This is a genomic window from Psychrobacter sp. YGAH215 (assembly GCF_007280595.1).
GTDB lineage: Bacteria > Pseudomonadota > Gammaproteobacteria > Pseudomonadales > Moraxellaceae > Psychrobacter > Psychrobacter faecalis.
Genome location: NZ_VKLR01000013.1, coordinates 1 through 48,817 on the forward strand (window position 1 = coordinate 1; position 48,817 = coordinate 48,817).

The window sequence follows — 48,817 nt, forward strand, 5'->3', positions numbered from 1 at the left end:
CTATAGTGCATTAAGTATAAAAATGTTATAAGATAAAACATCTCAACAGATATACTCAATTATCATGACTTACTCACTAGATTATCGCAAACAAGTTCTTAAAAGCTTAGCAGATGGCATGACCTTTGCCGAGGCAGCCTCTTTTTATGACATTAGTCCAACCACTATTCAAAAGTGGAAGAAACGGCTGCATAGTAAGAGCACACGCAATGTTACGCCATCAAAAATACCGGATAATGCACTACGCAAAGACGTTGAGCGTTACCCTGATGACTATCACTATGAGAGAGCAAGACGGTTCAACTGTACTGCCCCAGCCATTTGTGAGGCTTTAAAACGCCTAGGCATCAGTCAAAAAAAAGACCTTAGAGCATCCAAAAGCATGTCCAATAAAAAGAGCGGCGTATCAGAGTAAGCTTGATAACTTTAAACAGCAAGGTTATCCCATTGTGTATATGGACGAAAGCGGTTTTGAAAGCCAGACCATTCGTCCTCATGGTTATGCACCGATAGGCAAACCCTGTATCGACAGCTACAACTGGCAAGGTAAAAAGCGAACCAACGTCATTGGGGCTCTATATGAAAAGATGCTATTTGCACTGGATTACTTTGAACACAACATTAACAGCGGCATATTCTACGATTGGTGCAAACACACCCTAATCCCAAGCCTTAAAACCAAATGCGTGATTGTCATGGATAACGCTCGGTTTCATAAAAGTAGACGTATCCAAAAATTACTGAACAGGCATGGTCATCGTATCCTATGGCTGCCGCCGTACAGCCCAGACTTGAACCCTATTGAGAAAAAATGGGCTCAAGTGAAGTTTCTACGCCAAGGGTGGATGGAAAATGACTTATCCAAATTATTTTATGATGTTTGTCCTAGCCATAACACTTTTGTTTTGAACTGACTATATTATGTAGAAAAGATAGCTAATTCAATTATTATACAAACACCTGCTACTGTTAGATTAAATAAGAGATGGGCTGAGTTCAGTAGACCTAGTCATGAGTTTGAAGATCGAATTTGGGATGAAAAAAGAAACCTATATATTTCAATTAATTCTTACTCTGAAGAAACTGCATTGACTGATTTACAGACGTATTCCTATGGGTTTTTCCGTGGACAGAAAGTTGACCACATGAATGTTAATTTTATTCCTAGTAGAATAGATTATTATGGTTTCAATGCTAAAGAAGCGCTTCAAATTGATAGAAATAAATGGCAGCAATATTTTCTACAAAAACTTATAGATGAAGAATATTTTAACGAGTTATTTAAAAGTCTAATAGATGAACAAACTACTTTAGTAGAGAAACAGTTTAAAAATAAAAAAGTCATTAGTGCATATAATAGAATGTTTGGCTTCGACAGTAAGAAATACTATAATAATAACTCATGGAGAAGTCTAAAATTCTTTAATGAAAAAGATACTATATTTGGTAAGAAAGTATTTAAAAAAAATAATTTTAAAAAATTACTATCAGTTGATAAATTACATTTAAAATTTGATATCAGGCATAGCTTCAATATTGCGAGTAAGCCTAGTATTATAGTTGAGGAAAAAGAAATAATAACTAGCATAAGCGAACATAGTTTTTTTGTGCGGTTGTTTATTGAAGAGTGGTATGCGATTGGTGGAAATCATGAAGTGCTAGAGAAGGATGGATGCGTAGAGATGAAGTTCTCCAGAGATAAGGAGCATGAGTTTGACAATACTTTATTACTTTATCTAAAAGGTCTATTAAGCAATGCTAGAAGAATTGCTCTTATTCCTCATAAAGCTGAAACTATAAGTGAATTACAACCTTATAAAGGATTAATTTGTTCTAGTGAAGTTCACCGAAACTACTTTAGAACTGACGATAAAAATAAAACTGAATCTTTGCTAATACCTTTCTTCTCTTTCAAGAATAGTGACGAACTAACAGTAATTACGGTGGAATCACTTGATGTGATTATTGATGCTGTATGGAATGAGAAGAAAGAAACAAGTAAAGAGGTTAAGCGAGAAGAAATAGAGCAGCTTTATAATGACTTAATAAAAATGGTAGATAATAAAATGCAGAACAACGATGATTGGAGAGAAGCAAGAGAAAGAAGTAAAGAGTTTAGAAGTTTTGACAGCTCTATGCTATCTAAATATGATAAATAAACTCGTATTTGGTTATCTTTATTTTGAATTACACCTCACTATCTATGCGTAAGATGCAGCCATTAAAATTTTAGTGAAAAACATATTCAACCTGAATCAAACTAGGTTCTTTAGCCGTGACTGTCGCGGTATCCTGTGCATCTGAGCGGGTTGCGGGCACTTGGCTGAAGGTAGTATCGCTGAGCAGGAATGCCATCAGCCAATAGTGACCGCCCCGCTTGGAGGTACAGATATAAGCAAAAGGCGCAATTCGCTCAACTCAAAAATCCTGCAATCCCTACTGCAAACTCCCTCTTTTCTCGTTACAATAGCCTCAATAAAGTGCATCATGATATGCACACTGTCCGATTGAGCAGTGCCCCCCTTTTACTTATCCAATATCTGAGAATCCCATGAGCCATAAGCCTCCTGCTGACCTATTAAAAAGCGCCGAACACTGGCGTGAAGACATTCATTTTCGCCAAGATGTGCTGGGCAAGCCGTTTGATTTTGCGACCACGTGGGGTATTTTTTCACCGCAAAAGCTCGATGATGGCAGTTTGATGCTGCTTGATTACGTGGATTTTCAAGCGGATGACGATTCGATAGATTTGGGCTGTGGCTATGGCGTGCTTGGTATGACGGCGGCGCGTGAATGCCCGAATGGTCTGCATACCTTGATTGATAAAGACTTTATGGCGGTAGAATATGCGCGCCGTAATTGCGAGAAAAACGGTCTAAAAAATGTCGATGTGCATTTATCAAATGGCTTTAACCATGTGGCAAAAGACAAAGACTTTAGCCTTGTAATGTCGAACTTGCCGGCCAAAGTAGGTAAAGAGCAGCATTATCTGTATTTCCTTGATGCTTATGCGCGCATGCGTCAAGGTGGGCGTTTTTATGTAGTGACAATCAATGGTTTACGTCAGTTTATGAAGCGCTCGTTTACCGAAGTATTTGGCAATAGCGAAAAGGTTAAACAAGGTAAAACCTATACCATTACCATGGCGACCAAAGACTAAGCTTAAGCAACTTAAAAGCTGCACAAAAAATCCCGCTAACACGATGATGTGTTAGCGGGTTTTTTTACCTAAATTTTTAGAACTATATTTTTACAATTATATTTTTAAAACTACATTTGCCGCTTCAACAAATACCCGCCCAATATTGCACTGGCGATAATCGGTAATAGCACCATTAATAATGGCGAAAAACCAGTCGCCAATGAGACAAAGCCAACCAAGTCTTGCACATAACTAAACAGCAAGCCAAATAGTAATGCCACGACGATACGCAAGCCCAAGCTATGCGTACGTAGTGAACCAAAGACGAATGAGCAAGCAACAATCACTAGCGATAAAATCGATAGTGGTGACAGTAGCTTTTGCCAAAATGCCAACTCATGACTTAACGAGCGCGTGCCTTGCTGGCGCATAAATTGGCGATGCTCATATAATTGAGTCAATGACAAATCTTCGGCCTTACGAGTGAGTAAATACACCGACTCAGGCGCGAAGGGCAAACTCAAGGTATCTGACGGTGCGATAGCTTGGCTACTCTCAAAGCCCTGACCAATCATCAGCTTGGTCATATTATTCAGCTGCCACTCGTAACGGTATTGCTCGCTCGGTTTGCTGCTATTAGTATCTATTGCTTCGCGGCCGATATATTTGCCGCCCTCGGCATGAATAGCCGTTTGCAGATTGCCATTATTGTCTAAATGCCAACGTTTAACTTCGCCGATATTGCCTTTCACATCGGCATAATCGATATACAAAATATCGCTGCCATCTGGCTTGGCACTGCCGTCTTTTGTACTCTCAAAGCGTGGCTGTACTGTCCAATAACCGCGTACCGAGGTGACAAGCGAGCTATTGTCTTGATCGTTAATTTCTTGCGCTAATTGATTAGAATGCGGTAGGACAAACTGATTAATCACCAATGCCAATAGCACAAAAATCAAGGCCGGCTGCAACACCCAACCGACGATACGATAAACACTGACGCCAGCGGCGCGCATGACGACCAGCTCACTTTTATTGGCAAGTAAACCCAAACCAACCACCGCACCAAGTAACGCACCCGTTGGGATAAATTGCTCTAAGAAGTACGGCGAGCGATAAAAAATATATTTAATCGCCTCGCCCATCGTATAGTTATCATCTAACGAATCCAGCTCAGACAAATAAGAAAATACCAGCTGCAATGCCCACAAGCCTATAACCGCGCCGATGATGGCGAGCAAAGCATTAAGCTTGACGTAATGGCTCAGCACCTTTAGATTGGTTGGTTTTGGCGCAAGTTTTAGCTTAGGGCTGGGCGAATTTGGCTTTGATGAATTAGAATTTGATGATTTAGAGAATAAAGCGCTCATTAGGATTGTCCTCCTTGTGAGCCATTGCTTTTATGGTCAATATTGCCTTGATGCTCGCTAACGGTTAACAGCTCATCTGGTTTGCGAAAGCGCAAACGGTGCTGGACGCGGCTGCCCCAATTCATATAAAGCGCCAAAGCCATGAACCCTAAAACCAGCCATGCATACGCCCAAACGCTAACACTGCCTTTACTCACCGCGTTTTTGAGTGAAATAATGCCAAGCGCACAGCTGACAAACAATAAAATCGATGGGAATAGACGCAACCAGCGACCTTGACGCGGACGTACTTGCGCCAGTGGCACGGCGAGCATCGGTGCGATAATCATGAGCCAAGGCAAAGCCAGACGATAGCCAAGCTCCCCTTGCGCCGCTCGAAGTGCGTTTTCACTATTTACTGCTGTACTGCCCGTTGCGGCTTGCCATAATGGACCTATCGCTTGGGTTTCGATATTGGCTTCGGTGATGACCTCTTTGGAGGATTCGGTCAAGGTGATACGGTAGCGATCAAAGCCCACTTGGTTGTATTTTAGACTGCCTGCGCCGACTTCATAACGGCGACCTTGGAACAAATCTAGTTGAGTAACGCCGCTACTGCCGGTATCTACTTGCTGAGCGCGTTTGGCAAGGGTAATGGTATCTTTACTGATAGCATTGTTGCTTGTAAGCGCGTTTGGCAGCTCTGGGATATTTAATTGCTCAGCGGTTTCTGGGTCGATATTATTATTTACATCAGCGGCCGCGTTTTTCGCCGTACTGCCTTTGGCTTTAGGCTCAGATTGAATCAATATCACATCTTGCAATTGTTTTTTATCATCGCTCAAGCTGCCGACATACAAATGATAATTGCCACTACTGATAAACTGATTGGGACGTATCAAATCAAAGGCACTGGTCAACGCTTGCTGTTGCCACACGCTCTCCGATGAGCGTACGCCCCACGGTTTTCCAACAATAGATAAGGCCGCCTCTCCAACAAATAATGCCAATATCAGCGGCGTCATCAACCGCCCAAGCTTACCACGCGACACGCCGCTGGCATTAATCACCGCCATCTCTTGGTCGACGTATAAGCGCCCGAATACTAGCATGAGTGCGATAAAAAATGCCAATGGCAGGATAAGCTCTAAAAAGTAGGGCAAATTATAACCAATGATGGTAAATAATAAGCTGATGTCTAAATTGCCTTCTGCGGCAATACCAAAATAACGGATTAAACGGCCGCCGAGCATCATCACCACTAAAAACCCCAACACCAAAGCGGTCGTTGAGGCAACTTGTTGAGTCATATAGCGGCGTAATATCACAATAGGCACTCTTTAAAAAAGGTTGGTATGCGCACAATTTAGCGCAGTTTGACTGGCGCTACGTTATAAATAGTAGCGATAAAGATAACCGCTAATCCTAGCATATTTTGCTCAAAAATGGCTGTGAAATGTGTTGGAAAACATTGTATGCATCTTGCTATAAGCCTTGATTGTTTGGTTCATAATAGCTAAAACTAACAAAGCCTACAGCGTATATTATTTATAAGAATACCTTAATCTATGGATGAATCTGTTAACTATTTACGCCGTATGTTTGCTTTATACTATTTAGCAAAGTTTGTTTGTCCTTGGTATCCTTTGCCGCGCTTTTTTAGGTTTTGTTGCTAAACTACTGTTTCTGCCAAATTTAAATGGTACAAATACTTTAAACAGCACAAATAAATAGGTAGTCGATTCAAAAAAATATAGAATTGCTATATGGATAGCGACGCCGCGCTCGCTGCGCACTCGCCTCGCAATATGCTACACTATTGTGCTAGCTGCATAAGTAACGGCATTTAAAAAGTATTATTTTAAAAAGCACGAATACATTAATAAAACACGCATTTCATAACTCTAATAAGGATAACTATATGAATATTAAATTAACGCAAACCCTGCCAAAAACCCATACACAAAAAATACTTAAAAAAGAAGCCAAAAGTAAAGACGCTGCCTGTCTTGTGGTGCTCATCGATGATAAGAAAAACATCTTAGCTGAAGCGCAATTGAGCGATTATCAAAGCCGTATTGCGCAATTGATGGAAGTATCACATTTTAACGGTAAAGCCTGCGAAACCGTCGCTGATTATGCGCTCGCTGGCGACAAGAAAACCACGAAAGAAAACCCAGTACAGCTATTACTCGTTGGTGTGGGTAATCTTGATAAGCTTGGTCACAGCGTATTGCAAAAAATCGCCAATACCATCTATCAAAGCACGCAAAAACGTGTTGACTCTATCACCGTTGCTTTAGATGATGCGCTAGAAGAAAATCATTTCAGCCAGTTTGCCCTTAATTTACTGGCAGCAAGCTACCGTTTTGATAAATACAAATCTGAGCAAAGCACGCCTGTTTTAACCGACATCTATTTATTGGCTGACGAGTCATTAGAAGCTGCGTTAACATTTGCCGAAGCGGTATTCGCTGGTCAAAGCTTGACCCGTGATGTCGCCAATGAGCCGGGCAATATCTGTTTCCCTGCTTACATGGCCGAACAAGCCGAAGCGCTTGCTAAAGCTTATCCTGACTTATTAAAAGTCACCGTCTTGGGTGAAGATGAGATGTCAGCGCTGGGTATGAACTGCTTCTTAGCGGTTGCCCAAGGTTCAGCCAAAGAAGGCAAATTGGTATTGTTAGAGTACCGCGGTAAATCTAACTTTAGCGCTAAAGTCGGCGCTAGCAAAATCGCCAATAGTGGTGCAAAAGTAACAGGCGGTCTAAAAGCCTTAGCGGATAAATTACCGACCAAAGCTACTAGTAAAAAATCTGACAAAAACAGCGATGTAAAAACTGTCAATGATGATGCGCCTATCGTCTTAGTCGGTAAGGGCGTGACCTTTGATTCAGGCGGTATCTCAATCAAACCTGGTGCGGCGATGGATGAGATGAAATTTGATATGGGCGGTTCAGCATCGGTACTTGGTACGATTAAAGCTTTATGTGAAGCGCGTCTCCCGATTAACGTCGTTGGTGCCTTAGCTTGTGCGGAAAACATGCCATCAGGTGATGCCACGCGCCCAGGCGATATCGTCAAAGCCATGAACGGCAAATCGGTTGAAATCTTAAATACCGATGCCGAAGGTCGTTTGGTGTTAGCCGATACATTATGCTACGTCCAGCGCTATCAGCCAAAAGCCATTATCGATGTGGCAACGTTGACCGGCGCTTGTGTGGTTGCCTTAGGTCACGTGCGCTCAGCGGTATTTAGTAATGACGAAGACGTGTTATTTGAATTAGAAAACGCCAGTCATTTATCGGGCGATTTAATCTGGCATATGCCGTTAGATGATGAGTATCAAACACAGCTTGACTCGCCTATCGCCGATATGCAAAACATCGGTGGTAAAGGTGGCGGGGCTATCACAGCTGCTTGCTTCTTATCGCGCTTCGTTGAAGAAGGTCAAGCATGGGCGCATTTGGATATCGCTGGTACGGCATGGAACTCAGGTAAAGACAAAGCAGCAACTGGTCGCCCTGTTCCGCTATTTATGCAATACCTCAAAAACAGCGCAAACAATGCCTAAGCCGTTATCAATAATCTATCGGTGAAAAACCAATTTATGAACATAAATTTATGAACATCAGTTTTTATATTTTAAGTGAGAGTAAAGCCCAAGATATCTTGGGCTTTATTTGTCAATTGACCCAAACCGCGCTGAATAAAAGCGCTCAGTCGCTGTTGATTCTCATTGATAAAGATGATGAATTGCTATCGACACTTGATGAAGCGCTATGGTCATATGATGCCGCAAGCTTTATACCACATCAGCGACTTTTGGTATCTACCATTTCTAACCTTAACGATGCTAGTAAATCTGTGCAAGAGAATAACGAGGCATTAGCCCCTGTTTTACTTAGCAGTTATATGCCAGCGGATTTTAAAGGTATTGTCCTAAATACCACCATCCATCCTGTCAATCGTTTTATGGCAGCGACCAATAATGCCCAGCCTACTCGGGTGCTTGAGCTGATAAAACCTGACCCTGAGAGTACGCAAGAAGGTCGGCATAAATACAAAGCCTATCAACGATTGGGCTACGAGCTGACCCATTTTAAGGTTTAAGCTATAAAATCCCTTTATTTCTCGTCCTAAAAAACACTTCTATTTTTTCACATTGCGCACTTTTACTTCACCTTATGTGTTTAGGTAGGCATGGGTTAAAGGTAGGCGTTTATCTTAAAAAAATGCTACCATCCTTCGATTACTTTTCCGTTCTATTATAAATTTTATATTTATTGACAAAGTCGAGGGTGTATAGATGCGTTCATTGATTGCGATGTACCAGCGTATAGGGCTGGTGCCGCTTATTATTATCGGTTTAATATTAGGCGTTTTGATTGGCTGGCTGGCACCAAATATCGGTGTTGCGCTGGGCCTATTAGGGACGCTATTTGTCGGCGCGCTAAAAGCAGTCGCGCCGATATTGGTCTTTATTTTGGTCATGGCAGCGATTAGCCAACATCGCAGTGGCAATGAGGTGTATGTCAAACCGGTGCTGATTATGTATATGTTTGGCACTTTTTTGGCAGCACTGACCGCCGTTGGCGCAAGCTTCTTATTCCCAACCGAGCTGATATTGGTCAATGCCAACATTGAGCAAGTACCCCCTGCTAACCTGCAAGAAGTACTCACCAACTTGCTGATGAATTTGGTTGCCAACCCTGTGCAGGCTATCGCTGATGCCAATTATATTGGTATTTTAGCGTGGGCAATCATCATTGGTTTTGCCCTACGTCAAGCCAGCGATACCGCGCGGGCGGTGGTCAGTGATTTTTCTGATGCCATCTCGCAAGTGGTCAAATGGGTCATTGCGCTAGCGCCATTTGGTATTTTAGGCTTGGTTGCCAATACCGTCGCTGAGACAGGCTTTGCCGCGCTAGCAGGTTATGCGCGCATCTTGATGGTACTGGTCGGTTGTATGTTGTTTATTGCGCTGGTGGTCAACCCTATTATCGTCTTAGTTAAGACGGGTAAAAACCCTTTCCCACTGGTGTTTACTTGCCTGCGTGAATCGGGGATTACCGCGTTTTTTACCCGTTCATCAGCCGCTAACATTCCGGTTAATATGAACCTTGCGCGTAAATTGGGTCTACACGAAGACACTTATTCAGTCACCATTCCATTAGGTGCAACCATCAATATGGCCGGCGCGGCGATTACTATTAACGTCTTAACGCTAGCAGCAGCGCATACCCTTGGTATCGAAGTAAGCTTTGCCTCAGCGCTACTACTAAGTTTGGTCGCAACAATTAGTGCTTGCGGCGCTTCTGGTGTGGCTGGTGGTTCTCTACTTTTAATTCCATTAGCTGCGAGCTTATTTAGTATTCCAAACGACATCGCCATGCAAGTGGTGGCAATTGGCTTTATCATCGGGGTGGTACAAGATTCCGCTGAAACTGCCTTAAACTCATCAACAGACGTCTTATTTACCGCTGCCGCTGATCCAAAATATGCGCGTTAGTTGTTAGTTGTTAGTTGTTAGCTGTTAGTTATTGACGTTGGTTTTAATGAAAAACCGTCATTTTTAAAGCGGTATTTGTAATAGTATAAAGGGTCTCATTTAGAGACCCTTTTTTATGGATAATAATAAGACGTTGGCTATTTTAAATGCTCGACGTCTACTTCAATCACCGGCATCTGCATATCAAGCTGGCGCTTTAATTGGCGCAGCTGCTCAACCTCATCTAGTAACTCCAGTATCAAACCAATCGCCGGCACGCTGGCTTCAAAGTCGCGGCTGAGTCGCGAGGCACGGCGTACGGTTGTCAGCTGATAACCGGTAAATTGCTGACGCTCTGGTACATCATATTCGATAATATTTTCTTCAAGCAATTCGATGACCCATTGGCGCTCTTGCCCACAGGCAGATACAAGCTCATCTAGGCTCAAGATAATGTCGGTAAATTCAGGCGAATGTTTCATAATGATTATCCTCGTTTGCGCTTTATTTTATCGTATGGTCTTTATCTCTATTACAGGGCGATTATTCATAATTCATCACAGTTAAAAACTGATAGCACCAATCGTTAATAATAGCTGTTAATATCAGACGTTAATACCCGTCGTTAACGGCTGATACTGGTATCAGCAAACGCTTCTTTAAGCTGTTCATAAGCTTTTATGGCCGCTTCGCTGCTGACATCAGGATTGACGATATTTAGGGTCAGATATAGATTGCCCGCTTGCTTCGCAGGAATACCTTTACCTTTTAGGCGTAAATTGCTACCTGATTTGCTGTTTTTAGGAATCGTTACTCCAAGCGAGCCGGCGGGAGTATTAACGGTAATTTTTTCACCGAGCGCTGCTTCCCAAGGCGCAATATTAACGGTTTGATAAACATCGGCGCCTTCAATACGGATATTATCAGCGTGACTGATTTTAACCTTTAAAAATAAATCGCCGTTTTTACCACCGCCGATACCAGCTGCCCCTTGTCCTGCTAAGCGGATTTGCTTGCCATCGGTGATGCCTTTAGGAATTTTTATTTTAAGGGTTTTATTTTCATAATCGACACTACCATTTGGCTGACGAACGGGCACATTTAACTTGATGCTATAGTCATCACCGCTATAGACCGAGGCCAAATCCACGGTAATCTCTGCATGTTGGTCTTGACCTTGACTGTCTTGCGCGCCAAAACCGCCGCCAAACTGCTCAAAGCCGCTGCTTTGTGAGCGGCCACCAGTTTGCCCACGCGCACCGCGACCAAAGGCTGAAAAGATATCATCGAAGCGAAAACCGCCATTGTCATAAGCTTGACCTTCACCAAACTGGTCTTTGATGTCTTCCCAGCGAAAACCGCCTTGACCGCCAGCGCCCGCAGATTGGCCACCAAAACCGCCAAAACCACCAGCGCCGCCTGCACCAGCAAAAGGATTGTCTAGCATGGCATCGTATTCTGCGCGCTTATCTTTATCTCTAATGGTTTCATAAGCATTGTTGATTTCCGCGATTTTGTTATCAGCGTCTGGATCATCACTGACGTCAGGGTGATATTGGCGTACCAGCTTACGATATTTCTTTTTAATCTCAGCATCACTGGCATCTTTTTTGACGCCCAAAATGTCATAGTAATTTTTCTCTGCCATGTTATTTTTCCTCAATATAAAAGCCTTTGAATAAGACTGCTATGCCAATATAAACGAAACGATGGACCGGGTTGTATGAGAGCGATATAACGCATATAAATATAACGTCTGGTCATTATCATTGTTATTGTCATCTACATATCATCATAACAATAATAAACCGCCAACAATACCAACCCAAACTGTTAGACAAATAAATAGTTACCTTAAGTATAAAGGCTATATTTATAAGTAATAATGGAGATATTGTTAACAAAATTAAAGAGTGGTTAATAGGATTGAGCAGTGGAGAATCATAGACTTGCAGGCAAAACAGCGCCATTTTGACCTTAGTAGTTCTTTTACATACCTGTAAGGGTATAACAAGCTCTTTCTTGTAAAATGCCTTTATTATTTGTACTCGCAGGGAGTATGGATAACATAGGCAAGAGTATCTGTCTATCTCATCAACAAGAAATAGGTATTAAATGTCTTATTTAATCAAGTCTTTAGTCATCACTTTATCGCTGCTGATAAGTACGACCGTTTTTGCCGGCAACACCAGTTATTACGGTAGTAAGTTCCACGGCAAACGTACCGCAAGTGGCAGTATCTTCAATATGAACTCCCTCACCGCCGCGCATAAGACGCTGCCGTTTGGTACGAAGGTACAAGTGACCAACAAAAAGACAAAGCAGAGCGTGATCGTAAAAATTACCGATAGAGGACCTTATATTAAAGGTCGTATTTTGGATTTATCGAAAGCCGCTGCTGGTCAAATAAACTGTGAACTTTGCACAACTACTATGAAAGTACTGTCTTATGGAGATGGTAAATACCGGATGGAATAATGGCATAAAAAAGGGAGAGCTTAGGCTCTCCCTTTTTTTATATCGACGAGTTTTTATAGTCCCTATATTTATAGCCACTATATATAGTCACTATGTTAGGCGCTTAAACAATCACGCTGTCACCCTACCTTGACAATTTTTTATTGAAAACGCGCTTCCATTTCTTCTAAATTTGTCATCGCTAGCAATAGCTTTTCTTCATTGTCGCTATGCTGCTGCTGGAGCGCGGTTTGCTCATCTAACAACAGCAATAAATCAGCCTTGCGGCTTTCTTCGTACAGCTCAGTATCGGCAAGCTTGGTTTCTAAACTGGCCATTTTTTCATCGATTTTAGCCAAGGCTTTTTCTGTATTTTCAATCTCACGGCGTATCGGTGCGGTGAGCTTACGCTGCTCGGCGGCCAATTTGCGCTGCTCTTCTTTGCTAATCAAAGGCTGGGCGGCTTTATTATTTGCAGGTGCAGTCGACGCTTTACTATTTATTTGATCTAATTGGCTGACTGATGGTTTGGTTATTTGACTGTTTGCCGAACCTGTATCTGTTTCACGTGAAACAGATTTCTTATTGTCTTTTTTGTTCTTTTTCTTACTGGTATTTTTGTCCGAGGCATTTTCTTGTTTGCGCTTTTCTGCTAGCCATTTACCGTAGTCGCTGATATCGCCATCGAACTCATCGATTTGGCCGTCATGCACTAAAAACAGCTCGTCGCAGACATTGGCAATCAGCTCGCGATCATGCGATACCAACACCACTGCCCCTTTAAACCCTTGCAGGGCGATGGTCAGAGCCTGACGCATTTGTAAGTCTAAATGGTTGGTTGGCTCATCGAGAACCAGCACGTTTGGACGCTGCCAAACGATTAATGCCAAAGTCAAACGCGCTCGCTCGCCACCAGAGAATAGCTCACTTGCGGTATCGATACGGTCGCCGCGAAAGTCAAAACTACCAAGGAACGAGCGCAGTTCGGCATCAGAGGTTTTACCTGCTAGGCGGCGCAACATTTGCATCGGTGTCGCTGCCGCATCTAAAGTATCCATTTGATGCTGATTAAAATAGCCAAGCTTTAAGGTGTCAGAGACGCGATAGCTGCCTGATAAAATACCAATTTCACCAACCAAGGCTTTAATCAAAGTCGATTTACCAGCGCCATTCATTCCCAACAAACCAAGGCGAGTTTCGGGCGTCACTTGGACGTTGGCATTATGCAAAAGCGGCGTCTCGCTATAGCCGATATCAGCATTGCTCATTTCTATCAGCGGCGAGCTCATATTGGCCGGCTCATAAAAGCGGAACGAGAACGGATTGTCCGCCATCATCGGCGACAGCTCTGCCATGCGCTCAAGCTGCTTAATACGGCTTTGTGCCTGTTTGGCTTTACTGGCCTTGGCACGGAAACGACGAATAAAATCATCCAAATGCGCTTTGGTCGCTTGTTGCTTCTCAAACGCTTGTTGCTGCTGCGCCATACGCTCGTGACGGGTACGGATAAACTGCTGATAATTACCTGTATAAAGGGTGATTTTTTGTTGTTCGACGTGCAAAATATGCCCGACGGTGGCGTCCAAAAACGCTTGGTCGTGCGAGATAACAATCACCAAACCGGTATAAGCATTAATCCAGGTCTCAAGCCAAAGAATGGCGTCCAAATCCAAATGGTTGGTTGGCTCATCAAGGAGCATTAAATCGGCGCGGCTCATCAAGGTTTTGGCAAGGTTTAAACGCATACGCCAGCCACCCGAGAACCCTTCAACGGGCAATTCATGCTGACTGGTCTTAAAACCAAGACCTGCCATGATTTGGGCCGCTTTGGTCGGCGTCCGATAACCGTCAATCTCATCAAACTGCTGATGCAAAACGCCAATCTGATCGTCACTGACACTGCTTAAATCATTTAACGCCGCATTAATCTCATACCACTGCTCATCACCGCTTAGCACATAATCTATCGCCGTCTGCGTGCTCGCCCCGACTTCCTGCGCCATGTGCGCCACCTGCCAGCTATCAGGAATGCTGACTTCGCCTCTATCAAGCGTCACTTCGGTATCGCCGGTGCCCATTTGCGTCAATAATAAGGCAAACAAGGTGGATTTACCGGTGCCGTTATTGCCCGTCAAGCCAACTTTGTGGCCCGGATGGAGCTGAAAGCTTGCCCCTGCAAACAACTCACGACCATCACGGCGAACGCCAACGTCTTTAAATTCGATCATATAATTTCTTCATCTCAACAATAATATAAAACATAAGGCAATAAAAACATCCGTCTGGCATGTTTACAGGCGGCTATTATTTCAAACGCTTGGCGCATAGGCAAACGATTAAATAACTATTTTAAATTCAATCCTTTATACGGCTAAAAACCACTTGCTATTATAATAGCTTACGAACGATTAAAAATTTGGTAATTAAAACCGCTATTTGACATGTAAAACTACTATATAGTTGCAAACCCTGCTGTCACCCTTGACAAATCAATCAGCACCCCAATTATGTTATACTAGTAAAACACTATTGACATCATGCAGTTAGGTATTTGAAATTGGGCCTTTAAAGTTAAGTAGCGGCCGCAGTGCTATTCGCCAAACCGCTATGCCACAATATTTCAATGCTAAGTTATATTGCTAAAATGTTACATTACTAAATGCCTTAACAAATATAAAAAATTTTACCGTAGCCTAGGCGTTATTAGCCGCTACTTATCAGTCGCCCTATCCAGTATAAATAGACGACCTCGCAGAAATAAAAAATAAATCATTTGATTTTAGCAACTGAGGTAGATATGAACGAATCAGCCAATCAATTTAATCCAAGTACAAGTCAACCAGTCGACCCAACCGCCTTAAACCTGACCGATAGCGCGGCAAAAAAAGTACGTCGCCTACGTGAAGAAGAAGGTGATAGCAATCTTATGCTGCGTGTCTATGTGACGGGCGGCGGCTGTTCAGGTTTCTCTTATGGCTTTAACTTTGCCAATGAGCTCAATGAAGATGATGCCAATTTTGATAATGACGATGTGACCTTAGTCGTCGATTCGCTAAGCTATCAATATTTGCAGGGCTCGACCGTCGACTATACCGAGGGCTTAGAGGGCGCACGCTTTATCGTCACCAACCCAAACGCCACTACGACTTGCGGCTGCGGTTCATCGTTCTCACTTTAAGTAAGTCGAGATAATAGTTTCGTTATAGAAGTAGCCTAGTCAAGCAATACAGTCCTTTTGGATAAAACTTAGTATACAATCGTAAACTGAAAAAGTCGTTTTTGACCGATAGTCTGGTAAAAAGCGGCTTTAGTCGGTTTGCGATTGTTTTTTTTATGGGAATGTGCTTAAATACCACCTTCTTTTGAGTAGCTAGTCTAATCAATCTGTTGTATGAGTGAGCGCTTAACCTGTTTGTAAAGCTTATGCTTGCGAGCCTTTTATTAAAAGATTGTTGTTAGAAGATTTTTTATTAAAGGATTTTGCTCATAAAGAATAATCACTAAAAAATAATCCTATCTCTATCCCAAATTATTAAGGTACACCCTCATGGCTAAGTTATCTCTTGACGCATTAAACGACATTGACGGCTTTATCGCCGCTGCGCTAGTAGACAGCGAATCTGGTCTTGCAATGGCTACTCTTGGCTCTGGTATCGACCTTGATCTAGCAGCGGCTGGCAACACCGAAGTACTACGCTCTAAGCGCAAAGTAGCAGCAGCGTTAGGCTTAAATGAGAACATCGAAGACATTCTTATCACTTTGAGCAAGCAGTATCATTTGCTACGTCCACTAGTACGTAATGACAATTTGTTTTTATACCTTGTACTTGACCGTCAAAAAGCAAACCTTGCAATGGCGCGTCATATTTTAAAAGGTTTCGAGACTGAATTAGAATTCTCGTAAGCCTGTTTATATTAAGTAATGAGTTATCTAAAGCATCTACCTGATAAGTAGATGTTTTTTTTGTTTTCTAGGTATTTACTTTAAGCCATTAAATTTGGTTAATAACTGCGCGGAGCCGCCATCTTTACAAGTCAAATAACCGTTATTTGAGCGCCAGTGAAGCTTACTGTATTTGTAATTGTACGTGGTTTTTGGGGCGGCTTTGGGCTAAACTGACGTGATTCTATAACCCATTTTTGCGGTTGCACAGCGATTGCGTGGCGACCGACCATAACTAATAACAACAGATGATTATTATGAGTAATTTTGCGAGCAGCTTTGTCGATTTTAAAATTCCAAACTGGTTTGATAGCAAGCATTTAAGCGGCATGCTGCGCGGTATTGAAAAAGAAGGGCTGCGGGTTAAACCTGATGGCTACTTGGCACAAACCCCACATCCAGCCAAGCTTGGCTCCAAGCTCACGCATCCATTTATCACCACCGATTACTCTGAAAGTCTGCTCGAACTTATTACTGACCCAAAGACTTCTCCAAAAGAAACGCTAACCATGTTGCGCCAATTGCATTTATTGGTTTATCAAGGTATGCCTGAAGGCGAGCTGATGTGGCCATTGTCAATGCCGTGTATGCTGTCATCAAAAGATGAAGATATTCCGCTAGCAGACTATGGCAGCTCTAATACGGGTAAGCTAAAAACCCTCTATCGTAGTGGACTTGGTATCCGTTATGGTCGCCGTATGCAGACGATTGCTGGTTTACATTATAACCTGTCATTTGGCGATGATTTATTTGCCGCATGGCAAGCGCAAACGCCAAACACGCAAGATTTGACCCTGACAGAATTTAAAAATGACAAGTATCTGGGATTGATTCGTAACTTTAAACGTCTGACCAGTTTGGTACTGTACTTATTAGGGGCAAGCCCTAGCGTTTGTCCGTGCTTTGTGTCAGGTATCGACCATGATCTTGAGCTGCTCAATGACTCAACCTACTATAGACCGACGGCGACCAGCCTACGTATGGGCAAGCTTGGCTATACCAACAGCGTGCAAGAACATCTCGATATTCGTTATAATAATTTGCCCGAGTATATCAAAGGACTGCGCCGTGCGATTCAGACCCCGCATGCAAGCTTTGAGAAACTTGGCTTAGATGATGACGACGGTAATCCGATACAAATCAATGACCATATTCTACAAATAGAAAATGAATACTATAGTCCGATTCGCCCCAAACAAATCGCGATGAGTGGCGAGAGCCCAACCGAAGCGCTTGAGCGCCGCGGTATCGCTTACGTTGAGTTTCGTGCTATTGACCTTGACCCTTATAGCGATATTGGCATTCGTTTATCTAGCGCCTGCTTTTTAGAAGTGATGGCATTGTACTGCCTGCTCAGTGATTCGCCAGAGCTGCTGCCAGCAGAAGAAGAAGCGTTGGCGGTTAATGTCGAGCGCGTGGTCAACGAAGGTCGCCGCGAAAACTTGCAAATCATTAATAATGGTGATGAGCAAACCCTTGAAAGCTGGATGCTTATGCACTTAAGCCGTATGCAGCCATTGGCAGAGCTGCTTGACGCGCATTATGGTGGTAATGAATATCGGACAGCGGTTGCCTTGATGCAAGGTAAAGCGGGGCATCCTGAGTCAACCATCTCAGCACAAGTGAACTCGGATAGTGAACGTTTGGGTAGCTTGTGGCAGCTTGGCTTTACTTTGGCGCAGCAGCATCGTGAGTCGATATTACAGCAGACGTTGAGCCCAAACACCCAAGCCAAATATGAAGTACTTGCCGAAAAATCTATCTTGCAGCAGGCAGAGCTTGAAGCTGCCGAAACCGAAGATTTTATGGAATTTTTACAACAGTACCGTTAATGGTTGATTAATTTGACCTTTTAACAGTCTACTTTTTGTTAGTTTTATCCTATATCAATGAGCACTTTATAAGAGTATTCGCCCCATGCGACAGCTGACCACTTACCGTAATCTACAAGTGTTTTTAGTAATCATGGCCGTGATCGGCATGAGCTTTGCGCTATTTTTCTTACAGCGTTATATGGGGTTTTCGCCTTGTCCGCTATGTATCTTTCAGCGCATCGGTCTGATGGTTATGGGCGGCTTTGCTTTGATTGCCGCTATATTTGACCCAAAATCAAAAATCGTCCGCTTACTATTGTGGCTTGGCAGTTTGGCAGGTATTGGCTGGGCAGCAGTAGTTGCCGGTCGGCACGTATGGCTACAGCATTTGCCCGCCGACCAAGTGCCCTCATGTGGACCCGGCTTAGATTATTGGCTTGATACCCTACCGATGCAGCAAGTATTAAAAGAAGTATTTGCCGGCTCTGGTGAATGCGCGTCTATTGAGTGGACGTTTATGGGTTTGAGTATCCCTGAGCAATCTTTGATTTTATTTAGCGTTTTGATATTGGTACATTTGCTGATTTTGTGGCGTATCGTGCGTCCTGCCCGCTAACCTGCTTCTACTACCCTTATGAGTAGCCAATAACCGTCCTGCACAATGCATGGACGGTTATTTTTTTGGCTCATATTTCAGGCGTTTTTAGCACGGTTAAAGCCATAGGGTTTAATTAACGACACGCTCTAGTCACTTTTACACTTTGATATATCCAAGGTGTTTATTTACCCTAATGGAATAACGGTAGTCTTAATTGCACTTTAAACGTATATAGCCAGTGTTTGCAAGCCCTCAACGTGAGGTTTTTTATCAGAATTATGAGGTTTATCACATAATTTAACGAAGTTAGGGTAGCAAGCGCTGCCTGTTGGCGCTAAGATTGTCCCTCACAATTTCTTTAACTTTTACCAAGACTTTAATTAGTTATCCTACTGACAAGGCTGAAACTCACTATTAAAAAATGTTTTTTGGTAACGCTATGATTACTCTCTTACCCTATTCCTCCGCTGCAATTACCGCTATGAGACGCTGTACGCGCCCCTTGCTAGTGTTGCCGCTCTGTTTGCTACTCATGAGCTGTGATAGCGCCTCATCTTCTGCGACTGCCAATAACACAACAACGCAAGGTGCTCAGACTACTAATACGGTGGCACTTGCTGACTTGCAGGATATTGATGTTCAAAACAATCTGACCGACGCTGCAGTGAATGAGACAAATAATGCAGAAGGCCAATCACTGATAGCAGCGGCAAACTCAAGTGATAACAGTCGCCGCGCGCCGATAATTTCGGCCGCCAGTAGCGACAGCAGCTTACAAGCCACCTTGATGGGCGATTATGGCGGTGTGGTACCGTGCGCTTCTTGCGATAATATCGAGATTACCTTAAATTTGTTCGCTGATGGCTCTGTGCTAAAAACCAGTGTTTTTAATAATGCGGCGCCGACCGTTCCGCCTTTGTTAGAATCAGGGGTTTATCGCCAAGATGACGATAAAATCACCATCGTTTATGAGAGAAAAAACATCGAAACCTATAAAATCAGTGACAACCATTTGATTATGATGCACACTGATGCCAATCTTAACGATGACTACACCCTTTCTCGTAAATAAATAACTGCCTACCTCAACCAAATTGAGAGTCCACACAACGCCTACTGACTAGGCGTTTTTTATTGGTCATCTTATGGTGTTTACTTTACAATGAGGCTTTGATTATTGAGCTGTCTACTAAACTGCCTGCTGCACCACTACCTGTTGGCTGACATTCAAGCTCAATCTCCTTTTTTTAAGCGTGTACGGAACGTCTATGCATATTCATATTCTTGGTATTTGCGGTACTTTTATGGGCTCGCTGGCGTTACTGGCGCGCAGCCTTGGGCATACGGTCACAGGCTCAGACGCCAATGTCTATCCACCGATGTCCACCCAACTTGAAAATGCAGGCGTGACCATTGCCGAAGGTTATTTGGTCGAGCATTTGCAGCCAGCGCCTGATTTGGTGGTGGTTGGTAATGCCATGAAGCGTGGCATGGATGTTATCGAATATATGCTCGATAGCGGCCTGCGCTACACCTCAGGGCCGCAGTTCTTATCCGAGCAAGTGCTGCAATCGCGCCATGTCATTGCCGTGGCAGGTACGCATGGTAAAACCACCACGACCACCATGCTGGCGTGGATATTACATTATGCCGGTATTGATACAGGATTTTTGATTGGCGGCGTGCCCTTGGTTAATACTAGTGATGAACACCTGCAACAAGTCTTTGCCCATAGCAGCTATTTGGGTGCTGAAAAAGTCGCTGATGGCAGTGGAGGAAAAACCGGCTACTTCGTTATTGAGGCCGATGAATACGATTCAGCGTTTTTTGATAAACGCTCAAAGTTCGTCCATTATCGCCCGCGTACCGCTATTTTAAACAATCTTGAATTTGACCATGCCGATATCTTCGTTGACCTAAACGCCATCCAAACCCAGTTTCACCATATGGTGCGCATGATTCCAAGTAGTGGCAAAATCATCATGCCAGCGGCGACCATTAGCTTAGAAGAGACTTTAGCAAAAGGTGTTTGGACGCCAGTTTGGCGGACAGCGGTTATTGATAAACAGTCAGTTGATCATAAAAAAGACGAGCAGAATTTACAGCACACTAACGACTGGCAAGCCGAACTTATCAGCGCTGATGGCGGTCAATTTAGCGTCAGCTTTGCAGGGAACGATGAGCATACAGCGATCGTCGATTGGTCGATGAGCGGTATTCATAACGTCAATAATGCGCTAGTTGCGGTTGCCGCCGCTTATAATGTTGGTGTCGATATTAAAACTGCCTGCGCAGCATTATCCGCTTTCGCTGGTATCAAACGTCGTATGGAGCTGATTGGCGATGTCAACGACATCTTGGTATTTGATGATTTCGCCCATCATCCAACCGCCATTACCACCACCTTAGATGGCGCTAAAAAGAAACTGGCAGACAGACGGATTTGGGCGATTATCGAGCCGCGCAGCAACACCATGAAAATGGGCATTCACCAAGACAGCTTGGCTGAATCCGCCGTCCTCGCCGACCATACTTTATGGTATGAACCAACCGGACTTGAATGGGGCCTAAAAGACGTCGTTGATAATGCCAAAGCTAACAAGCCCAATATCGCAAGCCAGCAAGTATTGTCTAGTACCGAGGCGATTATTAGGTATATTATTAATAACGCTCAAGCGGGCGATGCGATTGTCATTATGTCGAATGGCGGCTTTGAAGGGATTCACCAGCGTCTATTGACCGCGCTGCGCAATAAATAAATCTCCACTTATATAGCAAGCGTATTAAAGCCTGATTGTTTCTAAAAGCATAGTTCGTTAAACGAGCTATGCTTTTTTTATAGCTAGTTTCCTTCCTATAGATAGCTCCTTCAACGTTTATAAGTCCATATAATTATTTGAATGATTTACACATGATAGTAATCAACGCTTGATCACGTTAGCGACTTTACTACCTTTTTAACCTGCCGTTTACCTATTTCATCTGCTTGATAGCAAATATGGCTTTTTTCTCACATAGCCCCTACACAGATAACATTTCGTCGTTACTTTTTATAGTGGCTAATGATTACAATGAATTCATCAAATAAGTAACAGATTATAAATAACCATATAAATTAAAAACATTAGGAGAATAACAATGAGCTTTATTTGGATGATTATCGTAGGTTTGGTCGCAGGTTTATTGGCACGCGCTATTAAACCGGGCAACGACCCGATGGGTTGGATTATGACCATCGTATTGGGTATCGTTGGTGCGATGCTGGGTGGTTTTGTCGCCGGCTTAATCGGTATCAATGCTGATGGCGGCTTTACCGGACTTATCTTCTCAGTAATCGGTGCGATTATCTTACTGTTTATCTATGAGATGATTATGAACAAACGCCGCGTATAACAAGCGCAAGCCATTACTCGTATTGAATTAGAGCATATGAAAAAGGTCTTACCCAGCGTAAGACCTTTTTTAATGACTGCATTTTCTATCTGAATTATTAATAGTCAGTTTTTCTTATGTTATTCCTTAAGCATAAAACACCTTATGTATTGATATGCATTACTTTTGCCCCCATTTATCTTATAATATCAGACCTATTTTATCTTTATCATTGAGGTGAGCCTTATGGCGTTACTCCCTATTTTAAGCTATCCTGACCCGCGCTTACGCACGATTGCTAAGCCTGTCAAGGAAGTTACGGCTGAAATCAAAACCTTAATCGCCGATATGATTGAGACGATGTATGATGCCCAAGGTATTGGTTTGGCGGCAAGCCAAGTCGACCGTCATATTCAGCTTATCGTCATGGATTTATCGGAAGATAAAAACAGCCCAAGGGTATTTATTAACCCGAAAGTCACGCCATTGGTAGAAGAAAAGCAGCCTTACGAAGAGGGCTGTTTGTCGGTGCCTGAAGTCTATGATAAGGTTGAACGTCCAACCAAAGTACGTATCGAGGCTTTGGATGAAAATGGCAATAAAATTGATGAAGAAGTCGAAGGCTTACTTGCCGTCTGTATCCAACATGAAATGGATCATTTAAATGGCGTCATCTTTGTCGATTATTTATCGCGTCTTAAACAAACGCGGGCGCGTGATAAAGTGCGTAAAGTGCTTAAAATACGCGAAAAACAGGGCGAGCAAATCGCGGATAAACAGCCACAAACCACCAACTCTTAATACATTTATATTTTAAGCCACGTTTGTTGTCCCATCATTATCGTTAAAAATAATGGCTTTATGATGATAAGATTGGCTTTTATATCCTAACGTTTTAATTCTCTGCTATTTTTATTCTCCGACATTCACTGTCTTCATTAAAGGTTTCCCCACCATGACCATGATCAAAATTGACCAATATTTTGACCCTGCCGGCTGGCAGAAATTTACCAAAGCTGCCGAAGGTCGCGAAACCCCGTTTTTGGTGGTCGACTTAAGCCGCATTAAAACCAAATATGCGGAAATGGTTGGTTTTTTTCCAAAGGCGAAGATTCATTATGCTATGAAGGCAAGTCCTGCGGTTGAAGTCATTAACTTATTGGCTGAGCTTGGGTCAAACTTTGACTGTGCGTCTATCTATGAGCTGGATCGGGTGCTTGATTGCGGCATTGAGCCATCGCGTATCTCTTATGGCAACACCATTAAAAAAGCGCAGCATGTCAAATATGCCTTTGAAAAAGGTATTGATTTGTATGCAACCGATTCTGAAGCGGATTTAAAAAATATCGCTAAGCACGCGCCTGGTTCAAAAGTATTTGTGCGTATCTTAGTACAAGGCTCTGAAACCGCTGAATGGCCGCTATCACGTAAATTTGGTTGCCATCCAAATATGGCGATTGACTTGTTGATTCAAGCGCGCGAATTGGGCTTGGTGCCTTATGGTATCTCGTTTCACGTCGGTAGCCAGCAAAAAGACGTCGCCGCTTGGGATGATGCGCTCGCCAAGGTCAAATATATGTTCGACTGGATGAAAAATGAGGAAGGCATTAAGTTACAAATGATTAATTTGGGCGGCGGCTTTCCGGCAAACTATATCAGCGAAGTCAATCCGGTCAAAGTCTATGCAGAAGAGATTACCAGTTATTTGACTGATGACTACAATGAAGATGAGATGCCAGAGATTATCCTTGAGCCTGGTCGTTCATTGGTTGGCGGCTCGGGTGTCTTGGTCAGCGATGTGGTGCTGATTTCGCGTAAATCAGATACGGATTTGACCCGCTGGGTATATACCGATGTGGGCTTATTCCAAGGCTTAATCGAGACTCTAGGCGAAGCAATCAAGTATCCTGTCTACACGCCTAAAATGGAAACCTCAACCAGCGAAGGCACGGTTGTATTGGCAGGGCCGACTTGTGACTCAACCGATATTATGTATGAAGAGGCGGGTTATCAGTTGCCAGAAGAGCTAGAGATTGGCGATAAAATATTTTGGTTAACGACTGGTGCTTATACCAACTCGTATTCATCGGTCGAGTTCAATGGTTTTCCGCCGTTAGACGTGGTTTATATTGATTAATTTTTAACCAATTAATATCAATAACAGTAACAAAGCGCGGTACTGCTTATCACAGTGCCGCGCTTTGTTATTTTTGCTTCGCGACAACATTAATAATCAGCTACTGTACCAATAATGAAATAGGTACGCTATTACTGCTATTTAGCGTCCTATTACTGGCATAACCTGAGCTTTGGCTTTGATTGTTTTGTGAGATTTGTCCAATATTGACCCACTGCCCGCGTGGCACGACAATAGTGCTATTCAGTCTTTGCCCTTGCACGCTATTATTATAGCCATAGCGATTATAAGAAGGATTAGCGCGCACGAGCTGTTCTTCTACTTGGGATAATGTTACTTCGACCTGCCCGTTCGGTAGTAGCCTTGGCATCACCGTAATCCCTTGCGTCGTCGGCAATAATACTTGCTGCTGAATAATAATTTGCCCCGCTAGACGTTTATAGGTCGGATAGCTATTGGCAATATAGCTTTGGTTTAATGAGTAAAGCATGCCGGTGCTGATGCTTGCTGCACTGCCAGACAAGGTTTGTACTTGATATAAATTATTACTTTGTTGTTGGCTATTACTTTGGTTGATTACGCCAGTACCTTGAATACCGTGATTACTAATAACAACCCGACCTTGCTGGATATTACCTTGGGATTGCCGACTATTACCGACACGCACAGCAACGGTCAACGCCTGCGGTTGACCGTCAATCTGACTAAGTAACTGCTGTACTTTTTGATAATTAGCAGCCGTGGTATGTAATACGAGCTTATCTTGATAAGTCGACACCGTACCGCCATCGCGACTGCTACTTAACTCTTGACGCACCGCTGGTAATAAGCTCTCGCCACCATAGGTATGAATCACATAAGTTTGATAAGCGGCCGCTTGTACGACGATTGGCAATACCGTTAAACTTAAGGTAAATGCTATCGGACACGTATAACTTATGATTTTGGTAGCTTTTATCATAGCCAGCGTACGACTAAAATAGGCTATTAGATGTTCGCTAAACTTATTCATGTCTGACTCCTAGCAGTCATTCTGCTTTATCAATAAATAACCGCTACCAAACCATCAATGAGAAACCTTAATATTTTAGGCTTTAGTCATTTAACCCTAAAACATCCTGCATGTTATATTGTCCAACTTCTTGCTTAATCACCCAAGTTGCCGCACGCACCGCACCAGCGGCAAAGGTCATGCGCGCTCGGGCACGATGGGTAATTTCAACCACTTCACCGTCAGCGATAAACATTACGGTATGATCACCGATGATTTCACCGCCGCGTATCGCATGAATGCCAATACTACCAGCTTCGCGCTCGCCCGTTTGCCCTTCGCGGCCATAAATGGCAACGTCTTTTAAGTTCTGTCCGCGCGCTTCTGCAACCGCCTCTGCCATCATATAAGCCGTGCCCGATGGTGCGTCGATTTTGTGTTTATGATGGGCTTCGATAACTTCTACATCGGCATCATTGCCAAAGGCTTTTGCGGCCATAGCGAGCAGCTTTAAGGACAAATTAACGCCCGTTGAATAATTACCTGCATAGACGATAGCGATTTGCTTACTGGCTTCTTTTAATACTTGCTCTTGTTGCTCATTAAAACCTGTGGTGCCAATCACCATCGCAACTTTATTCGCAGCGCAGATTTGCATATTTTGTTCGGTAGCATCAGGCAAGCTAAAATCAATCAGCACATCAATGTCATTAATAACGGCTTTTAAATCATCGACAATCTGTACCTCTAGGCGACCAATCGCTGCAACTTCGCCAGCATCGGCGCCGACAAGGCTTGAGCCTTGACGCTCAATCGCGGCATTTAGCGTGGTTTGTGGGTTGTCCTGTACGGCTTCAATTAACATACGTCCCATACGTCCGCCAGCACCGATGACACCAACGTTAATAGTTTGCTCTTCTGTTTGTTGACTCATATCTTGTCCTAAATGTTTTATTTTCGATAGATTGGTTATTAAATTTATGAGGATAAGTTTAGCAAATATAATGGTTAAATGGTTTTTTATAGCATCACCAAAAAGGCCTATTGTTTCACGTGAAACAATAGGCCTTATAATGACTTAAACAGTAGGGCTTAGCTATCAATCAAACAAATCACCAATCTTTTTAAAGAATGACTTTTTATGGGGTGACTGCTGATGCTTGCTGTCACCATCAAGCGTATCTTGGAATTGACGTAACAAGTCTTTTTGCTCGCGCGTTAGATTCACTGGCGTCTCGATGACCACACGACAAATCAAATCGCCTTTCATCGTCGTACGTACTGGCGTCACGCCTTTACCGCGCACACGCAGCAATTTGCCACTTTGCGTCCCTTCAGCGACCTTGATTTTGACTTTACCATCTAAGGTTGGGATTTCTACTTCTTTACCGAGTGCCGCATCAGTAATGCTCACTGGCACGTCCATATAGAGGTCAGCGCCTTGACGGTTAAAGACGTCGTGCGGTTTCACACGTACTTCAACGTATAAATCACCGTTTTGCACGCCAGCGCCGCCCGCTTCGCCTTCACCTGCTAGGCGGACACGGTCACCATCGTCAACGCCCGCTGGGATAGACACTTCAAGCGTGCGCGATTTATCTTTTACGCCGCTGCCATGACAGTCAGAGCAAGGGTTTTTAATCTGCTTACCAGAGCCGCCACACTGCGGACACGTCTGCTGCACGGCAAAAAAGCCTTGCTGCATACGCACTTGGCCTTGACCATGACACATCTGACAAGTGACCACATCAGAAGCGTCTTTTGCGCCTTTACCATCGCAGGTATCGCACGGCGCAGGTGCCGTAAAGCTGATTTCTTTTTTACAGCCGCGTACTGCTTCTTCTAAGGTTAACTCAATGACATAACGTAAGTCTGAACCGCGGCGTGAACGGCTACCGCCGCCGCGTGATTGACCAAAAATGTCGCCAAAGTTGCCAAAAATGTCGCCAAAGATATCTTGGAAATTGCCACCGCCGCCAAAACCGCCACCGCCCATGCCGTTTTCAAACGCTGCGTGTCCCATGCGATCATAAGCTGAGCGCTTGTCTTCATCGCTCAATACTTCATACGCCATCGACGCTTCTTTAAATTTGTCTTCAGCATCAGGATCATCAGAATTGCGGTCAGGATGGTATTTCATGGCCAGCTTGCGGTAGGCTCGCTTAATTTTCTTGCTGTCAGCGGTCTTACTGACACCTAATACTTCATAAAAATCGCGCTTACTCATGGGCTCTCCTATCGTCTTTACAGTCCACCGATCGGCCGATTCATCAACCCAAGTCAATCTTCTCCTTTGCACTGCACGCACCTACTTACAGGTTTCACATGAAACGTGGTGAATAGGTAGCAAAAAGAGGATAACTTATGAATCTTACGAGCGAATACGGCGGGATGCTGCTTAGCCAAATCAATTATTAAAAGTTTGCGCTATTTATGGAGATGATGGCGGGATTTATCAAGCACTGAGGCGTCTAAATTATAAATTATGAGGCTTTAAACCTTTTAAAAAAGGATTTATTAAGAATTGCACAAAGGTTTCCATACCTTTATCAGGTGTAGGCGTGCTAATATTTAGCGCAATATTGATATATATAAATACTGTTTTTAATTTTTTAACCATTAGGTTTGCGCTAAGGTCGTATTTTTATGAAAAAGCTGATTGTTTTGTTGATTGTCATTGCCGTCGCTATCTATGGCGGTTCGCCTTATTACAGCGCTTATCAGCTTAAAAATGCCTACGATGCCAAAGATGGTGCAACGATCGCAGCGGCGATTGATTATGAGCAGGTGCGACCCAGTATTCAAAATCAGCTGACCAGTCAGTTTGCCGTGACCATGACCAAATATCCATTGGTCGCCGAACTTGGCGGCGCGCCATTATCCGAAGCGGCCAATGGTTTTATCACTCAAGCGGTCGATGGCGCTATTACTCCGCAAAATATTGAAAAACTGATTAATACCCAAGGTCAAGCCAATACCGCGACCAAGGAGCTTGCCGCAGCATGGGCGATAGCCAGTAACCAAGTCGATCTTAAAAACCTGATTCAAAATTTAATCATTCAGCGCGGCGACGTCAATGCCGTAGTCAAAAACCAAATGCAGCAAATCATGCAAAAACAAGCGGCCGAGCTTGAGCAACAAGCGGCGCAAGGTACGGATAGTGACAAGCCAAAACTGGCTTATTGCGGGATTAACTGCTTTACCATTAGCGGTCAGGTGAAAGGTTATCCGCTGACTATTGAGATGCAGCGCGATGGTTTGATAAACTGGAAAATCGTCGATATTGTTTTACCGCAATAGCTGTTACTACAATAGCTGTCACTGAGATAGACGGATAGAATCAATCGTTAAGCACCATTAAAAACTGCCCTATGGACATCGCTCATAGGGCAGTTTTTAATGGTTACTTTCTATGTTATAGACTTTTTAATAATCAGAGCTTTTAATAATCAGAGCTCTTAATAAACAGACTTCTTAATCATTTACTCTACACCCAAGAACTCTAAAAACTCTGGGGTCTCAAAGCTTGCTTGATAAAGGACACCGTCTTCGCGGTAAATAGCCGGCGTTGCCATGACCGCAAGCCCTGCTGATTTTTCACGGTTAGGCGTTACATAATCGGCTTTACAGCTGGCTGGTGCCGGCGTCATTTTACCTTGTAGCATTGCTTTATCAAAAGCTGTGCGGCGGCTATCCTCACTACTCTGACACCAGATAGCGCGCATTTGCTCAGGCGACTTTTCGTAGATTGGATAACCGATGGTTTTTACCGTCACGCCTTTGGCATTGAGCATGGGTAGCTGCTGATGGAGACGGCGACAATAAGGACAATTGACGTCATTAGCGACATAAATAACCGCTTTCTCAGGGCTAGTCGCAGGATAAGTAATCAGTTGGCTGTGGTCTAAGGTTGCAAATACCGACTGATTTTTAAGGCGCTCAAAGTTGCTATCAAGCCCGATAAACTGACCGTTTTCAATCACTGATATCTCACCATCGGTGATATATTGCCCATCGTCTGATAATAGAAATGGCACACCTTCTAGCGTCGCACCCCAAATGACTCCCGGCACGGCGGTATAAAAGAACGGCGTTTTAGTACTCATGTTTTTAAGCGCGCCCATATTTGCCAATAGGTCAGATTTTAGGCTGGCACTGACGGGCTTGCCCACTTGCAAGCTGCTGCTACGCGCTGGTGTTTCTGTGACGACGCGTTTGCTTGGATTCTTTTGTAGCTCGCCTTGGATGACATATTTACCTTCTTTGGTGATATGGAGCGGCGGCTGGCCTGCCAAATTCACTTGATACATATTGGGTAATTTAGAAGGCACAATAGAAGTGATTTGCGTTTTGATACCAGCTTGGCTCAGCAGTTGGCGTAATTGACTATCGACAGCTTTGCTCACACTGCTAGACGCTTGCGTACTTTGTATACTTGCACTATTTTGCGGCGCTTGGTTGACATTATTTTTGATAGTGTCAGTGGCGCTTTGCTGCGCACAAGCGGTGGTGGTCAATAATATGACACTGATTAAGCTGGCGGATTTTAACAGAGAGAATTTCACAGAAGACTGTCCTATTGATTTTTAATAGCAATACTTTAAAAATGCTCATTATTAATAAAGCTGACTATATTATGTAAAAATATAGATTAAAAAAATATAGGCAGACTTTAGCACAAGGACAGTTTTTGCAAAGTTTAAAAGCCTCAATTTTGCAAAATTGCTACTGAGCTTTAAGAGATAGGCAACACAGACAGCAGGCCGAGGGTATAACGGTAAACAGTGGACATTAAAAAAGCAGCGCACTTTTTCGTGGCTGCTTTTTTGTAGAAAATTTTTATGACTGTTTAAGATGCAGCAGAGCCTAATTTTAGAATTTAGCGACTTCTTCTGGCGTTAAGAAACGACTGTCGCCTTTCTCCAAACCGTCTAAGGTGATATGACCAATACTAGCGCGATGCAGCTCGGTGACTCGATTACCAAAATAGCCCATCATACGTTTTACTTGATGGTATTTACCTTGCTCCAAGGTCAAGCGTGCATGGGTTTCGTCGATAAACTCAAGGGTAGCAGGCTTGGTTTCTTCGTGGTCGCCTTCTAAGAGGATACCTTCAGCCACTTCTTTGACGGCATTGGCTTGCGCGTCGCTGTCCATGGGACTTGCTAATGTGAGTTCGTATATTTTGGCATGCTCATGTTTAGGGCTGGTCACACGGTGTAACCAGCTGCCATCGTCACTGATAAGGAGGGCGCCCGTGGTATCGACATCGAGGCGTCCGGCGATACGCAAGCTGCCAAGCTCAGGTACAGCGATTAGCTCGGTGACGATAGGATATTCTTTGGCTTTTAAAGAGCATTCAAAACCTTCAGGTTTATGAAGCAAGATATAGCGATTGCCAGTCGCAACCGACAATGGCTCGCCCGCCCACAGTACTTCATCGTTGACAATATCGACATGCAGCCCCGGATCTTTGACCACCGCATCATTTACCGTCACTTCACCGGCGTGCAAAATCCGCTTTGATTCTTTGCGCGACAGCTCAGTGGCTTTACTTATAAATTTATCTAGACGCATACGCTTGACTACCATTCGCTTTATACTACCAACTTCGTATTAAAAGCCAACCATACAAGCACGGCTCTCGCGCTTGTCCGCTGTCTTAAACAGTGAGAAGTGGTACTATAATAAAAAATTAAATGAACACTGCGCCCAATACGGCAGGCAGTGAAAGTTAAGTAAGTTTAACATATCCAACTTAGACCTGATGAAATATGAGTTATCAAACGCTAAAACATGCGGTCAGCGCGCGCTTAGACATTAAAAAGTCTGAGTTTATTGCCTACGCCTATCCTGTGACCTCGCGCGAGCAAGCAATGTTTCACGTGGAACAGCTACGCGTGCAATATGCCGATGCGCGTCATCACTGCTGGGCGTATATCATTGGCGACCCCGATAACACCACCAGCGCAGGCTTTGATGATGATGGTGAGCCCAATGGCACCGCAGGACGACCGATATTAAACGTCTTACAGCATAAATCTATCGGCAACGTCATTATTATCGTGGTGCGTTATTTTGGCGGTATCAAACTCGGTGCAGGCGGTCTAACTCGCGCCTATGCAGGTTCTGCGCAGGCGGCCGTCGATGAAATGGCACTGCTCCCGTACGTGCCGATGGCGCAAGTACAAATAATCGCTGAGTTTGCCACCGAAGCACAGTGCCGCTACGTGGTTGAGGACTTGGGCGGCCATATTGATGATGTGACTTATAGTAAACAAGTGACCTTGACCGTGACGCTTGCTGAAGCAGATATCGATCACTTAAAAGAGCGGCTGGCGATGGATGGGCGTGTCTTAGAGTCGCCATAATTGATAAGTATGTATGCAGAGCCATTTTTCTTAGTTCTTCTGAGTGGTAGTTCTAGATGAATTGCTTTGAGTGACCATACGTTCACTGAGCGTTCACTGAAAAGCATTGGTTTTGGCAACCGCCGTCGGTATGATAAGGCATTGATTGTTAAAGACGATTTTAACGATCATTCATATAACCATTAAATAAGAAACCTTTATGCCAACATCGAAACCACATAAAACCTTTACCCCTGCCCCATTTAAACCGCCATTTTGGTTAAGCAATCCACATCTACAAAGCATTTTACCCAAATTTTTTGCCCCAAAAACGCCGACTTATCGCCGTGTGGTCGAAAAAGACTCCTTGGATGAAAGCGATATTGCCTATGACTTTTATGACGCGCATCCTATAGACGCCGATGTTATAAACTCAGCAGGTAATGGCGAGCGTGAGCAAACCCCATTAATCGTATTGTTTCATGGTATGGAAGGCAGTAGCGACAGTCATTATGCGCGCGCGTTGGCCTATCAGATGCATGCGCAAGGATGGCACTTTGTCGTCGCTCACTTTCGTAGCTGCGGCGGTATTCCGGCGAGCGGTCGCGTCTTTTATAACGCTGGTGACACGGGCGAGCTGCATCATATGCTTGAGAACTTGCGCAAAAACTTTGCCCATATCTATGCGGTAGGTGTGTCCTTAGGCGGCAATGCACTGGCAAAATATATGGGCGAATATGGCGACAAAGCGCTATGTGACGGTGCGGCGGTGATTTCAGCGCCTGTCGATATGTCGTCGGCGGCGCTTAGTATGCACAGCTTTTTGAGTCACCGTATTTATACGCCGTATCTGCTGAATCCCATTATCAAAAAAGCCTTGGCGAATGACATCACCAAAGATGAGATTGACTCTATCAAAGCCGTCAATCGTATCAGTGACTTTGATGATATCTTTACCGCTCCGCGTCATGGCTACCGCTCTAATAACCATTATTATCACGCTTCATCGGCGCTGCCTTATTTGATAAAAGTAACCAAACCTTTATTATTAATCAGCGCTAAAGACGACCCTTTCCTTGGGTTTACCGCCACGCCAAACGACGTCTCCGATACTGTCACGCTTTTAGAAACTGAGCATGGCGGGCACGTGGGCTTTATTCGTTATAACGTCGATAAAGACAAATCGACGCATCTTTATAAACAATCAAGATTTGATATCAACTGGTTGCCCGAAACGGTCAGCGCTTATTTTAAGTCTATTGGCGTGCCGTTTAACCATTGATAATGACATTTGCCACTCTGCCAAACTTTACTTTTTTTACTTAACCTCCACCTCTTTGAGATTGCGCCATGTATCCATTTATTCGTTATACCAGCACCATCGCTCGCGCCGCACTACAAGTAAAAAAGGGCAATACCTTAACGTTTAAAGATACCAGCGAGATTAGCTTTCGCTGTCGTCTGACCGATATTGATAATTTCTTGGAGATGAATAATGGCCGCGTCCTGACCCTTTTTGATATGGGACGTACCGATTTTGCGGTACGGAGCGGCCTTGGTACACAGCTCTTAAAGCAGCGTTGGGGTTTGGTGGTCGCTGGCAGTACCATCCAATATCGCAAACGCATTCGCGCCTTCGATAAAGTCACCATGAAAACTCGTATCGTCGGCTTCGATGAGCGCTGGATATATATCGAGCAGTCGATGTGGGTCAAAGGCAAGCCTTGCTCCTCTGCCCTACTGCGCACGGGCGTCACCGAGGGCGGCAAAGTGATTGAAACCTCGCGTGTCTTAGCGGCGCTAAATCAAGCAGATTGGGAGCTAGCGCCGAGCGGCTATGTGGCAGAATGGATTATCAGTGATGCCGACCGTCCGTGGCCGCCAGTGGGTTAGCTTGAACGGTCATGACTTGTTATACGAAACTAAGTTATGACCGTTGTTTTATTTAAGCGTACTTAACTCGATACTCTTCGACCTTTTGTAATATTTCATCTACAGTGCCTTGTAACTCTGGACCCATACGTAGATATTCTTGTTGGCGTTCGTCTTTGAAAAATGAAACTGTGGCGTAATAAAAGGGTTTTAATTCTTCTTTAAACTCAGATTCTGTAACTATGTTAAAACATATTTCATTTTGTCCTTTTGAGAGCAACATAATAATTATATTCTCAAAAAACATATAGAACATGTCTTCATTGTCTATTTTTGAAAGCTCTTCTAAAAAGTCAACTTTCTTCATTTCCTCATAAAACGATTTAAAACTTTCGAAATCGTTATTCCATAAAGAATATATACAATAAGAGTGCACCATTGCTATTCGACCCAACTCGATATCTACGCTCTTTATAACTTCTGACAGTATTTTGAAAAATACTTCCTTATATTCGTAGAAGTTATTGTTAAACACAATAGATAAGAGATATGAAGCTTCAAGTGTAGCGAAGTTAGTTTTTTGGAAAAGCTTTAAGCCGTAAACCTCTGGAATAAACTTTTTTTGATCTACTAAAAATAATGTATGTAAGTTAAACAGGTAGTCTTTTATGGTTAAATTCTTAAAGTTACTTTCCAACAACTGATAAGCGTTATCTACTTTATTTTTATTAATCAACTCTCTTAATTGTATTTCTATGTTTTTATAATCATTATCTTGATAGTCGACTATTCCGACTTTATCTTTAAAGTTTATACTATTTAAAATTGACTTCTTAATTTCACTATCAAGTTTCTCTGAGGCTAAAAGTGCATTGAAATACACATCAGATATATTAGTCTGATTATTTTCAATATTAAAAGCCGCTTCTACAAACCTTTCCGATAGCTCTCTTTCATCACACCAGCTTTCCAAAAACCTCGTAAGCCACAATACACGGCGCTTGTCCCTCTGATTGCCATAACGCATGAGATACCAAATATTAAAAAAACGCTCTTTGACAATATAAAGATGGTTTTTAGTATTAGTTTCAATTTTATCCACTATCCATTGCTGCTGTAGCTTTACCAGTTGCGCGGATACAGTTTTGCTTGGGAGACGTGTTTGTTCCGCGATTTCTTTGGTGCTCATCGCATCCCAGTTCATCGCTATCACGTGTACGATAGCTTTTTGCTGGCGTGATAGATCATCCATGCGATGTTTGTACAGAGGTGTAGTCTTATCGATGGTTTCTTCTAGATAAGCATAGCTACTCTCTTTTGCCCCTTCCATGATAATTTGAAATAATAGAACAATAGTACGCGGTACACCATCAGTTAACCGCCTGACTGCTTCAATACGTTCAGGATGCTCAGTAATAATTTCTTCAATCGTTTTGACTGCTTCTTCACCAGTTTGTGTCGCTAGAGAGCGCAGTAGTTGATGCATTTCCGTTTCATCTATTGATTTAAGGTTTATCAGTTTAAAAAACTGGTAGAACGGAGCCGATACATCGAAATGTGCTTCAAGCAATTGACTAGAACCACCGATTAAACGAATTTGTGAATGTAAACTTAATACTTCACGAAGCTGAGCATGTTCATTATTGTCAAAGTCTTTGAATAATTCTCCTAGATTATCAACGAAGACGATTATTTTCTGCTGATTATTATCTAAGTGATCTTGAATTAACTCCCAAGCCATTTCAGCACTGTCATCTAAATTTGATACTTGCTCAAATAACTCCGTATATCGTTTAGCGTCCTGCTCCGCTAGCTTTTCAGCGATACGCAACCAAAAAGTAAATAGCGATAATATACCGTACTCTTCTTCATTCAATAGAATAGGTATCAACCATTCGCTTAATTTCTTGTCTTCTGCAACTTCATAGGAAAGACGAGATAATAAAGTAGTTTTACCTGCGCCTCTTACGCCTTGAATAAGATAATGGGTCTCTGGATGAGTCATTTTACTCGTTTGAATATCCTTCCAGATGCGTTGGTATTCTTTTTTGCGAATACTAAAGCCTGCTTTTAGTAGCTGAGCATCTATATTTTGCGTGTTATAAAGTAATACTGAATGACTTTTTGTATTATTATCTTCCATATCTAATCCACCAACGTTTTAGTAGAGGAGAGGTAAATTGATAAGAACTGTCTTCTGGTTGATACAGGTAACCATCGTGTAAGAGGCAGTTAATGACATATCTACTATTCACTTGATCTTTAAAGTCACTATGTTGCGACAGGTTAAATAACTCTCCATGAACCACGCTAATATCTGTTTTGCTTACCAAATCTAAAACTTGTTGAGCATAATTGCGTTCAATTTTTTCTAGACGGTTTAATCTATCACGCCAATGAGAAAAGACGGTTTTCATTGCTGGACTAAACAAACTGTTGATAGCTACCTTTACATCGCTATGCTCGATTTGACGTTCTTCTTCATCAAATATTTCAATAAGCTGTTCACATACTAGCCCTAAATAGTAGGGCATATTCCAGCCTACTTCATCGATGATTGCTTGCTTAGTCTCTGCATCTAGAATAACTTCTGAACAATGCTTATTAATGTAAAAGTCTATAAATTCTACTGCTCGATCGTCTTTAAAAGGGCGAACACTCATATTCACCAACATATTAATTAAATCAGTAACTGCCAGTTTTTCTGCTAATGTATCTAACCCTATCGAGCCTGTTAAGATAAACTGAACTTTTTCATTGAACTCAGGGTCTTGACACAGTGCACGAATACCAGATAAAAACTGCTCTACGCCTTTTCTTCCGTGTTCATCAAATATTTTTTCCAGTACGTCGGGGAATTCATCAATCGCAATAATAATAGTCTCTTCACTCAATTTTAGACTCTCGTAAAGCACATCTCGAATCATTTCATGAGTAATTATTTTGGTCTCACTCTTTTCTTTACCTAATCCAGCTTCGATGTTCGTTGGACTAACTGACAAACTAAAATTAATACCTTTTGCCCACTCTGAGAGCTTATTCTTTATCTTTTCAGATTTTTTAATATGGTCAGAACGGTAGATTTCACGTAGCATTTTTTGATAAAAGCTCTGCTCATTATCACAAGCTTGCACGAAAACATATATAACTGCATAACCTGATTGAGGTTGATCTTTAATATGAGTAATCATTGAAGATTTTCCTACTCGTCTAGGTGCAAGCAATAAAACATGAGCGCCATCTGACAAATGTCTCCACAGTTTTTTTTCATCAACAGGTCTTGGAAAATAATTATCGCCTGTCACTATGTTCCCTGTGCTCATCTCTAATCCTATTTTAACTACGAAGTTGTAGTTATGATACTTAGCTACGAAGTTATAGTCAACTATCTTAACTACAAACTCGTAGCCAAAACTTTATTTCTTTTATCGCATAACGAAATAAACATTCTCTAACACGAAGGGCGCTTAGCTTTGCTAAAGTAAGTCATGCAAATTTTCTCATAACATAACAAGGACGCCCGTCATGACCTTACTAAATACCTTTGATTTAACCTACCCTATCGTACAAGCACCGATGGCAGGAGCAACCACGCCTGAGCTGGCAGCGACGGTAAGTAATTTTGGTGGACTGGGGTCATTGGGAGGCGGAACGACGGCGCCAACGGTTTTAAATGAGCACATTAATATCCTTAGATCGCTCACCGACCGCCCTTTTATGATCAATCTAATGGTGTTATCTGAGCATGATTCTACTACTTTGGATAGCAAAATCCCTACTTGGTTAAACGAGTATTATAAAAAAAACAACATAGACATGGCGTTACCTGAACGTCCCGCATTTAATTTTTCTGAGCAGCTACAAGTGCTGTATGACAATCCAGTGCCTGTCGCTAGCTTCACCTTTGGTATTATCAGCGCCGAGCAGGTGCAGGGCTTAAAGGATTTGGGCACACGCGTCATCGGTACTGCCAATCATCCGTTGGAAGCGAAAGCATGGGCAGATATTGGTGTCGATGCGGTCTGTATTCAGGGCTCAGAAGCTGGCGGTCATCGCGGTGGTTGGTTACCACAAAGCGCAAACGATCCATTGGGTTTACTGACGCTGATTAGTCAAACGCGTGCTTGCACCGATATTCCTTTGATTGCAGCGGGCGGTATTATGACGGGGCAAGCGATTAAAGCGGTGCAAACGGCTGGTGCTGAGCTGGCGCAAATAGGCACGGCGTTTTTGACTACCGATACTTGCGGTATTAATGATACGTATAAACAAGCGCTGCTTGATGCCAGTCTGGGTAAGCGCAGTAGCGAGACGCGATTAACGCGACTGTTTTCAGGTAAGCAAGCACGCGGATTGTTAAATGACTATTTGCGCGATTTTGGCCAGTTTGAAAGCGCGCATGAGCTACCGCCCTACCCACAATTAAATGCCATGACCAAAAACTTGCGTGCTCATGCAAAAAATAACCTCAATGCTGAACATCAGTCTTTATGGGCAGGACAAGGGGTCACTTTGGTCAGACAAGAAAGTACGCTTGAATTGCTCGAGCGACTTGTCAAAAATTTATAGCTTAAACGACTTCATTAAAATCTTATAGACAATAAAAGAAACATCAGAGCATCTGGTGTTTCTTTTATTGTCTATAAGATAAATACTTTTAACCAATCCCTAACGCTGTGCGTCTACTATACTTCTAAACGCTTTATAATCGTCTGCCGTTTGTTCTACCGCCTCGATCATCGGTACATGACCAATCTCTGGCATCATAATGACCTGCGCTTGCGGGATGATTTTTTTTATGAGATTGACCGTTTCAGGTTTGATGATCTGATCTTTATCACCCCAAACGACGAGCGTCGGAATGTTATATTGGGCGATGATTTTGGCGCGCTCTTCGACATTATCGGTGACGATTTGCTCCAATATTTTGGCGTCCAGCTCTTTATTTTTGATACGTTCTTGGGCAAACACCGCTTTGACCGATTTTGGCAAATATGGCGGCTTATACATGACAAAATCATACATTTTATAAAAATCTTCATTGCTATTAATCAACAGCGGATTGTTCTCTAACGTCGCGCCTTCTAACGATTTAGGAATACCAGCTGACCAAAAACCTGCGCTATCGACGAGCCATAGACTTTTGACGTCTTTAGGGTATTTTGCTGCATAAGCTACGCTGATAGCGCCGCCCATCGAGTTGCCGCCGATATGAATATTGGACGCCAACCCTTTGGCTTGCAGCAACTCATGCAAGCGCGTCGCTTGCGCCTCCGAGCGATAATCAGCGCTCATCGGTTTGCTCGACTCACCAAAACCAAGCAAATCAGGAATGATGAGATGATAACCTTCTAACTGACGCGCGATACGGGTAAAGTTGTCTTTATTACCGCCAAAGCCATGAATGAGTAATAACGGCTCGCCAGCGACATTGCCGTTTTCGGCATAGACCATCTTATCGCCAGAGGCCAATGTCAGCGCTTTGATTTCTAAATCAGACTTGTTACGCTCATATTGGATAATCTTTTGCGTGGTATTGACCGCTAACTGATTAGGCGCGGTGGTACAACCGACCATAGAAAGACTAAAAACCGCGGCAAGGCACAGGCGTTTTAAGAGCATCGAAACATCCTTGTTATAGTTGGTAGATAGAGATAAAAAAGTTAAAATCGCAATCTTAGCATAAGAGTATTAATAACTAGCTTACTGGGTCAACAACTTATCACTATTTATCATTGATTAATTTTAATACTACTATCACCTATCAATACATTATATAAAAAAACGTTACCAGTCTAACCAAGATGCTATAGGCAAGGTCATCTATAATAAGGGTTTTTATGTCATAAAATACGGCCAACTTGGATGGCGCAAAAGGATAAACATTGAGTAAGACAACTACCTCCACTGCTAAAAGCCGTGACCTCACCCAAGGGTCAATTGCCAAAACCATGCTGCTATTTGCTTTGCCAACCCTTGGCTCATCAGCCTTGCAGTCGTTGAACGGCTCGATTAATGCCGTCTGGGTAGGGCGGTTTTTAGGGGAAGAAGCGCTGGCGGCGACGGCAAACGGCAACATCTTGATGTTTATCCTCATCTCCTTCGTTTTCGGTTTTGGTATGGCGGCGACTATTTTGATTGGTCAAGCCATGGGACGCCGTAACGATACGATGGTGAAAAGAACCATGGGCACGGCGCTGGGTAGTATTATTCCAATCAGTATATTGGTGTCGGCAATCGGCTGGACATTTGCTCCACTGCTTCTTAACCTGCTCGGTACGCCAGCAAGTGCGGTAGAGCTTGCGCTGACCTATCTGCGGATGATTTTTGTAGCGATGCCTGTCACTTTAACTTTTACGCTGATCATGATGGCACTACGCGGAACGGGCGACTCTACCACGCCGCTTTGGTTTATCATTATTTCGGTGATTATCGACCTGATTTTGACGCCGGTGTTGATTTTGGGTATCGGCCCCTTCCCTAAATGGGGTATCTTTGGCTCGGCTTTTGCAACTGCTGTCGCCAATGCTCTAGCGCTGATTGGTATGATTGTCACTATGTATTTGCGTGGTTCTGTGCTGACACTTAAGTTACCCGAGCTGCGTTTTTTACGCGCAGACCGAGATATCCTAAAGTCGATGTTTTCAAAGGGTCTGCCGATGGGGCTGCAGATGATTGTTATCTCATCAGCGGCGCTCACAATGCTGTCGCTCATTAACCGCGAGGGCGTACAGACAACGGCCGCTTATAGCGCGACGCAGCAGCTTTGGACCTATGTGCAGATGCCAGCGATGGCGCTCAGTGCAGCGGCCAGTGCCATGGTCGCACAAAATATCGGTGCCAATCAATGGAACCGTGTGGCGGGCATCACGCGCTGGGGGCTTATCTTTAACGTGATATTGACGGGCGCTATGATTGGGGTACTAAGCATTTTTGATGAAACTATTTTGGAGCTATTCCTTGGTAGTGACAGCGCCGCCGTGCCGATTGGGCGCCATATTCAGTTGATGGCGACATGGGGCTTTATCTTTTTTGGCATCGCGCAAGTTTTCTTTGGCACCATGCGTGCCAACGGTTATGTGATTTGGCCGCTGATCGTCATGGTGATTTCGATGTATCCTGTGCGCCTTGGCTTTGCATTCGGGCTTTATCCATTCCTTGGAGCCGATGCGCTTTGGCTATCGTTTCCAGCAGGCATGGTAGCAACGGCGTTGATGGGCGCAGGATTATATCTATACGGCGGCTGGCGCAAAGGTAAAAACATGCCCGCCGAAGAAGCAGCGCAAAGGTCGGAGGAGTTTCGCGCTCATACCGGTACCAGCGCCTCGTTTCGTGATATTTTACCGACTACGGTGTGGAAGCTCTCGCCTTTACGCCGTATTACAAGGCTGCGTCGTCGACTACAAAAACGCCTGCAAAAACACCGTATGAGAAGAAAACATAAACGTTCCTCGCGCGGTTTATAGGTAGTCAATGCAATGGGTTTAAGTTCAACCGTTTTAAAATTAACTATTTTAAAATCACTAACCTTAAAATCAAGAACTTAATAAAAAATCCACCGCTGCTGCTGCATGAATTGCAGTGGTATCAAATACGGGAATGGGGCTGTCTGCTTGCTGAATCAGCAGTCCAATTTCGGTACAGCCCAAAATGACGCCTTCTGCGCCTTTATCTGCTAAATTTTTAGTCACTTGCTGATAATACTGGCGTGAGCTATCAAGTAGCTGACCTTGACACAGCTCCTCATAAATAATGCGATGTACCTCTGCCCGTGCGCCTGTCTCTGGTATCAACACTTGCAAACCTGCATCTATCAAACGCTGCTTATAAAAATCCTCTGTCATGGTGAACTGCGTGCCAAGTAGCGCAACTTTGGTTAGCCCTTGCTGCTTAATCGCCGCAGCGGTGACATCAGCAATATGAATAATCGGTAAGTTGGTAGCGGCTTGGACATCATCGACGACTTTATGCATGGTATTAGTCGCGATAAGCAAACCTTGCGCGCCAGCCGCTTGCAGACGTTTGCCGCTATTGGCCAATACTTTACCCATTTCATCCCATGCGCCTTGTGCTTGCAGCGCCTCAATCGGTGCAAAGTCCACGCTATGAATCAGTAAATCTGCTGAATGCAAATTGCCAAGTCTAGCTTTGATACCTTCATTTATCAGTCGATAATAGCTTTCGGTACTCTCCCAACTCATGCCGCCGATGATGCCAAGCGTTCTTTGTTTACATGAGTTTTTGGATAAATATTTTTCTACGTTCTGCGCTAAATTAATTGAATTGGCAGACATTTTTATCCTTATAGAGTTGTTTTGGACAGTGCTAAGTTTACTTCATCAGCATGAATGGCGACAAATTATTAAAACTGAATGATAACAATATAATAAGGCGAACTTGATGATTGATAATAACCATTTTACCTCGCCGTCATCACGCGTTATCATAGTCGCCGCTAAGCATGAGCAATGCTTTGTCTCATCTTCTCTCATCGCAAAATATCACGTTTACAGCAGCAGTGAAACGTGGCTCTCATCAAGCAGGACAACAGAATATTATGGCAAACTTCCCGACCGTCAGAATACGCACGCGGCGCAAATACTATCGGCTAATTTTCACCTTTTTAATGGCGCTGATGATGTCGACGATTATCTCGACGGCCCTGCTACTGATCAATGTAGGATTTGTCGAAGGCTTTTTTATCACGCTGTTTAATTCGTGGAAATATGCCTTTATGGTCGCTTGGCCGAGCGCCTATATTTGCGCCTATTTAATCCAAGAGCACCTGCTGAGTAGGATTGAGTTTTATTAAAACCTTTATAAAAGTTAGTAAACCATAAAATTTAGTAATTTATAAACTTTAGTACATTATGCCAGCGTAAAAACAGCTAAGATAGGCTACAAACCGTTTTTAATCAGAGGCGACTATGAGCCAAGCACGGCGTACTATCGAGCAGTTGCTACATCAAGGTCTTCTTCCCCTTAAAAATACCGAGGCGGCAGCAACGCACCTAGAAGTCTATCCGAGCAAACGCACCTGGCTGATATTTTTTGATAAAGCGCTGCTGATTATTGGCACGGTGGCGCTGGTACTATCCCTAGTGTTTTTTATCGCCTATAACTGGCAAAGCTTGGGCAAAATAGGTAAATTCGCCTTGGTTGAAGGGGCGCTGGTGATTACCATCGCGCTTTATGTCGCACTGTCTTTTAGGCGACAATTTCAACTGATTCGGCAGTTATTATTGCTCATTGCTAGCATTATCACCGGTAGCTTATTGGCGCTATTTGGGCAGATCTATCAAACAGGCGCTGATACGTGGCAGCTTTTCTTTGCTTGGGCAATACTGATTACGCCTTGGGTCGTTATCGCCCGTTTCCCTGCGCTCTGGCTGCTTTGGTTAGGGCTAATCAATGCATTTTTGCTACTCTATTTAGATGTCGCAAATCTACAATTTATTAAATATAGCCTGCAAAACATCTCTCAAGTAGCCATCCTTGCGCTATTTAATTTTATTGCCTTTTATAGTTGGCTGATTGGTTTCGATAATAAAACTTCTTCTTCTATTCCCTATCTGTTTCATCGCATTAACGTTAAAAAATCCACTGCTCAAATAAACAGCGCTCAAACCAATTCCAGCTTGCATTGGAGCACTTATGTCGTCGGTTTCTTAAGCACGTTTTTTATGACGTATCTGGCGATTGTCACGGTCTTTGATAATGGCAATATCTGGGCAACGCTTATTGCTACCATAGTATGGTTGGGTTGGTGCGGCTTTATGCTTTGGCAGTTTTATCAGCGCCGTCTTGATTTGCTTATGCTGACTTATTTGTCATTTTCTATCATTACTGTGGTGATGTTTTGGGTCGGTAAATGGCTATTGGAGGGTTTTGACGCGGGTGGGTTTTTGATATTAGCCCTGCTACTTATTGGCATGAGCTCGGCAGCAGTTGTGTGGCTGCGTAAAATTGCCCGTATCAAGAACGATGACACTGCTCCTCATACTGTAATCAAGGGGAACAGCGATGAACAATGAGATGAATAATAATATCAACCATAACGAACAAAATCATGACTTTTTGCTATTGCAACAGCAGGGACTCATCGATGCGCAAAACGTCAACCATGAGCTTTTAAGTAGTGCTCAATCTGAAGCGCGCAGCCCGTGGTTTATCAGCTTATTTTTTGGTATGAGTGGTATTTTAGCCAGTCTATTTTTTATCGGGTTTTTGACCTTATTATTAGATAACACCGGTTTGCTGGATAGTACGCTAGCGGTATTTATTATTGGCGGCATATTAAGCGTTATTGGCGGGTTTCTATTTTATAACGCCCGTATACGCCATAGCCCTTTTTGGAATAGCTTAGCCTTTGCGATTACGCTAGCAGGTCAAGGTTATATTGCCTATGCTTTACTGGCAAGTGAGATTGCAGAGCCACTCAATATAATGCTATTGCTCCTTGTGCAACTGTTGATGACTGTGGCTATACCCAATTTTATCTATCGTTTATTGAGCGCAACCTTAGCCTTAAGCTGCCTATTTTACTTATTAAATTATTATCACTTATCCGAAATCAGCTTAGGATTATTGGCATTAATCACTAGCGTGACTCATTTACAGCGTTATACACTCGCTGCTTTTATCCCGACCAAATGGCGAATGAATGCGTTAGAAATCATGAGTGCTATTGGCTATGCGAGCGCCTATGTTTTGCTCAGTGTTTCCGTCTATTTTATCGCTGCGGAATATGGCAATAGCTTTGATAACTTTAATAACCTTGATAATTACGGTGAGTCCTTTAGCTATAACTACTACTTAGCCCAAGGGCTATTAACGCTTGCCAGCCTTTATGCCGCTTATCTCATTTTAAAGCGCTATCACATCAAATTATTATCAGCAGCAGGACTACTCATTAGCGCTGCGATTGTATTACTTGGGATCATGTCTATTTATGTCTCAGGCTTATTGGCCACCAGTTTGATTATTATCATTGCTACTGCTAATAGCCAACGCGTGTTGTTAGGACTGGGCGTTATCGCCTCGGTCGGTTATATCTTTTGGTATTACTATCAGCTCGATACGTCTTTATTGGTCAAGTCTGCCTCTATGCTGGTCATCGGTATCGCACTACTTCTGCTGCGCTGGCTGCTTATCAAAGGCTATTTTGCGCAGATAAAATCAAGCGCTAACGATCATCAGGAGCGGCTGTCATGAATGATAAAATTTTGACCAAGCGCTTGCTTAAAGCCACATCAAAGACCCATTGGCTACAAAAACCGGCAGTCACGATTATTATTGCCCTTCTTGGATTGGCGCTCGTATTGGTGGTGATGACGAGGAATATTATTAAATATGAAGCCCATCTTACGACTGGCGATACGGTATTATTAGCGCTTGCACCCGTTGATCCGCGCGCCTTTATGCAGGGCGACTATATGACCCTCAGCTATGCGCTAGAGCGTGACGTATTTGCCGCCTTAAATAAAGACCCCGGTAGCTATCCTATTAACGAACAAGGCTATGTCATTGTCGCTTTAGACCAACATAACGTCGGACAGTTTAAGCGCTTAGCGGCTAATCAGCCTAGAAATCTAGCCTCTAATGAGATAGCGATTTATTACCGCATCCGTAACGGCACAATGCAGCTTGCGACCAATGCTTTTTTCTTCCAGGAAGGTCATGGCGAAGCATTTGAGGCAGCAGAATATGGGCTATTTCGGATTAATGATAAAGGGGAGCCGCTACTGACCAATTTAGTAGATGACGATTTTAAGGTTATTAGTCCAAAGCAGGCACATGCAGAACAAATAACCACAGAACAAACTGCTAATGATTAATGAAGCCAACTAAATGCTGCTCACTTAACGCTGACTACTTTGCTTTACCAAAGTAATATTGCGACAAGCAAGCTGGGTTTGCTACTGTTGATGGCTACAAATTTATTCGCTCGTCAAAAACATTTGAAAAAACGTAACAATTAAAAAAAGGATTTATTATGCGTAGTGCAACTTATGATCATTTTGGCAAACCAACTGAAGTATTAAGCCTCGGCGACCGTCCTATCCCCGAGCCAAAAGCCAATGAAGTGCGCGTCAAAACCATTCTCGCCTCCATCCATAACCATGACCTGCTTACCATTCGCGGTCAGTATGGCTTTAAACCTGACATGCCGGCTATCGGTGGTAGCGAAGCGCTAGGTATCATTGACGCCATTGGTAGTGAGGTTACAGACCTAAAAGTCGGGCAACGCGTGGCGGCTGCCAGTGTACAAGCAACGTGGGCAGAGTATTTTGTCGCATCAGCGGATATGGTGTTTCCTATCCCTGATAGTTTAGAAGATGAAATGGCCGCGCAGCTGATTGCCATGCCACTCAGTGCGTTGATGCTATTAGAGTTCTTAGAAGTAGAAAGCGGTCAATGGGTTATTCATAATGCCGCCAACGGTGCCGTTGGTAAATCGCTTGCCATGCTAGCGGCGGCGCGCGGCGTCAAAACCATTAATCTGGTAAGAAGTGACGATGCCATAAAAGAGCTAGATACTCTCGGCATCAAAAACAATATCAACACCTCAGATGATGACTGGAAAGAGCAAGTCAAAGCGATCGTCGGTAATGATAAAATCAGTGCGGCGGTCGATTCGGTCGGCGGTGAAAATAGCGGCGATTTGTTATCGTTACTCGGTCATGGTGGCACCTTCGCCGCCTTTGGGGCGATGTCGGGCAGACCTATGGTCATCAATCCGACCCATATGATTTTCAAGCAAGCGGTGATGAAAGGCTTTTGGGGCAGTAAGCTCAGTCAAGAGATGAGTGTGGAGAATAAGCAGCGCCTAGTGAATGAGCTGATCGATAGAGCGGTAGACGGACAATTAAAACTGCCTGTAGAAGCGGTATTTGATTTGGCCGACATCGTAAAAGCGGTCGATGGCAAATTGCAGTCAGGCAAAAAAGGTAAGGTACTGCTAAAACCTTGAATTATTATTCATTTATTATTTAGCTAACCTTCGTTTTATGGACAATGGCAGCGTTCTTTATTAAGAGCGCTGCCATTTTTTATGGCGACTTTTTCTAACCTATCTCTTATAGCCTACCGCGCAATATCTTGATAAATAGCAACAACGTTCCTTTACCAAAGTCAGGTTGCGGCTCGCAAGACCCGCTTGTTAAGGTTGATGAGCAATTATCTAGCGCAACTTATAACGAATTTGGCAAACCTTCAGAAGTACTGAGTATCACCGACAGCCCTACCCCAGAACCCAAAAACAACGAAGTCTGTATCAAAACCATCCTGTCCTCTATTCACAATCACGACATCGTGACCATAAAAGGCGAATACGGTCATAAACCTGTTTTACCTGCCACTGGTGGCTCTGAGGTGGTTGGTACGATTGATGCGTTAGGTAAAGACGTCAAAGATTTTGAACAAGGCCAGCGTGTCGTCGTGTCTGGCGTATCAGGCACTTGGGCGGAATATTTTGTTGCTCCGGCAAAAAGCCTTATCCCTATTCCAGATACCATCGATGATGAAATGGCCGCACAGTTAATTGCCATGCCGATGAGTGCGTTGCTGTTGATTGAATTTTTAAATATTAAGCCCGGTCAATGGCTTATCCAAAACGCCGCCAATGGAGCGGTCGGTGAATCGATGGCGATGCTGGCGCCTAAGCGTCATATCAATACGATTAATTTGGTACGCAGTAAAGAGTCAGAACAAGAGCTTATCGAGCTTGGTATCACTGAAAATAACATCGTGACCGATGATGACGACTGGAAAGAGCAAGTACAAAAAATCGTTGGTGACGCCAAAATAAGCGGCGCGGTCGATGCGGTCGGCGGCAAATCAGGCGGTGAGCTGCTGTCCCTACTCGGTAAGCATGGCGCAATGGCATCATTGGGGTCGGTGTCTGGCGAACCACTGACGCTAAACCCAAGCAATCTGATTTTCAATTTGACTAAAGTTAAAGGCTTTTGGGCAAGCGATTTGATGCAAGAAATCAGCGCCGATGATAAACAGCGTTTAATTAAAGAGCTGATTGAGCGTGCCTCAAGCGGTATCCTAAAATTACCTACTGGCGGCATCTATGATTTAGACGATATTCAAAAAGCGGTTTCAGAAGACGTCCAATCGGAGAAAAAAGGTAAGATATTGATTGAGCCTTAAGCTGCTTGTGCAAAGAGCATTTACTATAAAAGCAATAAAAAAGGATTCAGACAATGTCGAATAACAAAACCTTTAAAGCCTTAGTGGTTCACGAAACCAGCAACGGTGAATTTGAAAAAAGTATTGAGCAGCGCAGTGCCAGTGACTTGCCTGAAAATGATTTATTAATCGAAGTCCATTATTCATCATTAAATTTCAAAGACGCGATGTCAGCATCCGGCAATAAAAGAATTACCAAACAATACCCGCACACACCCGGTATTGATGCCGCAGGCGTGGTGGTCAGTGATAAGTCTGGAACCTTTACGGAGGGTCAAGAAGTCGTGGTCTTTGGCTATGATTTGGGCATGGATACCGATGGTGGCCTCGCTCAGATGATATCTATCCCTGCCGATTGGGCGGTCGAATGCCCGTCATCGCTCACACTAAAAGAAGCGATGATCTATGGTACGGGCGGTTTAACCGCAGCGTTAAGTGTGCAAAAGCTTGAGAAAATGGGCGCAAAACCTGAAGACGGTCCAGTCGCGGTGACAGGTGCAACGGGCGGGGTCGGTAGTATCAGCATCGCCATATTAAGTCAGCTTGGTTATGAGGTCATCGCCTTTTCTGGCAAGCCTGAGCAAAGTGACTATCTAAAAGAGCTTGGTGCAAGCGAAGTCCGTCATCGCGATACCATCAATGAGATCGGCGATAAACCTGTCGGTCGTGAGCTATGGGCAAACGCCATTGATACCATCGGCGGCGACTATTTGGCCAATTTGCTCAAACAAACCAAAGCGGGCGGCGCGGTCACCAGTTGCGGCTTGGCGGGCGGTGCTGAGTTTTCGATGACGGTATTGCCGTTTATCACCCGCGCGGTGTCCCTACTCGGTATCGATTCGGTCTATATTCCATTAGAAGATAAAAAGGCTATTTGGCAGCGTGTCGCTACTGATATGAAATTGCCTAATTTAGAGAAGTATGCTGAAGAGATTACGCTTGAGCAAACACCTGAGTACTTAGATCGCTTTATGGCGAGTCAGACGGTTGGGCGTTATGTGGTGAATGTAAAGGGTTAGTTTTTTTAACAATTAAAGTATAAAAAAAGCAGCCTCCTAAAAGGAATGCTGCTTTTTTTGGTTTTAGAAAATTAAATTTGCGT

At 43.4% G+C, this 48,817-nt stretch carries 44 protein-coding genes; 30 read left to right on the forward strand and 14 right to left on the reverse strand.

Annotated elements, in window-relative coordinates:
* The first annotated feature begins 64 nt into the window (after positions 1–64).
* The 4 genes from FOR85_RS12635 (at position 65) to FOR85_RS06975 (ending at position 3,160) form a co-directional block, all read left to right on the forward strand.
* Entirely contained in the window at positions 65–415 is a 351-nt protein-coding gene (locus FOR85_RS12635; RefSeq protein ID WP_190295518.1) for an IS630 transposase-related protein, read from the forward strand.
* A complete protein-coding gene (locus tag FOR85_RS12640) occupies positions 390–914 on the forward strand; it encodes an IS630 family transposase (RefSeq protein WP_190295519.1) in 525 nt (174 codons plus the stop codon). The genes FOR85_RS12635 and FOR85_RS12640 overlap by 26 nt, the downstream gene beginning before the upstream one ends.
* Before the next feature lie 231 nt (positions 915–1,145).
* Positions 1,146–2,159 (forward strand): hypothetical protein, encoded by a 1,014-nt coding sequence (locus FOR85_RS06970; protein ID WP_144297310.1) that lies wholly within the window; start codon positions 1,146–1,148, stop codon positions 2,157–2,159.
* Between the two features lie 392 nt (positions 2,160–2,551).
* Complete coding sequence (locus tag FOR85_RS06975; protein WP_144297311.1) at positions 2,552–3,160, forward strand: class I SAM-dependent methyltransferase; 609 nt, start codon at positions 2,552–2,554, stop codon at positions 3,158–3,160.
* Between the two features lie 110 nt (positions 3,161–3,270).
* On the opposite strand, the gene lptG is transcribed toward FOR85_RS06975, so the two are convergent.
* Both lptG and lptF read right to left on the reverse strand, forming a co-directional pair.
* The gene (lptG, locus tag FOR85_RS06980; RefSeq protein ID WP_144297312.1) at positions 3,271–4,512 is read right to left on the reverse strand and encodes an LPS export ABC transporter permease LptG; all 1,242 of its coding nucleotides are present in this window, start codon (positions 4,510–4,512) and stop codon (positions 3,271–3,273) included.
* Positions 4,512–5,801 (reverse strand): LPS export ABC transporter permease LptF, encoded by a 1,290-nt coding sequence (lptF, locus tag FOR85_RS06985; RefSeq protein ID WP_144297313.1) that lies wholly within the window; start codon positions 5,799–5,801, stop codon positions 4,512–4,514. The genes lptG and lptF overlap by 1 nt, the downstream gene beginning before the upstream one ends.
* 611 nt (positions 5,802–6,412) lie before the next feature.
* On the opposite strand from lptF, the gene FOR85_RS06990 reads away from it, so the two are divergent.
* The 3 genes from FOR85_RS06990 to sstT all read left to right on the forward strand — a co-directional run bounded on the left by FOR85_RS06990 (position 6,413) and on the right by sstT (position 10,003).
* Positions 6,413–8,065, forward strand: coding sequence for a leucyl aminopeptidase (locus FOR85_RS06990; protein ID WP_144297314.1), 1,653 nt, complete (start codon positions 6,413–6,415; stop codon positions 8,063–8,065).
* A 50-nt stretch (positions 8,066–8,115) separates the two neighbouring features.
* Positions 8,116–8,604, forward strand: coding sequence for a DNA polymerase III subunit chi (locus FOR85_RS06995; protein WP_144297315.1), 489 nt, complete (start codon positions 8,116–8,118; stop codon positions 8,602–8,604).
* 196 nt (positions 8,605–8,800) lie between these two features.
* Entirely contained in the window at positions 8,801–10,003 is a 1,203-nt protein-coding gene (sstT, locus tag FOR85_RS07000; protein WP_068407337.1) for a serine/threonine transporter SstT, read from the forward strand.
* A gap of 137 nt (positions 10,004–10,140) precedes the next feature.
* Here sstT and FOR85_RS07005 read toward each other — a convergent pair whose 3' ends face one another.
* Together FOR85_RS07005 and FOR85_RS07010 are read right to left on the reverse strand one after the other, a co-directional pair.
* Positions 10,141–10,464 (reverse strand): chaperone modulator CbpM, encoded by a 324-nt coding sequence (locus FOR85_RS07005; RefSeq protein ID WP_144297316.1) that lies wholly within the window; start codon positions 10,462–10,464, stop codon positions 10,141–10,143.
* A gap of 143 nt (positions 10,465–10,607) precedes the next feature.
* Complete coding sequence (locus FOR85_RS07010) at positions 10,608–11,630, reverse strand: DnaJ C-terminal domain-containing protein (RefSeq protein ID WP_144297317.1); 1,023 nt, start codon at positions 11,628–11,630, stop codon at positions 10,608–10,610.
* Between the two features lie 467 nt (positions 11,631–12,097).
* Here FOR85_RS07010 and FOR85_RS07015 point away from each other — a divergent pair, with 467 nt between their 5' ends.
* Positions 12,098–12,460: a septal ring lytic transglycosylase RlpA family protein gene (locus FOR85_RS07015; RefSeq protein ID WP_144297318.1), complete on the forward strand. Its 363-nt coding sequence runs from the start codon at positions 12,098–12,100 to the stop codon at positions 12,458–12,460.
* A 140-nt stretch (positions 12,461–12,600) separates the two neighbouring features.
* On the opposite strand, the gene FOR85_RS07020 is transcribed toward FOR85_RS07015, so the two are convergent.
* Positions 12,601–14,667: an ATP-binding cassette domain-containing protein gene (locus FOR85_RS07020; RefSeq protein WP_144297319.1), complete on the reverse strand. Its 2,067-nt coding sequence runs from the start codon at positions 14,665–14,667 to the stop codon at positions 12,601–12,603.
* Positions 14,668–15,236: 569 nt separating this feature from the next.
* Between FOR85_RS07020 and erpA the strand changes: the two genes are divergently transcribed.
* The 9 genes from erpA (at position 15,237) to FOR85_RS07065 (ending at position 24,303) form a co-directional block, all read left to right on the forward strand.
* A complete protein-coding gene (gene erpA, locus FOR85_RS07025) occupies positions 15,237–15,617 on the forward strand; it encodes an iron-sulfur cluster insertion protein ErpA (protein WP_068407319.1) in 381 nt (126 codons plus the stop codon).
* A 369-nt stretch (positions 15,618–15,986) separates the two neighbouring features.
* Entirely contained in the window at positions 15,987–16,343 is a 357-nt protein-coding gene (locus tag FOR85_RS07030) for a roadblock/LC7 domain-containing protein (RefSeq protein WP_144297320.1), read from the forward strand.
* 296 nt (positions 16,344–16,639) lie between these two features.
* Positions 16,640–18,214 carry a glutamate--cysteine ligase gene (gene gshA, locus FOR85_RS07035; RefSeq protein ID WP_144297321.1) on the forward strand — a complete coding sequence of 525 codons (1,575 nt, stop codon included), beginning with the start codon at positions 16,640–16,642 and terminating at the stop codon, positions 18,212–18,214.
* Positions 18,215–18,299: 85 nt separating this feature from the next.
* Positions 18,300–18,812, forward strand: a complete 513-nt coding sequence (locus FOR85_RS07040; protein WP_144297322.1) for a disulfide bond formation protein B — start codon at positions 18,300–18,302, stop codon at positions 18,810–18,812.
* A 421-nt stretch (positions 18,813–19,233) separates the two neighbouring features.
* Positions 19,234–19,866 carry a copper resistance protein NlpE N-terminal domain-containing protein gene (locus FOR85_RS07045; RefSeq protein WP_144297323.1) on the forward strand — a complete coding sequence of 211 codons (633 nt, stop codon included), beginning with the start codon at positions 19,234–19,236 and terminating at the stop codon, positions 19,864–19,866.
* 196 nt (positions 19,867–20,062) lie between these two features.
* Positions 20,063–21,553: a UDP-N-acetylmuramate:L-alanyl-gamma-D-glutamyl-meso-diaminopimelate ligase gene (gene mpl / locus FOR85_RS07050; RefSeq protein WP_144297324.1), complete on the forward strand. Its 1,491-nt coding sequence runs from the start codon at positions 20,063–20,065 to the stop codon at positions 21,551–21,553.
* Positions 21,554–21,932: 379 nt separating this feature from the next.
* Complete coding sequence (locus tag FOR85_RS07055; protein WP_068408390.1) at positions 21,933–22,187, forward strand: GlsB/YeaQ/YmgE family stress response membrane protein; 255 nt, start codon at positions 21,933–21,935, stop codon at positions 22,185–22,187.
* Positions 22,188–22,412: 225 nt separating this feature from the next.
* Positions 22,413–22,967: a peptide deformylase gene (gene def / locus FOR85_RS07060; RefSeq protein WP_144297325.1), complete on the forward strand. Its 555-nt coding sequence runs from the start codon at positions 22,413–22,415 to the stop codon at positions 22,965–22,967.
* Between the two features lie 160 nt (positions 22,968–23,127).
* Positions 23,128–24,303 carry a type III PLP-dependent enzyme gene (locus FOR85_RS07065; RefSeq protein ID WP_144297345.1) on the forward strand — a complete coding sequence of 392 codons (1,176 nt, stop codon included), beginning with the start codon at positions 23,128–23,130 and terminating at the stop codon, positions 24,301–24,303.
* 100 nt (positions 24,304–24,403) lie between these two features.
* Here the strand turns inward: FOR85_RS07065 and FOR85_RS07070 are convergent, their stop codons facing one another.
* The 3 genes from FOR85_RS07070 to dnaJ form a co-directional block, all read right to left on the reverse strand.
* On the reverse strand, positions 24,404–25,315 hold the full coding sequence (locus FOR85_RS07070) for a hypothetical protein (protein ID WP_144297326.1): 912 nt from the start codon (positions 25,313–25,315) through the stop codon (positions 24,404–24,406).
* An 82-nt stretch (positions 25,316–25,397) separates the two neighbouring features.
* Entirely contained in the window at positions 25,398–26,228 is an 831-nt protein-coding gene (dapB, locus tag FOR85_RS07075) for a 4-hydroxy-tetrahydrodipicolinate reductase (protein ID WP_144297327.1), read from the reverse strand.
* A gap of 165 nt (positions 26,229–26,393) precedes the next feature.
* The gene (gene dnaJ / locus FOR85_RS07080) at positions 26,394–27,521 is read right to left on the reverse strand and encodes a molecular chaperone DnaJ (protein WP_144297328.1); all 1,128 of its coding nucleotides are present in this window, start codon (positions 27,519–27,521) and stop codon (positions 26,394–26,396) included.
* A 419-nt stretch (positions 27,522–27,940) separates the two neighbouring features.
* Between dnaJ and FOR85_RS07085 the strand changes: the two genes are divergently transcribed.
* Complete coding sequence (locus FOR85_RS07085) at positions 27,941–28,594, forward strand: DUF2939 domain-containing protein (RefSeq protein WP_144297329.1); 654 nt, start codon at positions 27,941–27,943, stop codon at positions 28,592–28,594.
* 182 nt (positions 28,595–28,776) lie between these two features.
* Here the strand turns inward: FOR85_RS07085 and FOR85_RS07090 are convergent, their stop codons facing one another.
* Both FOR85_RS07090 and FOR85_RS07095 read right to left on the reverse strand, forming a co-directional pair.
* Positions 28,777–29,859 carry a disulfide isomerase DsbC N-terminal domain-containing protein gene (locus tag FOR85_RS07090; protein WP_144297330.1) on the reverse strand — a complete coding sequence of 361 codons (1,083 nt, stop codon included), beginning with the start codon at positions 29,857–29,859 and terminating at the stop codon, positions 28,777–28,779.
* 307 nt (positions 29,860–30,166) lie between these two features.
* On the reverse strand, positions 30,167–30,871 hold the full coding sequence (locus FOR85_RS07095; protein ID WP_068405762.1) for a pseudouridine synthase: 705 nt from the start codon (positions 30,869–30,871) through the stop codon (positions 30,167–30,169).
* A 197-nt stretch (positions 30,872–31,068) separates the two neighbouring features.
* On the opposite strand from FOR85_RS07095, the gene FOR85_RS07100 reads away from it, so the two are divergent.
* The 3 genes from FOR85_RS07100 to FOR85_RS07110 all read left to right on the forward strand — a co-directional run bounded on the left by FOR85_RS07100 (position 31,069) and on the right by FOR85_RS07110 (position 33,537).
* Complete coding sequence (locus FOR85_RS07100; RefSeq protein WP_144297331.1) at positions 31,069–31,665, forward strand: YigZ family protein; 597 nt, start codon at positions 31,069–31,071, stop codon at positions 31,663–31,665.
* Between the two features lie 199 nt (positions 31,666–31,864).
* Positions 31,865–32,926 (forward strand): YheT family hydrolase, encoded by a 1,062-nt coding sequence (locus FOR85_RS07105; protein ID WP_144297332.1) that lies wholly within the window; start codon positions 31,865–31,867, stop codon positions 32,924–32,926.
* Between the two features lie 68 nt (positions 32,927–32,994).
* A complete protein-coding gene (locus FOR85_RS07110) occupies positions 32,995–33,537 on the forward strand; it encodes an acyl-CoA thioesterase (RefSeq protein WP_144297333.1) in 543 nt (180 codons plus the stop codon).
* Positions 33,538–33,589: 52 nt separating this feature from the next.
* Here FOR85_RS07110 and FOR85_RS07115 read toward each other — a convergent pair whose 3' ends face one another.
* Complete coding sequence (locus FOR85_RS07115) at positions 33,590–35,659, reverse strand: DNA/RNA helicase domain-containing protein (protein ID WP_144297334.1); 2,070 nt, start codon at positions 35,657–35,659, stop codon at positions 33,590–33,592.
* Positions 35,649–36,839: an ATP-binding protein gene (locus FOR85_RS07120; RefSeq protein WP_144297335.1), complete on the reverse strand. Its 1,191-nt coding sequence runs from the start codon at positions 36,837–36,839 to the stop codon at positions 35,649–35,651. The genes FOR85_RS07115 and FOR85_RS07120 overlap by 11 nt, the downstream gene beginning before the upstream one ends.
* A gap of 202 nt (positions 36,840–37,041) precedes the next feature.
* On the opposite strand from FOR85_RS07120, the gene FOR85_RS07125 reads away from it, so the two are divergent.
* Positions 37,042–38,085, forward strand: coding sequence for a nitronate monooxygenase family protein (locus FOR85_RS07125; RefSeq protein WP_144297336.1), 1,044 nt, complete (start codon positions 37,042–37,044; stop codon positions 38,083–38,085).
* A gap of 99 nt (positions 38,086–38,184) precedes the next feature.
* Here the strand turns inward: FOR85_RS07125 and FOR85_RS07130 are convergent, their stop codons facing one another.
* Positions 38,185–39,138 carry an alpha/beta hydrolase gene (locus tag FOR85_RS07130; protein WP_144297337.1) on the reverse strand — a complete coding sequence of 318 codons (954 nt, stop codon included), beginning with the start codon at positions 39,136–39,138 and terminating at the stop codon, positions 38,185–38,187.
* A 263-nt stretch (positions 39,139–39,401) separates the two neighbouring features.
* Here FOR85_RS07130 and FOR85_RS07135 point away from each other — a divergent pair, with 263 nt between their 5' ends.
* On the forward strand, positions 39,402–40,982 hold the full coding sequence (locus FOR85_RS07135; protein WP_144297338.1) for an MATE family efflux transporter: 1,581 nt from the start codon (positions 39,402–39,404) through the stop codon (positions 40,980–40,982).
* Between the two features lie 69 nt (positions 40,983–41,051).
* Here FOR85_RS07135 and FOR85_RS07140 read toward each other — a convergent pair whose 3' ends face one another.
* Complete coding sequence (locus tag FOR85_RS07140) at positions 41,052–41,810, reverse strand: aspartate/glutamate racemase family protein (protein ID WP_144297339.1); 759 nt, start codon at positions 41,808–41,810, stop codon at positions 41,052–41,054.
* Between the two features lie 179 nt (positions 41,811–41,989).
* Between FOR85_RS07140 and FOR85_RS07145 the strand changes: the two genes are divergently transcribed.
* The 7 genes from FOR85_RS07145 to FOR85_RS07175 all read left to right on the forward strand — a co-directional run bounded on the left by FOR85_RS07145 (position 41,990) and on the right by FOR85_RS07175 (position 48,734).
* Complete coding sequence (locus FOR85_RS07145; RefSeq protein ID WP_223808559.1) at positions 41,990–42,328, forward strand: DUF2798 domain-containing protein; 339 nt, start codon at positions 41,990–41,992, stop codon at positions 42,326–42,328.
* A 115-nt stretch (positions 42,329–42,443) separates the two neighbouring features.
* A complete protein-coding gene (locus tag FOR85_RS07150; protein ID WP_144297340.1) occupies positions 42,444–43,550 on the forward strand; it encodes a DUF2157 domain-containing protein in 1,107 nt (368 codons plus the stop codon).
* The gene (locus tag FOR85_RS07155) at positions 43,540–44,730 is read left to right on the forward strand and encodes a DUF4401 domain-containing protein (protein ID WP_144297341.1); all 1,191 of its coding nucleotides are present in this window, start codon (positions 43,540–43,542) and stop codon (positions 44,728–44,730) included. The genes FOR85_RS07150 and FOR85_RS07155 overlap by 11 nt, the downstream gene beginning before the upstream one ends.
* Positions 44,727–45,353, forward strand: a complete 627-nt coding sequence (locus tag FOR85_RS07160) for a GDYXXLXY domain-containing protein (protein WP_144297342.1) — start codon at positions 44,727–44,729, stop codon at positions 45,351–45,353. Before FOR85_RS07155 ends, FOR85_RS07160 begins: the two co-directional genes overlap by 4 nt.
* A 158-nt stretch (positions 45,354–45,511) precedes the next feature.
* Positions 45,512–46,489 carry a zinc-binding dehydrogenase gene (locus FOR85_RS07165; RefSeq protein WP_144297343.1) on the forward strand — a complete coding sequence of 326 codons (978 nt, stop codon included), beginning with the start codon at positions 45,512–45,514 and terminating at the stop codon, positions 46,487–46,489.
* Between the two features lie 128 nt (positions 46,490–46,617).
* Entirely contained in the window at positions 46,618–47,676 is a 1,059-nt protein-coding gene (locus FOR85_RS07170; RefSeq protein ID WP_306767971.1) for a zinc-binding dehydrogenase, read from the forward strand.
* 53 nt (positions 47,677–47,729) lie between these two features.
* Positions 47,730–48,734: a YhdH/YhfP family quinone oxidoreductase gene (locus tag FOR85_RS07175; RefSeq protein WP_144297344.1), complete on the forward strand. Its 1,005-nt coding sequence runs from the start codon at positions 47,730–47,732 to the stop codon at positions 48,732–48,734.
* Positions 48,735–48,817: the final 83 nt, after the last annotated feature.

What these genes read in the sequence shown, in the direction of transcription:
- dnaJ (WP_144297328.1), bottom strand. Translation starts at nt 27,521, where the DNA reads ATGAGTAAGCGCGATTTTTATGAAGTATTAGGTGTCAGTAAGACCGCT.
- erpA (WP_068407319.1), top strand. Translation starts at nt 15,237, where the DNA reads ATGAACGAATCAGCCAATCAATTTAATCCAAGTACAAGTCAACCAGTC.
- FOR85_RS06970 (WP_144297310.1), top strand. Translation starts at nt 1,146, where the DNA reads ATGAATGTTAATTTTATTCCTAGTAGAATAGATTATTATGGTTTCAAT.
- lptF (WP_144297313.1), bottom strand. Translation starts at nt 5,801, where the DNA reads ATGACTCAACAAGTTGCCTCAACGACCGCTTTGGTGTTGGGGTTTTTA.
- FOR85_RS06975 (WP_144297311.1), top strand. Translation starts at nt 2,552, where the DNA reads ATGAGCCATAAGCCTCCTGCTGACCTATTAAAAAGCGCCGAACACTGG.
- FOR85_RS07030 (WP_144297320.1), top strand. Translation starts at nt 15,987, where the DNA reads ATGGCTAAGTTATCTCTTGACGCATTAAACGACATTGACGGCTTTATC.
- FOR85_RS07155 (WP_144297341.1), top strand. Translation starts at nt 43,540, where the DNA reads ATGAACAATGAGATGAATAATAATATCAACCATAACGAACAAAATCAT.
- FOR85_RS07085 (WP_144297329.1), top strand. Translation starts at nt 27,941, where the DNA reads ATGAAAAAGCTGATTGTTTTGTTGATTGTCATTGCCGTCGCTATCTAT.
- FOR85_RS07065 (WP_144297345.1), top strand. Translation starts at nt 23,128, where the DNA reads ATGATCAAAATTGACCAATATTTTGACCCTGCCGGCTGGCAGAAATTT.
- FOR85_RS07005 (WP_144297316.1), bottom strand. Translation starts at nt 10,464, where the DNA reads ATGAAACATTCGCCTGAATTTACCGACATTATCTTGAGCCTAGATGAG.
- dapB (WP_144297327.1), bottom strand. Translation starts at nt 26,228, where the DNA reads ATGAGTCAACAAACAGAAGAGCAAACTATTAACGTTGGTGTCATCGGT.
- FOR85_RS07045 (WP_144297323.1), top strand. Translation starts at nt 19,234, where the DNA reads ATGATTACTCTCTTACCCTATTCCTCCGCTGCAATTACCGCTATGAGA.
- FOR85_RS06990 (WP_144297314.1), top strand. Translation starts at nt 6,413, where the DNA reads ATGAATATTAAATTAACGCAAACCCTGCCAAAAACCCATACACAAAAA.
- FOR85_RS07100 (WP_144297331.1), top strand. Translation starts at nt 31,069, where the DNA reads ATGAGTTATCAAACGCTAAAACATGCGGTCAGCGCGCGCTTAGACATT.
- FOR85_RS07175 (WP_144297344.1), top strand. Translation starts at nt 47,730, where the DNA reads ATGTCGAATAACAAAACCTTTAAAGCCTTAGTGGTTCACGAAACCAGC.
- FOR85_RS07110 (WP_144297333.1), top strand. Translation starts at nt 32,995, where the DNA reads ATGTATCCATTTATTCGTTATACCAGCACCATCGCTCGCGCCGCACTA.
- FOR85_RS07095 (WP_068405762.1), bottom strand. Translation starts at nt 30,871, where the DNA reads ATGCGTCTAGATAAATTTATAAGTAAAGCCACTGAGCTGTCGCGCAAA.
- FOR85_RS07115 (WP_144297334.1), bottom strand. Translation starts at nt 35,659, where the DNA reads ATGGAAGATAATAATACAAAAAGTCATTCAGTATTACTTTATAACACG.
- FOR85_RS06995 (WP_144297315.1), top strand. Translation starts at nt 8,116, where the DNA reads ATGAACATCAGTTTTTATATTTTAAGTGAGAGTAAAGCCCAAGATATC.
- FOR85_RS07150 (WP_144297340.1), top strand. Translation starts at nt 42,444, where the DNA reads ATGAGCCAAGCACGGCGTACTATCGAGCAGTTGCTACATCAAGGTCTT.
- lptG (WP_144297312.1), bottom strand. Translation starts at nt 4,512, where the DNA reads ATGAGCGCTTTATTCTCTAAATCATCAAATTCTAATTCATCAAAGCCA.
- gshA (WP_144297321.1), top strand. Translation starts at nt 16,640, where the DNA reads ATGAGTAATTTTGCGAGCAGCTTTGTCGATTTTAAAATTCCAAACTGG.
- FOR85_RS07125 (WP_144297336.1), top strand. Translation starts at nt 37,042, where the DNA reads ATGACCTTACTAAATACCTTTGATTTAACCTACCCTATCGTACAAGCA.
- FOR85_RS07160 (WP_144297342.1), top strand. Translation starts at nt 44,727, where the DNA reads ATGAATGATAAAATTTTGACCAAGCGCTTGCTTAAAGCCACATCAAAG.
- FOR85_RS07070 (WP_144297326.1), bottom strand. Translation starts at nt 25,315, where the DNA reads ATGAATAAGTTTAGCGAACATCTAATAGCCTATTTTAGTCGTACGCTG.
- FOR85_RS12635 (WP_190295518.1), top strand. Translation starts at nt 65, where the DNA reads ATGACTTACTCACTAGATTATCGCAAACAAGTTCTTAAAAGCTTAGCA.
- FOR85_RS07040 (WP_144297322.1), top strand. Translation starts at nt 18,300, where the DNA reads ATGCGACAGCTGACCACTTACCGTAATCTACAAGTGTTTTTAGTAATC.
- FOR85_RS07120 (WP_144297335.1), bottom strand. Translation starts at nt 36,839, where the DNA reads ATGAGCACAGGGAACATAGTGACAGGCGATAATTATTTTCCAAGACCT.
- FOR85_RS07020 (WP_144297319.1), bottom strand. Translation starts at nt 14,667, where the DNA reads ATGATCGAATTTAAAGACGTTGGCGTTCGCCGTGATGGTCGTGAGTTG.
- mpl (WP_144297324.1), top strand. Translation starts at nt 20,063, where the DNA reads ATGCATATTCATATTCTTGGTATTTGCGGTACTTTTATGGGCTCGCTG.
- FOR85_RS07140 (WP_144297339.1), bottom strand. Translation starts at nt 41,810, where the DNA reads ATGTCTGCCAATTCAATTAATTTAGCGCAGAACGTAGAAAAATATTTA.
- FOR85_RS07055 (WP_068408390.1), top strand. Translation starts at nt 21,933, where the DNA reads ATGAGCTTTATTTGGATGATTATCGTAGGTTTGGTCGCAGGTTTATTG.
- FOR85_RS07015 (WP_144297318.1), top strand. Translation starts at nt 12,098, where the DNA reads ATGTCTTATTTAATCAAGTCTTTAGTCATCACTTTATCGCTGCTGATA.
- def (WP_144297325.1), top strand. Translation starts at nt 22,413, where the DNA reads ATGGCGTTACTCCCTATTTTAAGCTATCCTGACCCGCGCTTACGCACG.
- sstT (WP_068407337.1), top strand. Translation starts at nt 8,801, where the DNA reads ATGCGTTCATTGATTGCGATGTACCAGCGTATAGGGCTGGTGCCGCTT.
- FOR85_RS07010 (WP_144297317.1), bottom strand. Translation starts at nt 11,630, where the DNA reads ATGGCAGAGAAAAATTACTATGACATTTTGGGCGTCAAAAAAGATGCC.
- FOR85_RS07165 (WP_144297343.1), top strand. Translation starts at nt 45,512, where the DNA reads ATGCGTAGTGCAACTTATGATCATTTTGGCAAACCAACTGAAGTATTA.
- FOR85_RS07105 (WP_144297332.1), top strand. Translation starts at nt 31,865, where the DNA reads ATGCCAACATCGAAACCACATAAAACCTTTACCCCTGCCCCATTTAAA.
- FOR85_RS07130 (WP_144297337.1), bottom strand. Translation starts at nt 39,138, where the DNA reads ATGCTCTTAAAACGCCTGTGCCTTGCCGCGGTTTTTAGTCTTTCTATG.